This is a genomic window from Collinsella sp. CLA-AP-H1 (assembly GCF_040092945.1).
In the GTDB taxonomy this organism is placed as follows: domain Bacteria; phylum Actinomycetota; class Coriobacteriia; order Coriobacteriales; family Coriobacteriaceae; genus Collinsella.
Genome location: NZ_JBBNKO010000008.1, coordinates 1 through 57,671, shown reverse-complemented (window position 1 = coordinate 57,671; position 57,671 = coordinate 1). Strand labels below are relative to the sequence as shown.

At 61.3% G+C, this 57,671-nt stretch carries 40 protein-coding genes (1 of these 40 running past the window's edge); 28 read left to right on the top strand and 12 right to left on the bottom strand.

The genetic code is table 11. The features are described 5' to 3' along the window. Positions 1–702 carry the 3' portion of a M42 family metallopeptidase gene (locus tag AAAV44_RS06045; protein ID WP_349105999.1) on the top strand. 318 nt of this gene lie to the left of the window's left edge, so 702 of the gene's 1,020 nt are visible here — the last part of the coding sequence; the start codon falls outside the window, past its left edge; the stop codon is at positions 700–702. A 136-nt stretch (positions 703–838) separates the two neighbouring features. Here the strand turns inward: AAAV44_RS06045 and mnmA are convergent, their stop codons facing one another. Both mnmA and cysK read right to left on the bottom strand, forming a co-directional pair. Next, complete coding sequence (gene mnmA, locus AAAV44_RS06040) at positions 839–2,062, bottom strand: tRNA 2-thiouridine(34) synthase MnmA (RefSeq protein ID WP_349115023.1); 1,224 nt, start codon at positions 2,060–2,062, stop codon at positions 839–841. Between the two features lie 57 nt (positions 2,063–2,119). After that, the gene (gene cysK / locus AAAV44_RS06035; protein WP_349115001.1) at positions 2,120–3,058 is read right to left on the bottom strand and encodes a cysteine synthase A; all 939 of its coding nucleotides are present in this window, start codon (positions 3,056–3,058) and stop codon (positions 2,120–2,122) included. 253 nt (positions 3,059–3,311) lie between these two features. Here cysK and AAAV44_RS06030 point away from each other — a divergent pair, with 253 nt between their 5' ends. Then, the gene (locus AAAV44_RS06030; RefSeq protein ID WP_022094857.1) at positions 3,312–3,740 is read left to right on the top strand and encodes an Rrf2 family transcriptional regulator; all 429 of its coding nucleotides are present in this window, start codon (positions 3,312–3,314) and stop codon (positions 3,738–3,740) included. A gap of 141 nt (positions 3,741–3,881) precedes the next feature. On the opposite strand, the gene AAAV44_RS06025 is transcribed toward AAAV44_RS06030, so the two are convergent. Then, positions 3,882–4,247: a phage holin family protein gene (locus AAAV44_RS06025; protein ID WP_035137358.1), complete on the bottom strand. Its 366-nt coding sequence runs from the start codon at positions 4,245–4,247 to the stop codon at positions 3,882–3,884. Positions 4,248–4,571: 324 nt separating this feature from the next. On the opposite strand from AAAV44_RS06025, the gene AAAV44_RS06020 reads away from it, so the two are divergent. The 12 genes from AAAV44_RS06020 to AAAV44_RS05965 all read left to right on the top strand — a co-directional run bounded on the left by AAAV44_RS06020 (position 4,572) and on the right by AAAV44_RS05965 (position 27,229). Then, on the top strand, positions 4,572–4,871 hold the full coding sequence (locus AAAV44_RS06020) for a YerC/YecD family TrpR-related protein (protein ID WP_022094855.1): 300 nt from the start codon (positions 4,572–4,574) through the stop codon (positions 4,869–4,871). A 184-nt stretch (positions 4,872–5,055) separates the two neighbouring features. Beyond that, a complete protein-coding gene (locus tag AAAV44_RS06015) occupies positions 5,056–8,154 on the top strand; it encodes a PD-(D/E)XK nuclease family protein (protein WP_349115000.1) in 3,099 nt (1,032 codons plus the stop codon). Positions 8,155–8,157: 3 nt separating this feature from the next. Further along, positions 8,158–11,790, top strand: a complete 3,633-nt coding sequence (locus AAAV44_RS06010; protein ID WP_349114999.1) for a UvrD-helicase domain-containing protein — start codon at positions 8,158–8,160, stop codon at positions 11,788–11,790. 177 nt (positions 11,791–11,967) lie between these two features. Next, positions 11,968–15,771 (top strand): DNA polymerase III subunit alpha, encoded by a 3,804-nt coding sequence (gene dnaE, locus AAAV44_RS06005; RefSeq protein WP_117716861.1) that lies wholly within the window; start codon positions 11,968–11,970, stop codon positions 15,769–15,771. A 38-nt stretch (positions 15,772–15,809) separates the two neighbouring features. Further along, positions 15,810–19,274, top strand: coding sequence for an SNF2-related protein (locus AAAV44_RS06000; protein WP_349114997.1), 3,465 nt, complete (start codon positions 15,810–15,812; stop codon positions 19,272–19,274). 165 nt (positions 19,275–19,439) lie between these two features. Then, positions 19,440–19,802: a desulfoferrodoxin family protein gene (locus AAAV44_RS05995; RefSeq protein ID WP_055285739.1), complete on the top strand. Its 363-nt coding sequence runs from the start codon at positions 19,440–19,442 to the stop codon at positions 19,800–19,802. Positions 19,803–19,919: 117 nt separating this feature from the next. After that, positions 19,920–21,905 (top strand): hypothetical protein, encoded by a 1,986-nt coding sequence (locus tag AAAV44_RS05990; RefSeq protein WP_349114995.1) that lies wholly within the window; start codon positions 19,920–19,922, stop codon positions 21,903–21,905. 137 nt (positions 21,906–22,042) lie between these two features. Then, a complete protein-coding gene (ruvC, locus tag AAAV44_RS05985) occupies positions 22,043–22,564 on the top strand; it encodes a crossover junction endodeoxyribonuclease RuvC (RefSeq protein ID WP_022095142.1) in 522 nt (173 codons plus the stop codon). After that, positions 22,564–23,184, top strand: a complete 621-nt coding sequence (gene ruvA / locus AAAV44_RS05980) for a Holliday junction branch migration protein RuvA (protein WP_055285743.1) — start codon at positions 22,564–22,566, stop codon at positions 23,182–23,184. The genes ruvC and ruvA overlap by 1 nt, the downstream gene beginning before the upstream one ends. Next, on the top strand, positions 23,184–24,251 hold the full coding sequence (gene ruvB, locus AAAV44_RS05975; RefSeq protein WP_117769533.1) for a Holliday junction branch migration DNA helicase RuvB: 1,068 nt from the start codon (positions 23,184–23,186) through the stop codon (positions 24,249–24,251). The genes ruvA and ruvB overlap by 1 nt, the downstream gene beginning before the upstream one ends. Positions 24,252–24,395: 144 nt before the next feature. Further along, entirely contained in the window at positions 24,396–26,063 is a 1,668-nt protein-coding gene (locus tag AAAV44_RS05970) for a formate--tetrahydrofolate ligase (RefSeq protein ID WP_260699239.1), read from the top strand. A 179-nt stretch (positions 26,064–26,242) separates the two neighbouring features. Next, entirely contained in the window at positions 26,243–27,229 is a 987-nt protein-coding gene (locus AAAV44_RS05965) for a hypothetical protein (RefSeq protein ID WP_260699240.1), read from the top strand. A gap of 12 nt (positions 27,230–27,241) precedes the next feature. On the opposite strand, the gene AAAV44_RS05960 is transcribed toward AAAV44_RS05965, so the two are convergent. Further along, the gene (locus AAAV44_RS05960; protein WP_260699241.1) at positions 27,242–28,423 is read right to left on the bottom strand and encodes a cation diffusion facilitator family transporter; all 1,182 of its coding nucleotides are present in this window, start codon (positions 28,421–28,423) and stop codon (positions 27,242–27,244) included. A gap of 218 nt (positions 28,424–28,641) precedes the next feature. On the opposite strand from AAAV44_RS05960, the gene AAAV44_RS05955 reads away from it, so the two are divergent. After that, the gene (locus tag AAAV44_RS05955; protein WP_349114993.1) at positions 28,642–29,979 is read left to right on the top strand and encodes a hypothetical protein; all 1,338 of its coding nucleotides are present in this window, start codon (positions 28,642–28,644) and stop codon (positions 29,977–29,979) included. 309 nt (positions 29,980–30,288) lie between these two features. Beyond that, positions 30,289–30,477 carry a hypothetical protein gene (locus tag AAAV44_RS05950; RefSeq protein ID WP_156327663.1) on the top strand — a complete coding sequence of 63 codons (189 nt, stop codon included), beginning with the start codon at positions 30,289–30,291 and terminating at the stop codon, positions 30,475–30,477. A 94-nt stretch (positions 30,478–30,571) separates the two neighbouring features. Here AAAV44_RS05950 and AAAV44_RS05945 read toward each other — a convergent pair whose 3' ends face one another. Then, positions 30,572–33,067 carry a phosphatidylinositol-specific phospholipase C gene (locus tag AAAV44_RS05945; protein WP_349114992.1) on the bottom strand — a complete coding sequence of 832 codons (2,496 nt, stop codon included), beginning with the start codon at positions 33,065–33,067 and terminating at the stop codon, positions 30,572–30,574. A 305-nt stretch (positions 33,068–33,372) separates the two neighbouring features. Further along, positions 33,373–33,966, bottom strand: coding sequence for a hypothetical protein (locus AAAV44_RS05940; protein WP_271757373.1), 594 nt, complete (start codon positions 33,964–33,966; stop codon positions 33,373–33,375). 460 nt (positions 33,967–34,426) lie between these two features. Here AAAV44_RS05940 and AAAV44_RS05935 point away from each other — a divergent pair, with 460 nt between their 5' ends. From AAAV44_RS05935 to AAAV44_RS05905, 7 genes are all read left to right on the top strand, one after another. Further along, the gene (locus tag AAAV44_RS05935; RefSeq protein WP_349114990.1) at positions 34,427–35,059 is read left to right on the top strand and encodes a cyclodeaminase/cyclohydrolase family protein; all 633 of its coding nucleotides are present in this window, start codon (positions 34,427–34,429) and stop codon (positions 35,057–35,059) included. A 2-nt stretch (positions 35,060–35,061) separates the two neighbouring features. After that, positions 35,062–35,916: a bifunctional 5,10-methylenetetrahydrofolate dehydrogenase/5,10-methenyltetrahydrofolate cyclohydrolase gene (locus AAAV44_RS05930; RefSeq protein WP_349114988.1), complete on the top strand. Its 855-nt coding sequence runs from the start codon at positions 35,062–35,064 to the stop codon at positions 35,914–35,916. A gap of 355 nt (positions 35,917–36,271) precedes the next feature. Beyond that, the gene (locus AAAV44_RS05925; RefSeq protein WP_349114986.1) at positions 36,272–37,795 is read left to right on the top strand and encodes a C69 family dipeptidase; all 1,524 of its coding nucleotides are present in this window, start codon (positions 36,272–36,274) and stop codon (positions 37,793–37,795) included. 99 nt (positions 37,796–37,894) lie between these two features. Next, entirely contained in the window at positions 37,895–38,311 is a 417-nt protein-coding gene (locus tag AAAV44_RS05920) for a hypothetical protein (protein ID WP_022095127.1), read from the top strand. Between the two features lie 8 nt (positions 38,312–38,319). Next, on the top strand, positions 38,320–40,083 hold the full coding sequence (locus AAAV44_RS05915; RefSeq protein ID WP_349114984.1) for a lipopolysaccharide core heptose(II) kinase RfaY: 1,764 nt from the start codon (positions 38,320–38,322) through the stop codon (positions 40,081–40,083). 431 nt (positions 40,084–40,514) lie between these two features. Beyond that, a complete protein-coding gene (locus AAAV44_RS05910; RefSeq protein WP_349114983.1) occupies positions 40,515–44,309 on the top strand; it encodes a DUF4430 domain-containing protein in 3,795 nt (1,264 codons plus the stop codon). A 9-nt stretch (positions 44,310–44,318) separates the two neighbouring features. Next, the gene (locus AAAV44_RS05905) at positions 44,319–45,227 is read left to right on the top strand and encodes a DUF4430 domain-containing protein (protein ID WP_349114982.1); all 909 of its coding nucleotides are present in this window, start codon (positions 44,319–44,321) and stop codon (positions 45,225–45,227) included. Between the two features lie 161 nt (positions 45,228–45,388). Here AAAV44_RS05905 and AAAV44_RS05900 read toward each other — a convergent pair whose 3' ends face one another. The 3 genes from AAAV44_RS05900 to AAAV44_RS05890 form a co-directional block, all read right to left on the bottom strand. After that, on the bottom strand, positions 45,389–45,796 hold the full coding sequence (locus AAAV44_RS05900; protein ID WP_022095123.1) for a GtrA family protein: 408 nt from the start codon (positions 45,794–45,796) through the stop codon (positions 45,389–45,391). 219 nt (positions 45,797–46,015) lie between these two features. Continuing rightward, complete coding sequence (locus tag AAAV44_RS05895; protein WP_022095122.1) at positions 46,016–46,411, bottom strand: GtrA family protein; 396 nt, start codon at positions 46,409–46,411, stop codon at positions 46,016–46,018. Positions 46,412–46,489: 78 nt separating this feature from the next. Then, positions 46,490–48,406 carry a fructose-1,6-bisphosphatase gene (locus AAAV44_RS05890; RefSeq protein ID WP_349114981.1) on the bottom strand — a complete coding sequence of 639 codons (1,917 nt, stop codon included), beginning with the start codon at positions 48,404–48,406 and terminating at the stop codon, positions 46,490–46,492. Positions 48,407–48,726: 320 nt separating this feature from the next. On the opposite strand from AAAV44_RS05890, the gene AAAV44_RS05885 reads away from it, so the two are divergent. Further along, positions 48,727–49,617, top strand: coding sequence for a DegV family protein (locus tag AAAV44_RS05885; RefSeq protein WP_349114980.1), 891 nt, complete (start codon positions 48,727–48,729; stop codon positions 49,615–49,617). 80 nt (positions 49,618–49,697) lie between these two features. Here the strand turns inward: AAAV44_RS05885 and AAAV44_RS05880 are convergent, their stop codons facing one another. Next, complete coding sequence (locus AAAV44_RS05880; protein WP_349114978.1) at positions 49,698–50,789, bottom strand: hypothetical protein; 1,092 nt, start codon at positions 50,787–50,789, stop codon at positions 49,698–49,700. A 191-nt stretch (positions 50,790–50,980) separates the two neighbouring features. Here AAAV44_RS05880 and AAAV44_RS05875 point away from each other — a divergent pair, with 191 nt between their 5' ends. Beyond that, positions 50,981–51,151 (top strand): hypothetical protein, encoded by a 171-nt coding sequence (locus AAAV44_RS05875; RefSeq protein ID WP_349114977.1) that lies wholly within the window; start codon positions 50,981–50,983, stop codon positions 51,149–51,151. 24 nt (positions 51,152–51,175) lie between these two features. Here AAAV44_RS05875 and AAAV44_RS05870 read toward each other — a convergent pair whose 3' ends face one another. Continuing rightward, positions 51,176–52,279, bottom strand: a complete 1,104-nt coding sequence (locus tag AAAV44_RS05870) for an RsmB/NOP family class I SAM-dependent RNA methyltransferase (protein WP_349114976.1) — start codon at positions 52,277–52,279, stop codon at positions 51,176–51,178. Positions 52,280–52,430: 151 nt separating this feature from the next. Beyond that, positions 52,431–54,581: a class I tRNA ligase family protein gene (locus AAAV44_RS05865; protein ID WP_349114975.1), complete on the bottom strand. Its 2,151-nt coding sequence runs from the start codon at positions 54,579–54,581 to the stop codon at positions 52,431–52,433. A gap of 132 nt (positions 54,582–54,713) precedes the next feature. Here AAAV44_RS05865 and AAAV44_RS05860 point away from each other — a divergent pair, with 132 nt between their 5' ends. The 3 genes from AAAV44_RS05860 (at position 54,714) to queA (ending at position 57,265) form a co-directional block, all read left to right on the top strand. Beyond that, positions 54,714–55,283 (top strand): DUF3267 domain-containing protein, encoded by a 570-nt coding sequence (locus AAAV44_RS05860; protein ID WP_349114974.1) that lies wholly within the window; start codon positions 54,714–54,716, stop codon positions 55,281–55,283. Between the two features lie 124 nt (positions 55,284–55,407). After that, positions 55,408–55,983: an epoxyqueuosine reductase QueH gene (locus AAAV44_RS05855; RefSeq protein WP_349114973.1), complete on the top strand. Its 576-nt coding sequence runs from the start codon at positions 55,408–55,410 to the stop codon at positions 55,981–55,983. 70 nt (positions 55,984–56,053) lie between these two features. Further along, positions 56,054–57,265 (top strand): tRNA preQ1(34) S-adenosylmethionine ribosyltransferase-isomerase QueA, encoded by a 1,212-nt coding sequence (gene queA / locus AAAV44_RS05850; protein ID WP_349115022.1) that lies wholly within the window; start codon positions 56,054–56,056, stop codon positions 57,263–57,265. The last annotated feature ends 406 nt before the right edge of the window (positions 57,266–57,671 follow it).

The window sequence follows — 57,671 nt, the reverse complement described above, 5'->3', positions numbered from 1 at the left end:
CGCGACGGCAATGTCTACACGGGCGTGGTTCTTAACACCGAGCCTTCGGCGCACGTGGCCGACGAGCCGGTCAAGACCATCGAGAAGAACATGGAGATCTTGCTCGACGAGAACGTCGACAGCAAGGACGATGTGCTCGAGCTGGGTATTCAGACCGGCGACATCATCGCTATGGATCCTCGCACGACGGTGACGGAGAGCGGCTACATTAAGAGCCGCTTCCTGGATGACAAGCTATCGGCCGCCATTTTGTTGGGCTTGGCGCGTGCCGTCGCCGCTGGCGAGGTGACGCTTTCGCGTAAGGTTTCGCTGCTCTTTACCGTGTACGAGGAGGTGGGCCACGGCGGCGCCTTCGTGCCGGCCGACACGCGCGAGATGATCAGCGTTGACATGGGCTGCGTGGGCGACGACCTAGGCTGCACCGAGCACATGGTGTCGATCTGCGCCAAGGATTCGGGCGGTCCGTACAACTACGACCTGGTGACGGCGCTGTCCAATATCGCGCGCGAGCTTGAGCTCGATTACGCTATCGACGTGTATCCGCATTACGGTTCGGACGTCGAAGCCACGCTCTCTGCCGGCTACGACATTCGCCATGGTCTGATCGGCCCCGGCGTGTATGCGAGCCACAACTACGAGCGTAGCCACATGGACGGCGTGCGCAACACCTTCGAGCTCGTCCGCGCCTACGTACAGCGCTAGCGATGCAGCGGCCTCGGCTGATACGGCAGTACCGACTGAGGCCGTCCTCTCTAAGTTGCGGTGAAATAGGGACTGTTTGGCGGTTTTAAACGCTTAAACAGTCCCTATTTCACCGCAACTTATGAAGGGGATGGGACTACTTGATAGCTGCCGTAACGGTGCCGCCGCCGAGGACGATGTCGCCGTGGTAGACTACAACGGCCTGGCCGGGGGCGATGGCTCGCTGCGGCTCGTCAAAAGTCAGCAGCATTTGCCCGTCTTCGCCGCGCGTAAGGGTCGCTGCTTGGTCTTTCTGACGGTAACGGTACTTGGCGCCCACGCGAATGCCGCCGGCATCGAGTTCTGCCTCCATGCGGTCGGCAGGGGCGCTCCAGATCCAGTCGTCGGCCGTGAGTGCTGTGGCCGTTAGGTCCTCGGCCTCGCCCAGATGCACGGTGTTGTTGGCGGCATCGACGCCCGTCACATACACGGGATGCGCCATCGCGACGCCCAAGCCCTTGCGCTGGCCGATGGTATAGCGCAACGCGCCGTTATGGCGTCCGACCACGCTGCCGTCGCGCCACACAATGTCGCCCGGTGCAGCGGGATGTCCGCAGCGGCGCTCGATATAGCCCGCGTAGTCACCGTCTGGAATAAAGCAGATATCCTCGCTCTCGGCCTTTTTGGCGTTGGCAAAGCCCTGTTCGGCGGCTATGCGGCGCACGTCGCGCTCTTTGTCTAGGCCTGCCAGCGGAAAGATCGTGTGCGCCAGGCGCTCCTGCGTAAGCGAATATAAAAAGTAGCTCTGGTCCTTTTTGGGATCTTCGCCGCGATGCAGCTGCCAGGTGCCGTCTACTGTCTGGCTTGTTTTGGCGTAATGACCCGTTGCGATGTAGTCGCAGCCCATGTCCAGCGCCGCACCGAGCAACGCGCCAAACTTTATGTGGCGGTTGCAGATGATGCACGGGTTGGGCGTCAGCCCCTCCTGGTAGGCGTTCACAAAGCGCTCGATAACGCTGTGGTCGAAGGTCTGCTGCAAGTCGAGCACATGGTGGGGTATCCCCAGACGCTCGGCGACGGCCTTCGCATCGGCGATGTCGCGGTCGACCTTACTCATGCCCGTGGCGGGATCGGGCGCGGGGCAGGTGAGGCGCATGGTGGCGCCGACGCATTCGTAGCCATGGCTTTTGAGCAGGTACGCGGTCACGCTGGAATCGACGCCGCCGCTCATGGCGACGAGCACGCGCTTGTTGTGCATGGGGAGGTTCTCCTTGGTGGCATGTGGCCAAAAAAGAAAAGCGGCGCGGGAGGCTGGTTCCGCGCCGCAGACATTGTAGCAAGTTCGGGCGTCTCGTGGGACACCCTGATTGGATGGGCTCAGACTGCCGGGAGAGAGGAGACCGGCTCGTCCGTGGGCTCAACCTATGGGCGACAGGCCCTAGTCCTGGAAGAGCGCCGTGGACAGGTAGCGCTCGCCGGTGTCGGCAAGCAGGGCCACGATGGTCTTGCCCTCGTTCTCGGGGCGCTTGGCCAGCTGCAGCGCGGCCCACACGGCGGCGCCGGACGAAATGCCCACGAGCACGCCCTCCTTGTGGCCCACGGCGCGGCCGGTCGCAAAGGCGTCGTCGTTCTCGACGGGGATGATCTCGTCATAGACCTGGGTGTCGAGGACGTCGGGCACAAAGCCGGCACCGATGCCCTGGATCTTGTGCGGACCGGCCTGGCCCTTAGAAAGCACCGGCGAGGTGGCGGGCTCGACGGCGACGACCTTGATTTCGGGGTTCTGCTCCTTAAGGAACTCACCCACGCCGGTCACGGTGCCGCCGGTTCCAACGCCGGCGACGAAGATGTCGACCTCGCCGTCGGTGTCATCCCAGATCTCGGGGCCGGTCGTGGCCTTGTGGATGGCGGGGTTGGCGGGGTTCACAAACTGGCCGGCGATGATGCTGTTTGGCGTCTCCTTCTGCAGTTCCTCGGCCTTGGCGATGGCGCCCTTCATGCCCTTGGAACCGTCGGTGAGCACGAGCTGTGCGCCATATGCCTGCATAAGCTTGCGGCGTTCGACGGACATAGTCTCGGGCATGGTGATGATCACCTTGTAGCCGCGAGCCGCCGCCACCGAGGCGATGCCGACGCCGGTATTGCCGCTCGTGGGCTCGATGATGGTGTAGTCGCCGTCGCGCACGAGCTTGCCGGCCTTCTCGGCCTCGTCGATCATGTTCTTGGCGACGCGGTCTTTGACGGACCCGGCGGGGTTGAAGTATTCCAGCTTGACGAGCACGCGGGCCTTGAGGTCCTCATCGGCCTCAAAGTGAGTGAGCTCCAGAAGCGGGGTGTGGCCGATAAGCTGATCGATGGACGTATAAACATTGCTCATGGTGAACCTCCAAAGTGTTCAAATGACTGGATGCCGTGTGGTTTTACGGTGTGTGTAGCAGCGAAACCAACAAACCTTATAGGTTGTTCGTTTTGCTGTTGGCAAGCATAGTAGACAGTAAAGCCTAGTAACGCAATAGGAAATAGAAGATTATTACGAGTCGATTAACCATCTTGGCCGGAACGGGTATTTTCAAAACCAATATTTCGGCTAGAATTTCTACGGACTAAATGACCGAAAGGCAGCACTATACATGTTGGTTTCTACTAAGGGCAGATATGCCCTGCGCGTTATGGTCGATCTGGCCGAGCACCAGGCAGCCGGTCGCATCCCGCTCAAAGAGATCGCGGCGCGACAGGGGATTTCCGAGAAATATCTCGAGAACATTTTGGCTACGCTCGTGCGCGCCAACATGCTCTCGGGCATGCGCGGCAAGGGCGGCGGCTATGTGCTCACGCGCCCGCCCGAGCAATACACGGTGGGCGAGATCTTGCGCCTGACCGAGGGCAGTCTGGCGCCGGTCGCCTGCCTGGATGGCGACTGCAAGGGCTGCTCGCGATCTGATGAGTGTCCCACGCTCGACGTGTGGAAGAACCTGGACAAGCTCATCAACGACTACCTCGACGGTGTGACGCTCGATCAACTTGTCGCTCCCAACCATGGCTACGACTACGTCATCTAACCCACACCTGCATTTGGGGACGGGGTGGAAATGGTAGATTTTCTCGCCCTTTGAGACTTGGCAAATAAGAAGGCCGCCCATTTTTGCGATGGGCGGCCTTCGTTTTGGGCTGTTGAGACGGACACGGCCGGAATGGCCGTTTTAGTCCTCGGCGATGCTGTCGAGGATGCTGCGCGTGATGGACACCAGGATGCTGCCCATAAAGGCCGATCCAAAGCTGGCGATGGAGATGCCGACGCCCAGCAGGTTGACCGACAGGTAACTCGCGAGCTCAAGCATAAAGCTGTTGACGACAAGCTGGAAAATGCCCAGCGTAATGATCGTGAGCGGCAGCGAGATGACCGTGAGGAACGGTTTGACGAACGAATCGACAATGTTCAGGAACAGTCCCACAAAGGCAAAGCAGACCCAGGTCTCGGCAAAGCCGAAGGGTTGGATACCGGGGACGAGGAACGTGGCGATCGCGATGGCGATCGAGGTGAAGAGCCAGTTAAGCATAAAGCGCATGGCGTGAATCCTTTCTTGCGCCGGGGTTGCTGGCGTCGCGTGAAGCGGCTTGCGGCGGCGACCTGGATGGTTGCGCGGGCGCGCCGCGGTGTTTGGGCGCCCATTGTCTCAAATATTCGTGGAGCTTACGTGCGCATATGGTTTCTAAACGGCGTTCGTCCTGAAAAACGCGCCGCTGGCAGAGAGTCTTGTCGCTTTAGTTTGGTGGTGTGCTACACTGCTACGGGCAAAAGCCACAGGCGTTGCCCTATTGCATGGAACGGGCGAACGATGCCCGATGTCAGTATCAACTTCGATGCCTTTTGGCGGGTTTGGCGGTGATCGATGAATATCGAGAACATGTTTGACAAGCCTGATGTCAAGCAGCTGGTCCACGCATTTAGCCTTTTGGACGACGAGAAGGATATCCAAGCGTTTTTGACCGATATCTGCACGCCGCGCGAGATTTGCGACCTTTCTCAGCGTTTGCAGGTTGCGCGCTATTTGGACGAGGGCGAGCCTTATGTTGAGGTTCAGGCCCGTACCGGCGCTTCGTCCACCACGGTGAGCCGCGTTTCAAAGGCGCTGAACGGCGAGTACGGTGGCTACCGCAAGATCCTCATTAAGTTGGAGGATGGCGAGTAGGCCGGCGACAACATTGAATTACGAAGAACCGTCCCTCCGGGGGCGGTTTTTATATGCCTGCAATCGGCTGGTGCGTTGGGTTCAGGTTGCTTTGTACCAAAAGATGGAACTGCGGTGGCAATGTGTCCGCTTGGGCGGGTAGGATGGATGCATTGATTATTGCGAACGGTTTGAGCGGAGGACCATGCCTGTTCGAATCTATACCACCAATGCCGGCACGGATTTGAGCGATGCCGAGTCGGCGCTGCTTGCCGACCTTATTGCCCGTCACGGGCGTGCCGTGCTGCTGGCGCCAACGTTCGCCGAGCTCGACCTGTGCCGTCATGATGCGGCGGAAGCCGGGGCTTCGCTGGGTATCGACTACAAGACACCTTCGTCATGGCTTCGCTCGCTTTGGGAGCTTTTGGGCGACGGGCGCGATTTCGTCGACAACCTGCAACGCCAGATGCTGTTTTCGGATATGATTGCCCGCCGCGACGATGCCGACCTGCAGCCGCTTTCGCGTAGCCAGGGCACGGTGCGCATGCTCGCGCGCATGGCTCGCGATGTGCTTCCGGGTGTGGCGGGGACAGGTGCCGAGCGTTGCTGCGACAACGTTTGCCGGCCCGATCCCAAGAGCGACGCCGAGGCTCGCGTATTCGAGCTGTTGAGTGCCTATGCGAGCGGCTTGGACCGTCGAGATATGGTCGAGCCCTGCGAGGCAGCTGACATTATGGCCGGCGCTTTGACCGACAGCCTGCCGGCGTACGCCCGCGCCGTTTGCGTGCGCGGCGTCACGTCATTTACGTATAGCCTGCTCGAGCTGCTGTCCGCCGTGGCAAACAACGGGGGAGAGGTTGTCGTGCTGCTCGCCCGCGAGCAAGCGGCGATGCGTGAGGAGCTGGCCACGGCCCTTGATACCCGCGGTGTGCTGTTTGAGGTTGCACCGCTGGACGAGGATGCTGGCGCTCCCGCGACTGCTCCAAAGTCCGTCGCACGTCCTGCCTTTGTGGAAGTCGCCGGCCCCCATGCTCGTGCCCGTGTCTATGCGGACGTCATCGATAAGATGGTGAAAGCGCACAAGGAGTCCAAGGTCAACGATGCCGCCTCCGCGCCCGCCGATCCCGTGCGCGTGATCGTTGTTTCTGCCCGGGCACCCCAGTTGTTCGGTGAGCTCGCCGCTCGTTTGGCGGCGCGCCACGTTGCTGCCGAGACGACCGAGTTCACGGCGTTTTCTCAATCCATTGTGGGCAGGCAGTTCACGGCGCTCGCCAACCTGATCGAGCGTATGAAGGCCGCCGACGAAGGGGCAGCTTCCAAGACTGAGTGGTGGCCCGCTCCGGAGCTTACCGACTGGATTTACAGCCCGCTTTCGGGTACTGACGCCGCGAGCGCCCGCGGCTTCGACAAGAACATGCGCCTGTCGCGCAGCAAGACCACTGCGGGCGTCAAGAGCCTGCTGCAGAGTGTGCAGGGCCAGGTGAGGGGCGCCCGCAAGGCCGCCAACGACGATAACTGGTTTAAGAATGTGCCGTGCGTGGTCTCGGACGTGTTTCAGGCGCTGTGGCGCGACAAACCCGTGACGGCGCTCAAGGCCATGCTCGCCGTTGCAGAGGCGTTGCCCGATCGCTCGCTGGGCAGCTTGGATGGCCAGGCCCGTCGCCAGGCGGAGGTAGCCCTGCTGCGCCACGCCATCGACATCCTTATGAACGATGCTCGCGCGCTCGACGTGTCGCAGGCCGCGACCGTGCCGGTTCTCGACGGCGTTCGAACCAAGGTGGACAAGCGCAGTACCGCCTACGATTACGAGACCTATGAGGTCGATCGCACACCACGAGCACAAGTGCGCTTCGCGTCGCTTGCCGATGCGTCGGTTCTTCGCCCTGGCAGCTACGATGCCGTGCTGTTTGCCGATGTCGACCTGGACAGCTATCCGCTTTCGCACGAAGAGGGCCCGCTTGCCACGTTGACAGCCGAGCTGCGCCGCGACGGCGTGTCTTTGGAGCCCGCTGCCCTGCTGCGCGTGCGCTTTGGCCGTGCGATGCAGGCGGCGAGCGGTCCGGTCGCGCTCGCCCGTGTGACGCACGATCGCCAGGCACGCGAGTGCTACCCGGCAGCCGTATGGACCGAGCTGTGGGCACATGCCGAGGCCGCTGGCGCTGCCAAGCCCATGCGCGTGGGCGAGGGCGATATCATCGCCGACTTCGATCCCGCGGCAGGTGAAGGCCTCAAGCGCGAGCGCGTGACCTGTGAAGCCCCTCAGCATCTGAGTGCCGAGGCCGTGCCGTATTTGGTCCTGCGCCGTCGCGATGGCGAGGGTGAGGACGCGCCGCTCGTGCCGCGTCTGACGTCCGCCTCGCAGATCGAGGCCTATTCGACCTGCCCGCTATGCTGGTTCGTCTCGTACCGCGTGAAGCCCCAGTCGATCGACGCGGGCTTTGGCAACATGGAAAAGGGCAACTTTGTCCACGACGTGCTGGAGCATCTGCATGCCCGTCTGCCCCAAGAGAGCATGGAGCGCGTGACGCCCGAGAATCTGCCGCGCGCACAGGAGCTGCTGCACGAGGTCTTTGACGAGACGTTGGCCGAGCACGCCGGCAAGCGCGGCACGGAGGGCCCGCTGGTGCCGCTCTCTGCGGTGGAGGAACGCCAGGTGGCCGAGATCTTGCCGCAGCTGGAGGGTGTGCTTGCCTACGAGTCCGAGGCACTTGCCCCCTTTGCCCCGCGCTACCTGGAGTTCGCCTTCAACGAGCTCAAGGTCGAGTATGCCGGTTGGCCGCTTGGCGGGCGCATCGACCGCGTGGACGTGGACGCCGAGAATCGTGCCGTGGTGATCGACTACAAGCATCGCACGGGCGTTGAGGAGTTTAAGCTCGCCGACCCCACGGTGCGCGACGAGGAATCGGGCACGGCGCCCATCGACGATCCGCGCTGGTTGCCACCACATACCCAAACGCTCATCTACGCCCAGGCCATGCGCCGGGCGCTGGATTTGGACACCCGCGCGGCGCTCTACTTTTCGACCAAGGGCGGCAAGCCGGCGTTGCGCGGTGCCGCGAGCGCCGAGCTGCTCGAGGAAGAGCGCGGCGACGGTCGCATCCCGGGCCTTAAGAAAGGTTTCCCCGGCGAGGGTGGCAGCATGGACTTCGACGCCCTGCTCGATCGCGTTGAGGCCGGCATCGCCGAGCGCCTGCGCGAGCTCGAGGCAGGCAACGTTGCCGCCGTCGACCCGACGTCGGCTCAGGCCGCGCATGCGCGCTGCTCGTATAACCACGAAGGAACGTTTGTAAGGAGGGACGTGTAGACCATGGATCTTTCGACTTTGATGCCGCAACAGCTGCAGATTGTCAAAACGCTCGACCGTCCGCTGTTTGTCTCGGCGGGCGCCGGTTCGGGCAAGACCTTTACCCTCACGCGTCGCATCGTCTACGCGCTCTCGCCTGAATCCGGTCCGTTCGTTGAACATCTTGACCAGGTGCTCGCCATTACCTTTACCAAAGATGCCGCGGCCGAGATCCGTGACCGCGTGCGCCGTGCGCTTATCGACGAGGGCATGGACGAGGAAGCACTGACCGTCGACGACGCGTGGATCTCGACCATTCACGGCATGTGCTCGCGTATCCTGCGCGCGCATGCGCTGGAGCTGGGCATCGACCCCGAGTTCACGGTGCTCACCGATACCGACGAGCTTATGGACCAGGCTGTTGAGCATGTGTTGGCCCGCGCGACGGCGCCCGATGCCGCCCCCGAGCTCGCGGCATCGCTCAAGGCCCTCTATGCCTGGTATCCCATGGCGGGCGAGGGCGGTTCCTTTGGCGCTGGCGCGACCATCAAGGGCCTGGTGCGCGACCTGCTGGAGCTGTCGAGCCAGTTGCCGGGCGGTATGGACGACGTGTGCGTGGCGCGCGGGCAGGCCGATACCTCGGCACTCGCCGATGCCTATCGCGCGGCGCTGGGCGCAAGCAAGGCCGCGACCGAGAAGGCGCAGATGGCACTCGACGCCATTGACGCGTTCGAGGCGAGCGGCAAGACCATGGCCGATGCAGCGCGACTCATGATGTCGTGCACCATGCCGCGCGCGAGCAAGGCATTCCCTAAGGAGCAGGTCGAGCTGCTCAAGGCCGAGGCCGCCGATGCGTTTATCAATATCGTGCTTGCCTGCGGTGGCCCGGCGCTCGATGCGCTGGTGGGCCTGGCCCGTTCCGTGGAGGCTGAGTATCGCGCGCTGAAGGCTGCCCAGTCCGCCCTCGATAATAACGACCTGCTGCGTATGGCCTACGAGGCCCTGCGCGATTACCCTGCCATCCGTGCTGCGTACGAGGGCCGCTTTAAGATGGTCATGATCGATGAGTTTCAGGATACCGACCAGATGCAGGTCGATCTGATACGCTACCTGACGGGTGCGGGGGAGCGCGCGCTGTGCACCGTGGGCGATGCGCAGCAGTCCATCTATCGCTTCCGTGGCGCCGAGGTCGAGGTGTTCCGTCGTCAGGAGCGCAAGGTGGGCTCGTCTGCCGCGCCCGAGGCGACTGCCGTGGCCGATGCCCCTGCCGGCGAACTCGTCAAACTCGTGCGCAACTTCCGCAGCCATGACGAGGTGCTGCGTTACGTGGCACGCGTCTTCGACGGCGATGACGGCGGCCTGATGCAGGGCTTTTTGGATCTTGAGGCGAGCGATGGCCGCAAGGACACGCTGGTGGCGGACGCCTCGCGCCGCCAGGCCCTCTTTGTTGCCGGCGGCAGTATGCAGGAGCGCACACAGGCCAAGGCCCGCGCGATCGCCGAGCGCTTCCGCGCGCTTGCCGATGCCGGCCAGCCCCAGGGCGGCATGGTACTGCTGCTGGGCCGCATGACCAACGCCGATGTCTACGCCCAGGCCTTCCGCGATCAGGGGCTCGACTGCGTCATCGCAGGCGGCTCGGTCTTTGCCCAGGCAGCCGAGGTGCAGACGGTGCGTGCCCTGGTCTGCGCGCTCGCCAATCCGGCCGATACGGCGCAGGGCCTTATGCCGCTGCTCGCCTCGCCGATGTTTGCGCTCGGCGCCCAGGAGTTCCTGGCGCTGGCGACCAAGCTCGATGGCGAGACGGGGGAGACCTCGCGCCGGAATATCGACATGGGCATCATGAGCGATTCCGATGTGCCGGGCTTGCAGGGCTTGCCGCTTGTGACGCGTGCCCGCGAGGTGCTGCGCTACGCACTGCGTCGCGTGGGGCGTGATTCGTTCGCCGCCATCGCGCGCGACGCGGTCAATGCCTCCGGCTGGTTCGTGCGCCTGGCGCAGCGCGGCCCCGAGGGCAAGGCCATCGCCGCCAACGTGCTCAAGGCGCTCGACGCCGTGGCCGAGGAGGAGGTCGAGTTCGGCAACTCGCCGCGTTCCATCGCGCTGGCCTTCGACCGCTTCTTGGCGGGCAAGGAGGCCCCGGGTGCCCTCAACGAGGAGGGCGACGGCGCGGTGCGCATCATGACCGTGCATGCGTCCAAGGGTCTGGAGTATCCGGTCGTAGCGGTTGCCGAGTGTTTTGGCGTGCGCAAGCCGTCCGGTGCGGCTCAGATGGGGCGTGTCGAGGGCGGAGCGCAGGTCGTGGCACTGCCAGCTCGTTTTGATGGCGTTAAGCTTGCCGATGGGACCTTTGTGAAGGGCGATGACGTAAAAAAGCAGTTTGAGCATGCGTTTAAGGGCAAGGGCACGTCGCTGTGGCTGCCGCCGGAGCTCATGGAGGACGTCTGTGCGACGGGTTCTCCCGCCGAGGCATTTGCTCGCCTGCGCAACGACGACCTGCAGCTTTCGCTCGAGGAGCGGGCTCGTCTGCTCTATGTCGCCATGACGCGAGCGCGTGAGCTGGTCATTCTGGCGATGGATGCCGGCGTGAGCCGCGGCAAGGTGACGGCGCCGACCTTTGATGTCGAGACCGATCTGACCTACGATGTGCTGCGCCGTATTTTGCCGACCGATGCTCTGGATATGCCGCAGCTCGATGCCGACCGCTTGGTGTTCGACAACTCCCAGCTGGGCGACTACGAGCTCATTTCGCTCGCGGGCTTTACCTTTGGCGAGCAGACGTTTGAGGCCAACGCTTCGCTGGATGCCGAGGGCAGGCTTGTTCGTGGCGATGCCGATACGGATGCTGCCGACGATTCGGCCAGTACAATCGTCCCCGGTCCTGTCGACCCCAAGCCCGATTCGTTCGAGCTTGTGTATCCCCAGGCAGTGGGCGTGCGCATGGGCATCTGTCCGTATCCGATGCGTGACTCGTATAGCTACTCGTCAATCGCCGCGGCACTCCATGCCGAGACGGAAGACCGTGCCGCCGAGGCTCGTGTTCCCATGGACGAGACCGGCGATGATGCGGAGTCGGATGGTTCCGAGATGACGGACGCAGACGTGGCCGCTGTCGAGCCCGCCGGCAATCCCATGGCGCTGGGCTCGGCCTTCCACGCCGCCTGCCAGTGGCTCATCGAGATGGGTGCCGATGCGCTGCCCGCTGAGCGTGCCGACGCCCTGGCTCGCCTGTGGCACCTGACGCCAGAACAGCGCGAGCGCTTCGATGTCGCTCTGGAGCGCTGGCTCAAGTCGTCGGTTCGTGCCGAGCTGTTCGCGTGGCCGTGCGTTCGCGCCGAGGTGCCGTTCTTCTCGCTGGGCTGCGAGGACGAGGACATCGCCCGCTACGGTGCATATGCCGAAGGCGCCATCGACGCTTTGGCGACCGACCCGGCCGATCCGTCACGCGCACTGGTCATCGATTACAAGACGGGTGGCACGCCGGATGAGACGCCGGACCAGCTGCTCGAGAAGCACGCCCTGCAGGCGCGCGTCTACGCCGACGTGTTGCACAAGGCGGGCTTTGAGACGGTGACGGTCAAGTTCGTTCGCGTGGAGCAGGCGAATCCAGCCATCTTCGTCGAACCCGCCGAGCCTCAGGTGGTCACCTACAACCTCTAGTCCTCAGATAACTTGCGGTGGAATAGTTCCTGTATTGCGGCCCAGGTGGCCCAAGCGGGAACTATTTCACCGCAACTGCAAGAGGAGCCGTGTGGGTTTGGCTAGGTTCGGGTGCCGTCCGTGCCGTGCGGTAGAATCGTAACCCTAAGATCACGAACCCGCATCGGAGCTCATTACATGGCATTCGTCCATCTGCACAATCACACTGTTTTCTCCATGCTCGACGGCGCAACCCGTATCCAGGATATGGTCAATCGTGCCGTAGAGCTGGGCATGCCCGCCGTCGCCATTACCGACCACGGCTACATGTATGGCGTGCCCGACCTGGCGCTGGCCTGCGACGCCGTCAACCACAACACGCCCGAGTACAAAACCTGGAGCCACGACAAGGCCTTCCTGGAAAAGGACCGCCGCGACGAGCTGGTGGAGCCCGATCCCGAGGAAAACCCGCGCGAGCATGCCCAGTATGTGAAGGACATGGCCATGTGGGACGAGAAGGGCAACATCGACGAGCTCAAGCCGCCCCTGGTCATCAAGCCCATCTTTGGCTGCGAGGTCTACTTTACGCCGGACGAGACCCTTGCTCGCGACCACAAGCCCGAGCTCTACCACATGATCCTTCTGGCCAAGGACCAGGAGGGCTACGTCAACCTGATGCAGACGGTTTCCGAGGCCGCCGTGCAGGGCTTTTACTACAAGCCGCGCGTGACGCTCGACAACCTGCGCCGCCACGCCAAGGGCATGATCTGCACGAGCGCCTGCATCGCGGGCATCATCCCCAAGTACATCGACCGCGGTGACATGGAGGGCGCCATCAAGTGGGCCGAGACCTTCCGTGACACCTTCGAGCCCGGCGACTTCTACATCGAGATCCAGGAACACGGCATCACCACCGACAACGGCCTGACCGACGAGCAGATGGACCGCACGCTCATCGACATCGCCAAGCAGGTGGGCGTCAAGGTCATCGCCACCAACGACTTCCACTACCTGCGTCGCGAGGACGCGCCCGTGCAGGACGTCATCATGTGCATTGGCATGAACGCCAAGGTCGACGACCCCAACCGCATGCGCATGACCGGCTCGGAGTTTTACATGAAGACCGAGGAGGAGATGCGGGCGATGTTCCCGTATTGCCCCGAGGCCTGCGACAACACGCTCGAGATCGCCGACAAGTGCTACGTTGAGCTGGACTGGGACTCCATCATCCTGCCGCGCTTCCCGTTGCTCGATCCCGGCGAGACGCACGAGAGCCAGTTCCGCCGCGAGTGCGAGAAGGGCCTGCGCCAGCACTATGGTGACGACTGGGCCACGCGCGAGATCGGCGGCGTCAACATCAAAGAGCGCTTTGAGTACGAATACAAAGTCATCTGCGACAAGGGATTTGCCGCCTACTTCTTGATCGTTGCCGAGTACGTGCAATGGGCCAAGGACAACGGCATCGGCGTCGGCCCCGGCCGTGGCTCGGCCGCCGGTGCTATCGTCGCCTACGCCATGAACATCACCGCGTTCGACCCGCTCGAGAACGGCCTGATGTTCGAGAGGTTCCTGTCCCCGCAGCGTACCGAGATGCCCGATATCGATATGGACTTCGACGATGAGCGGCGCCTCGAGGTCGTGGAGCACGTTCGCCAGCTCTATGGCCCCGAGAAGGTCACCCACGTCATTACCTACTCGACCATTAAGGCCAAGCAGGCCATCAACGACGCCGCGCGCGTCCTGGACTACCCGGTCTACATGGGCCAGCGCCTGTCCAAGATGGTCTCGAGCGACCCCAAGGTCAAGCTCAAGCAAGTGCTCGAAAAGCAACCCGGCAAAGAGGATCTGTTTAACCCCGACTTTGCCGAGGCCTATAAAAAGGATGACGACGCCCGCCGCATCATCGACACGGCGCTCTCGATCGAGGGCCTCACCCGTGGCGAGGGTGTGCACGCGTGCGCCGTTCTGATCTGCCGCGATCCCGTCAACGAGCATGTGCCCACCAAGCTCGATACCAAGGGCGGCGTCGAGATTACCCAGTACGAGGGCCATACCGTTGCCGACATGGGCCTGCTCAAGATGGACTTCCTGGGCCTGCGCACGCTGACGGTTATCTCTAAGGCCAAGGCCAACATCAAAAAGAACTTCGGCATCGACATCAAAGAGGAAGAGATTCCCTTTGACGACCCCGAGATCTTTAAGCTCATGGGCTCCGGTCACACCGCCGGCGTCTTCCAGGTCGAGTCCGCCGGCATGACGGCCACGATCAAGAACATGAAGCCCACCGAGTACAAGCATGTCGTGGCATTGATCGCCCTGTACCGCCCGGGCCCGCTGGGCGCCGGCATGGTCTCGTCCTACATCAACCGCATGAACGGCAAGGAACCGGCCGTCTCCTACGACGACCGTCTGGACGACATCCTGGGCGAAACCTACGGCACCATGGTCTACCAGGAGCAGGTTATGCTCATCTCCGTCGAGATGTGCGGCTTCTCCAAGGGCGAATCGGACTCGCGTATCCGTAAGCCCGTGGCTAAGAAAAAGATCAAGCTGCTCACGTCGACGGTGCTCCACTGGGAGGATGGCTCGGACGAGACCACCTACGACCACTGGATGAACGGCGCCATCAAGAACAACTACACGCGCGAGGTCGCCCAGAAGATTTGGGACGATGTTCTTGAGTTCGCGTCCTACGCCTTTAACAAGTCGCACTCCGCCGGCTACGCCATCCTGGTTATGCAGACGGCGTGGCTCAAGGCGCACTATCCGCACGAGTACATGGCGGCCGTTCTGACGTCCTATACGGGCAAGACCGACAAGATCGTTCACTACGTCTCGGCGTGCCGCCACGACGGCATCCCCGTGCTGTCGCCAGATGTCAACGAGTCCGGTACCGAGTTCACGGCTACCAAGGAGGGCGTGCGCTTTGGTCTGGCCGGCATCCGCGGCGTGGGCACCGGCGTGGCGCAGGCGATTATCGCCGAGCGCGAGGCGGGCGGTCCGTTTAAGACGCTGCACGACTTTGTCGAGCGCGTGGACTCGAGCCAGGCCAACCGCCGTGTGATCGAATCGCTGATCAAGGCAGGCGCCTTCGACTCCACGGGGTATCCGCGTCGCCAGATGATGCACTTTGTGGATAAGAACAACCCTGAGAACATCATCGATGCCGCGGTAAAGCGCCAGAAGGATCGTGCGAGCGGCCAGACGTCGTTCTTCGACATGTTTGGCGACGTTGAGGGCTCGGGCTTTGAGGTGAGCGTGCCCGATCCGGACGGCCAGGAGTGGGACCGCCACCTTAAGCTGAGCCAGGAGAAGGAGGTTCTGGGCATCTATGTCTCGGACCACCCGCTGCGCCCGTTTGAGTATGCGCTAGCCAAGGCGCGCGACTTCTCGTTCTCGCAGATCGATACCGGCTACGAGGTGCAAAACCCCACGGGCGGTACCATCAACCAGGAGATTCCCGAGGGCAAGGCGCTGTGGTGGGCCGGTATGGTCTCGAGCGTGTCCAAGCGCGTAACCAAAAACGGCGACCCCATGGGTATTGTGCAGCTCGAGGACATGGAAGGCGAGGCCACGGTCGTGGTGTTCCCCAAGACCTACAAGGAGGCCGAGGGGTACCTGTACGGCGAGGTCGATCCCGAGACCGGCGCGCAGCTGTCCGATGCGTTTGTGCGCATTAAGGGCAAGCTCGAGCGCTCGGACCGCGGCGACCAGATCATCGCGCAGGAGATCGTGCCGCTGGAGCTCAACGAGGAGAACAACAAGCCCAAGGTGTTTGAGGTCATGGTGCCCAACAGCCGCTTTAGCCAGGGCAATATGGCGCGTCTTGCCACGGTGCTTACCGCCAACCCGGGCGGCGACCGCGTGGAGATCTTTATCGAGCAGGTGGACGGGCGTGTGCTGCGTGCCGAGGTGCCGGCCAAGGTCAACGCACGCTCGATTCCGCTGTTGGCAGAGGCAAAGGCCATCGTCGGCAACCAAGGCCGCGTGACGGTGATCTAGGGACGGCGTTGCTGGTCCGCGCGAGATTGGAGGAAGTGATGGCGCAGGGGACGTTTGTGCAGGCGCTTCGCAAAGAGGCGGCGCTGAGCGGCACCTTTATGAAGGGGCGTTCGCTCATGCTCAACGGCGCCGTGCTGTCGATCGAGGACAGCGGCTCGCGCTTCTCCAAAAACGTGACGGTTGAGGGCTCGGTGCGCGGTTCGCGCGGCGACCTGTACAAGACGCACGTGGCGCTCGACATGGACGAGCACGAGGTGATCGACTACGACTGCGATTGCCCCGCCGCCTATCGTTACCCCGGTATGTGCAAGCACGCTATTGCCACGGCTCTGGCGTATTTGGATGCCAGCGGCGCCGAGCCCGTCGAAGGTTTGCGCACGCCGGTCCGCACGTTTACGGCGCAGCCGAAACAGCCTGCGCGCACCGCGCTCAAAGCGCCGGCCGTCAATCCCAACTTTCCCTTTCCGGCGCCCGTCCCCACGAGTCCCAGCCTCATGGCGGCGCTCTCCGATCTTTCGGACGCACGCATGGATGAGCTGGCGAGCATGCGCCGCAAGCTCGCTGGCAGTGTGGATCCCGATGCCCCCAAGGCGGTGTTGGAGCCCTCGTTGGTGCCGTACTACAATCCACTGTTTGCCGACCGCTTTAGCTGGGCGCTCGAGCTTCGCATTCGTTGTGGATCGGTCTCCTACGTGGTCAAGGATATCGACGGCATGGCCGACGCCTATGTCCGAGGCGGCACCTTCTCGTACGGCAAGAAGCTCACGTTTGTCCATACGCCCGAAGCCTTCGAGGACGTGTCGACAAAGCTGCTCAACCTTGTCGTGACGACAGTTGCCTATCTCGATGACATCACAAGCTCGCGTTCGGCGTCGTACGACTTTGCCCGCAGCGGTTTTGTCGCCGAGCGTCAGTTGCCGCTGTCCGAGCATAGCATCGTATATGTGCTGGACCTGTTGCGCGGTCAGACCATCTCTTTTGAGCCCGCCTGGTCGCGGGGGACGACGACGCATCGCACCTATGACGTGGCGGTTGAGATGCCTCCGGAAGGGGAGGACGAGGCTCTGTCTAAGCGCCCACCGCTCCTTGCCGCCAAAATCGCGCCGGCGGCTGGCGGCAGCTACGATCTACGCCTGCCGGCCGATGCATACTGCTTTGCTTCGGGCGACGTTGCCTATCTGGTCGACACCCGCCGTGCGCGCCGCGCCGATGTAGCGTTTGCCCAGCATGCGGCGCCGTTCCTATCGCGCTTACTGCCCTGTCGCACGCCGATCCATATCGCTGTCGACCAGGTGGGGGAGTTCTGTCGTATGGCGCTGCCCATTTTGCGCGACTACACCGACCTTACCGCGCCCGCCGTGCTCGACACCGTGGCGCCCGAGCCGAGCTTTGCCATGGCAATCGGTGTCGACGACGGGCTCGTGACCTGCAAGATTACGGTTTCCTACGGCGACTGGTCGGCAGATCTCTTTAGCCTGGGTGCTCCGGGAAGCCCCTTCGAAGAACAGCGCCCGGGCGTGCCCCCTCGCGACGAGGTGGCGGAGTTTCGCGTTATGGACACGGCGGCCCTGTATTTCGACTTTTACGAGGGCGGCCTGGCGTTTGAGGAGCGCGACGACGAGAGCCTGTTCTGCTTGCTGACCGAGGGCCTGTCTGCCCTGTCTGAGCTGGGCGAGGTCATGCTCAGCGACCGTCTACGCCAGATCTCGGTGCGCCCTGCGCCCAAGCTTTCGGTGCGTGCCACCGTCAAGAGCAACCTGCTCGATGTTGAACTGGGCGCGAGCGGTCTTTCGGCGGCAGATCTTGCCATCTACCTCGACTCCTACAAGCGCCATCAAACGTTTGCGCGCCTTACGTCCGGCGACATCATTCGCCTGGACGAGGGCGCTCGAGCCGCGTTTGGCCTCGCCGAGGACCTGGGCGTCGATGCCGTCGACCTGCTCGACGGCGTGTCGCTTTCCGCATCGAGCACCCTGTTCGTCGATAGCATGCTCGCGCGCACGCCCGCGCTCGAGGCCGATCGCGACGCTGCGTTCCGCCGTACCGTCGAGCGTCTGGACACGCTCGGCAAGATGGACTTTACGGTGCCGGTCTCGCTCAAGGCAACGATGCGCGGCTACCAGGTCGACGGCTACCAGTGGCTTGGCTCGCTCGAACACCTGGGCCTTGGCGGCATCTTGGCCGACGATATGGGCCTGGGCAAAACGCTCCAGATGATCGCGCATATCCTGGCGCGCGTGGAGGCGGGGGACACTAAACCCACGCTTGTGGTGTGTCCCGCGTCGCTTGTGTACAACTGGACCGCCGAGCTGGAGCGCTTCGCCCCGTCGCTCGATGTGTGCGCCATTGTGGGCGCCAAGGCGCAGCGCCGCGTGCAGATCGCCGGCGTGGCCGAGCATAACGTGGTCGTGACGTCGTATGACCTTATGCGGCGCGATATCGACGAGTACGTCGAGCAGGACTTTGCCCGCGTGGTGCTCGATGAGGCCCAGTACATTAAAAACCCGCTCACCCAGGTGGCGCGCGCCGCAAAGCGCCTGCCTGCCGGCGTGCGCTTTGCCCTGACGGGCACGCCCATCGAAAACCGCCTATCCGAGCTCTGGAGCATCTTCGACTTTTTGATGCCGGGCTTACTTGGCACGCGCGAGTCGTTTGCCAAGCGCTTCGAAAGCCCAGTCGAGCACGCCGAGGGCGACAGCGCCGCCCGCCTGCAGGCACTCGTGTCGCCGTTTGTGCTGCGCCGCGTCAAGGAAGACGTGGTGGCAGACCTGCCCGAGAAGATCGAGGACACTGTCATGGCGCAGCTTGCCGGCGAGCAGCGCAAGCTTTACCTGGCAAACCAGGACCGCATCGCCCAGCAGGTGCAGCACCGCGAGGCATCCGAGTTTAAGAAAGACAAGCTCAAGGTGCTTGCCGAGCTCACCAAGTTGCGCCAGATCTGCTGCGACCCGCGTCTGCACTACGAGGATTACAAGGCGGGGAGCGCCAAACTCGATACGTGCATGGAGCTCGTGCACGGCGCACTCGACGGCGGACATCGCATCCTGTTGTTCAGCCAGTTTACGGGTATGCTCGATATTATCGGTAAGCGCCTGGCCAAGGAGGACATCGCCTTCCTTAAGCTCACGGGCGCTTCGTCTAAAGAGAGCCGCGCCAAGATGGTCGCGCAGTTCCAAGCGGGCGAGGTTCCGGTCTTTTTGATTTCGCTCAAGGCGGGCGGCGTGGGCCTTAACCTGACGGCTGCCGACGTGGTCATCCACTACGACCCGTGGTGGAACGTGGCGGCGCAGGACCAAGCGACCGACCGTGCACACCGTATTGGTCAGCAACATACCGTGACCGTGTACAAGCTCATCGCCAAGGACACGATCGAGGAACGCATTATGCAGATGCAGGAGTCCAAACGCGACCTGGTCAACAGCGTGCTCGGCGGCGACGGCATCTCGTCGGCGCTGTTTACCCGCGAAGATGTTCTGGCGCTGCTGGGCGGCGACGGTCGCTAGCCGCGCGCGGGGTGGGACTGCTGGAGTGGGCAGGACGGTCGACGCATTTTGGCCCGACCGCTTGCCTGGTCCGTTATGTGTTCATTTGCAATGCCGTGGATGGTTTGTCTGCCTTTGGGCATAAGAACCATCAAGAACATTGGCACATCAGCAAAGGAGAACATCATGGCGAAATTCTTTAAGGACCCCGACGGCAAGCTCATCGCTGCCCTTGGCGACGACGTTGCGACCCCTGCCGGTTGCACGGAACTGACTGCAAACACTGAGGACGCGGCGCACGAGAAGCACGTGCCTGTTGTCGAGACCGAGCGTGACGGTCACGTGATTCGCGCACGCGTTGGCTCGGTCGAGCACCCCAGCCTGCCCGAGCACTACATTGAGTGGATCGCCCTTGAGGCCGAGGGCCGCTTAGAGGTTCATTACCTTGAACCCGGCATGAAACCCGCGACGTTTTTCGCGGGCGGCTCCAAGACCGGTACCGTCTATGCCTACTGCAACCTGCACGGGCTGTGGTCCGCGACATTCTAGGAGCGCGCCCCCGCTCGGGGTATCATAGCTAGCATATGCACATGCAAGCGCCGACTGCATTATGCGGCCGGCGCTTTTACTACGATTTCGATGGTTTACGACGGAAAGGGCTGGGCCATGAAGCTCGCGCTTGCACAGATCGATATGCGCCTGGGTGATATTGAGGGCATTTGCGGCCGCATCGAGGACCAGGCTCGTCTGGCCCACGAGCGCGGGGCGCGCGTGCTGTGCGTTCCGGCTCCGCTCTTTATGGGCGCCATGCCCGGTGGCCTGGTGGGCGCTGCCGACTTTGAGCACGACGTGCTTGCCGGTTTGACTGGTGTCGCCGAGCGTATCCAGGAGCTTGACATGATCTGCATCGTGCCCGCGGCGGTTTCGTTTGAGGGCCAGCCGCTGCTCGACTACATGATGCTCAAGGACGGTCATGTGGTGCCGGCGCGTTCGAGCATTGCCCTGCAGCGTGGCGAGAACAACGACACACGTTGGGCGCCGCCGGTGTTCGACGTGGACGGCGTGCGCATCGCCGTGATTTTTGACTTGGACCGCGAACTCGAGATGCTGCCGACCGGTGTTGACCTCATTGCGTATTTCCAATTCAACGCGTTTGACATGACCGACCGCGAGACTGCCGCCATTGCTGCCGTTCGCAGCGGCGCCTACCGCAAGATCGCATCCAAGCGCAGCGTGTGGTTTGCCTGCATGGCGCCGGTCGGTGCCTATGACGAGTCGGTGTATACTGGCGGTTCGTTTGTGCTCGACGACTGCGGTCGCGTGGTGGCCCAGGCGCCGTGCTTTGAGGAGAGCCTGCTGGTTCAGGAGATTCAGCGCGGCGTGATGCTCGATGCCCTGGAGGATCACGAACTGCCCGAGTTCCGTTCCGAGGAGTGGCTGTGGCAGGCGCTGGTGCTCGCCGTGCGCGACAACGCCCGAGCCCACGGTGCGTCGCGTGCTGTGGTGGCACTCGAGGGTGACTTGCCGTCGTCCCTGCTGGCGGCGCTGGCCGTCGACGCTCTGGGCCCGCGCAATGTGATTGGCCTGGTGCTGGGGCGCAACCGTATCTTTACGCCGGCGCAGGAAGAAGCCGAGGCTGCCCGCTGTGCCGCCGTCCGCGCCATCGCCGAGCGTCTGCACATTCGCACCGTCGAGCGCGATGCACCGGATGCGGCGCGCGTGCTCGATCGCGACGTGTCGGCGGGCGATGCCGAGCGCCTGCGCTCGCGCACGCTGGGCCTCATGCTGGAGGATACGGCGCTCGAGCTGGGTGCGATGGCGCTGAGCCCGCTGTCCAAAACCGAGTACGCGCTGGCGGCGCCGGCGCTTTGCGGCGGCTACCAGGGCGACTTTGCGCCCTTTGGCGATGTGTACCTGTCGACGCTTGAGTTTGTGGCGCGTGTGCGCAACCGCACGTCTGCCGTGGTGCCCCAAGAGCTCGTGACGCTCAACGCAGTGGAAGATTGTATGGAGCGCGTGCTGGCGCAGGCGCTCTCGACGCTCGACGGCCCGGTTGATATGCTCGACCGCGCGGCACAGCTGCTCGGCGGGCTTGAGCCGGGTGAGGTCGATGGCGCGCTCGAGGCGCACGTGGACCGCAATCGATCTTTCGACGACATCCCAATGGCCGCCGGCGAGCCCGAGGCTTGCTCGCTGCTGCTGATGCTCGTTCGACAGGGTGAGGCTTCCCGTCGCATGCTGCCGACGACGCCGATCGTCTCGGCCCGTTCGTTTGCCGAGCGTGCCTGGCCGTATATGCTCGCGTGGTCCGACCTGGGGCTTAACGGCAAGGAGCGTATGACGGTCGATTCGCTGGCGCGCGCCGAGGTGCGCCGCTTTGCCGACGAGGATACGAGCGAGCGCGTGCGAAACGAGATGATGGGCGTGCTGGGCGAGCTACTGGGTATTTCGCCCGAGCAAATGGAGGAGCTGCGCTCTGAGGACGGTCAGCGTCGTTTGCACGAGGGAATGAAAAAGTTCGAGGGCGAAGTTCAGGACGCCATCGATAGGATGATGGGCGGTCAGGGCGGCTCGCAGGGTGGGCCCCAGAGCGGACCGATGTCGCACCCGCCAGTGGATCCGAGGCAGTTCCCCTTTTTCTCGCAGAACTAATTATGGGATAGGATTCGCTCTCAACCCCGATACTTCAACTAAGCATCTTGGCCCCATTGTGTTATTCTAGAACAGACGTTCGTGAATGATGCGCGGGGCCTTGTCTTGCGCTGTGCTTGTGGCGAGGGGAGGTTGGCTTGGTTATCTTGGGCATTGACCCCGGTTTGGCTCATACGGGTTGGGGGATTATCGAGGAGCGGCGTGGCGAGGTTCGCTGCCGTGCCTATGGCTGCATCGAGACCAGTGCCGGAAGTCCGCTCGCGGTGCGCCTGTCGCATATCGCCCATGACCTTAAGGATGTCGTCGAGCGTTATCGACCCGACACGGCTGCTGTAGAGAGCATCTACTTTGGCGCCAACGTTCGCTCGGCCATCCCCACGGCGCATGCCCGCGGTGCTGCACTCGTCGCGCTTTCGGAATGCGCGCTCGAGATTGGCGAGTACACGCCCATGCAGATCAAACAGGCTGTGGTGGGCACCGGCGCCGCGGACAAGCGGCAGGTCGCCTACATGGTACGCACGCTCACACAGCTCGACCACGACCCGCATCCCGACCATGCCGCCGATGCCCTGGCCTGCGCCATCTGCCACGTAAACCTCAGCCGCACCCGCGCCCTCACCGGTGGCGAGTTCTATCAACAGAGAGGAACCGGATACTGATGATTTCCCAGCTCCACGGAACGCTTGTCGAGGCCACGATGAGCTCTGCTGTCGTCGATGTGTCGGGCGTTGGCTTTGAGCTCGGCATTTCGGGCAGCACTGCGGCCACGTTGCCGACGCCCGGTGGCGAGGTCTGCCTCTACACGCGTATGCAGGTGCGCGAGGACGCCATGACACTTTTCGGTTTTTCCTCAAAGGATGAGCGCATGATGTTCGACCGGCTCGTGTCCGTTTCGGGCGTTGGCCCGCGCCTGGCGCTTGCCGTGCTTTCCACCTATACCGTGGGGCAGCTGTATTCGCTGGTGATGGCCGAGGACGACAAGGGCATGGCCAAGGTACCCGGTGTGGGCAAAAAGACAGCTCAGCGCCTGATCCTGGAACTCAAGAGCACCTTTGCCAAGGATAAGGGCTTTGTGCCGGTCGACGTGATTCCCGGCCAGGTTGCGATGCCGGTTCCCGCCGCCGCTCCTTCGGCGATCGATGATGCCCGTGCGGCGCTCCTTTCCATGGGCTTTAGCCCGCAGGAGACCGATGTTGCCCTGAGCGGGTATGATGGGCAGAATATGCGTGTCGAGGATCTGCTCGGCGCGGCGCTTAAGCGACTCGGAATGGATGCGTGATGTGGGAAGCCGATGACTCTCAGGACCTGTGGGCGACGCCCGGCAACTCGCCGGCGGCATCCATGGCGCACGGCGAGCGCATGGTGGGCTCGGAGCTGACGGCCGAGGACCTCGATGTCGACCGCACTTTGCGCCCCCAGCGCCTGGACGATTACTGTGGTCAGGAGCACATCAAGCAGAGCCTGCGCGTGTTGATCGAAGCGGCGCAGAGCCGTGGCGAGACGCTCGACCACGTGATCTTCTCGGGTCCTCCGGGCCTGGGCAAGACCACGCTGGCCACCGTTATCGCCAACGAGCTGGGCGCTCAGATCAAGACCACGAGTGGCCCTGCCATCGCGCGCACGGGCGACCTGGCGGCCATCCTTACTAACTTGCAGCCGGGTGATGTGCTGTTTATCGACGAGATCCACCGCCTCAACCGTTCGGTCGAGGAGGTCCTGTACCCCGCGATGGAGGACTTTGCCCTCGATATCGTGATTGGCAAGGGTCCGGCGGCGCGCTCGATTCGCCTGGATATTCCCAAGTTTACGCTGGTAGCGGCAACGACCCGCTCAGGCATGTTGACCGGCCCGTTGCGCGACCGCTTTGGCATTTCGTATCGCCTGGATTACTACACGGTCGAGGAGCTCGCGCAGATTGTGACGCGCTCGGCGACTATCCTGGGCGTGACGATCGACCATCCCAGTGCACTCGAGATCGGCTCGCGTTCGCGCGGCACGCCACGTCTTGCCAATCGCCTTCTCAAGCGCGTGCGCGATTACGCACAGGTGCGTGGCAGCGGCCCTATCGAGCTCGATATCTGCCGCCAGGCGCTCGAGTTTTTCGAGATCGACGAGCTCGGTCTGGACTGGATGGATATTCGTATCTTGGAGACGCTTGCCAAGACGTTCTCCGGCCGTGCTGTAGGCCTGACGACCCTTGCCAGTGCGGTGGGCGAGGACCCGGGCACGCTCGAGGATGTCTATGAGCCCTATTTGCTGCAGTGCGGGTTGATGATTCGTACGCCGCAGGGCCGTCAGGCAACCCTTCGCACCTTTGAGCACCTGGGGATTGAACCTACCGTTTAGGGCGCTTTGTTTTGGCGGGCTGTTGGACTATCGCTGGGCATCGGGTAAACATATCGCCGTTCATCGGTTATGGGCGTTTTACTATTGCGCGCCCGTGCTATGCTGAATTGGTCTTTTTCTCATTCGGTAACGAAAGGACCGCCCATGCCTACTGACATCGAAATCGCACGTTCTGTCACGCCACTGCCTATTACCGAGGTGGCCAAGAACGCCGGCGTCGACGTTAAGCACCTTATTCCGTACGGCTTCGACAAGGCTAAGGTCGACTATTCACTGCTCAACGAGCCGACTGATCACCAGGCCAAGCTCGTCCTCGTGACCGCTATCAACCCAACGCCTGCGGGCGAGGGCAAGACCACCACGACCATCGGTCTGGCCGACGGCCTGCGTCGTCGCGGCGTCAAGAGTGCCGTGGCCCTGCGCGAACCTTCGCTCGGCCCCGTCTTTGGCGTGAAGGGCGGTGCTGCCGGCGGCGGTTGGGCTCAGGTCATCCCCATGGAGGATATCAACCTGCACTTTACCGGCGACTTCCACGCTATCGGTGCTGCCAACAACCTGCTGGCCGCCATGCTTGATAACCACATCCAGCAGGGCAATCAGCTCAGTATTGACGTTAAGCGCATCACTTGGAAGCGCGTTGTCGATATGAACGACCGTCAGCTGCGCCACGTTATCGACGGCATTGGCGGCAAGGCCCAGGGCGTGCCGCGCGAGGACGGCTTCGATATCACCGTCGCCTCCGAGGTCATGGCAATCCTGTGCCTGTCTACGAGCATCAGCGACCTCAAGGAACGCTTGGGTGAGATCGTCGTCGGCTACAGCTTTGCCGGCGAGCCCGTCCGTGCCCGAGACCTTAAGGCCCAGGGTGCCATGGCCGCGTTGCTTAAGGACGCGCTCAAGCCCAACCTGGTGCAAACGCTCGAGGGCACGCCCGCGTTTGTCCACGGCGGTCCCTTCGCCAACATTGCCCACGGCTGCAACTCTATCATGGCCACGCGTATGGCGATGCGCTTTGGCGATGTTGCCATTACCGAGGCCGGCTTCGGTGCCGATCTGGGTGCCGAGAAGTTCCTCGACATCAAGTGCCGCATGACGGGCGTTCGTCCCAGCGCCGTCGTGATCGTCGCGACCGCTCGTGCGTTGAAGTACAACGGTGGCGTCGCCAAGGCCGATCTCAACGAGGAGAACCTCGAGGCACTCAAGGCTGGCATGCCCAACCTGCTGCGTCACGTCGACAACATCCAGAACGTATATGGTCTGCCCTGCGTGGTCGCCATCAACCGCTTCCCGACGGACACCGAGGCCGAGCTTGCGCTCATCGAGTCCGAGTGCCAGAAGCTCGGCGTCAACGTTAAGCTGTCCGAGGTCTGGGCCAAGGGCGGCGAGGGCGCGCTCGAGCTTGCCGATGAGGTCATGCGTCTGATTGAGCAGCCGAGCGAGCTCAAGTTTGCCTATGAGGACGGCGCTGATGTCGCTGATGCCCTCGAGGCCGTTGCCACCAAGGTCTACCGCGCCGACGGCGTTGACTTTACGCCGGCCGCCAAGCGCCAGCTCGCCGAGCTGCGCGAGAATGGTTTTGGCAACCTGCCGGTTTGCGTCGCTAAGACGCAGTACAGCTTTAGCGACAACGCCAAGGCCCTGGGCGCTCCCGAGAACTTCCGCATCACCGTGCGTGAGCTCAAGGTTTCTGCCGGCGCCCACTTTGTGGTCGCGCTGACCGGCAGTGTTCTGACCATGCCGGGTCTGCCCAAGGTGCCCGCGGCCGAAAACATCGACGTCGACAACGACGGCAACATCACCGGCCTGTTCTAAGTCTGCTGTCCATAGCTGCTTGTCCGCCCCGCCGTGCCCACAAGGCCCGGCGGGGCTTTTTGATCCTTAGACCCGCGCATGTCTTGTAGATACCGACGGACTCTGCCCATCATAGGCTTTTGCGCGGGTAGAATGCATGGATAACTTGAGGCTCACGCGCGACGGAAAGGAATCGTTGCATGGATCAGGACAAGACAACCGTGATGGGCGGCTACGGTTCCGCGCAGGCTGGCGATAGCGTCGATGCGACCCGCGTTGTTCCCAACCCCGGTTATACCGACCCCGCCGCGACGCAGCCTTCTGCCGAGCCCACCCGGGTTATGGGCTATGGCGACACGGCGCAGGATTCTTACGCTGCATCTTCGCAAGGCCCCTATGGCAACGCAGCTCCGGATCCGTTTGATTACGCGCCGCAGGATTCTTATGCTGCCTCGACGCCGAATTCCTATGACAACCTGCCGCAGAATCCCATTCCGCAGCCTCAGCAGACGACGTATTTGCCTCGCACGGCGCAGCCTCGCTACGAGTCGCGCCAGCCGTATCGCGAGTATCCCAAATCGATTCCGCAGTATGGTGAGGACGAGGAGAAGGCACCGTCGCGTCCGTCGAGCGTGATCAAGAAAATCCTGATTGTGCTGGCGATCTTCTTTGCCTTGTCGGTCGTGTTCGCCATCGTGTCGGGCATGCTCAACAAGCGGGGCGCCACGACCGATGCCACGACCGAGCAGGCCGAGACCACCCAGTCTGCTGCCGTCGACCTGAGCGATATCCCGGGACAGTACTGGTCCAACGCCAAGAAGCTCCTCAAGTCACGCGGAGCCGACCTTTCGAACGCCGTGATCCTGACCGACGATGGCTCAACGCCCGTCATCGATTCCAACTGGGTTGTTACGAATGCCTACTATAACGACAACGGCAACCTGGAGATTCAGCTCACGCACAAGAACAGCTATGGCAACTCGTCCGGCGGCCAAAGCGGTACCGACAGCTCGAGCTCCAATACGCTGGAGGATTTGAGCAACAAGGCACAGGAGTTGGGAGACAAGGCACAAGAGCTGGGCGATACAGCCCAAAACCTCGGCGATACTGCTCAGAATCTGGGCGATATGGCTACCAATGCCTGGGACGCGCTGCAAAACGGCATCTCGGGCGCGCAGGGAAACTAGCTGTTAAGCAGGCTACAGTTGCTCGGCCGGACGGTCGGGCGAGCTAAAGCCCGAATCAAACGTGACGACGCATGAGGCATCGGGTCGGCGCTCGTGCACGATGCGCGTGACGAGCCCCAGCAGCTCCTCGTCGGATATGTCAAAGCCGTCGGGACGCACCAGGTCAAACGAAACGAACCCGTCGTGCTCGTGCAGGTCGTGGATGGAGAGCGCGGGATCGATCTGCATGACGCCGCGCTTGACCCAGCCGCGCAAGTCATCGCCGGTTGTCGCGATGGGGTCGCAGTGCAGCGTGATACCAATGCCCATCTGGCGCTTGATGTCGTGCTCGATGGTGTCCAGAATCTCGTGGTGCTCAAACGCGTCGCCCTCGCCGGGCATCTCCACGTGGGCGCTGGCAAACTGACGACCGGGGCCGTAGTCGTGCACCATGAGGTCGTGTGTGCCCAAGACCTGCGGATAGGACATGATCTTGTCGCGGATTGCCTGGACGAGCTTGGGGTCGGGCGCTTGCCCCAGCAACGGGCTGATGGCGTCGCGCACCAGGCCCAGGCCGCTGATGCAGATGAAGATGCCCACACCCAGGCCTGCCCAGCCATCGAGATCAAAGCCGGTCGTCTGCGAAATAAGCGCCGCCACCAAGACCGAGCCCGAGGTGATGACGTCGTTTTTGGAGTCCTGCGCCGTGGCGATGAGCGTTTCGGAGTCGATGCGATCGCCCAGCGTGCGGTTGAACGCTGCCATCCAGAATTTGACGAGCATGGACAGAACAAGGGCAGCCATGGAGAGCGCCGAATACACGGTGGGCGAGGGCTTGATGATCTTGGTGACCGACTCGAGGATTAGGTTGATGCCGACGGCACAAACCAGGACGGCGACAAACAGACCAGCCAGGTACTCGTAGCGGCCGTGGCCGTAAGGGTGGCCCTCGTCTGCCGGGCGGCTGGCAAGGCGGAACCCGAGCAGGCTCACGATGTTGCTCGAGGCATCGGAGAGGTTGTTGAAAGCGTCGGCGATGAGGGAGACGGAACCGGCGAGCAGGCCCGCGATGCCCTTGGCCAGGCACAGGGTGATGTTGAGGCCAATGCAGATGAGGCTTGCGGCAAAACCCGCGTTGGTGCGGCAAGATGCATCGACCGGCTCGTCCTCGCCGCCGGGAACAAGCGTATGTACCAGCCGATTTACAAATAGCATAGCGGTCGTCCTCACAATCATGTTTAAGGGGATAGTGTAGCTCGCGCGGGGGCGCCGTGCACCGATGCTCAGAAAATGCAGCAATAGTCTGCCGGTGCTAACGAGCGAGCCTTCTCGTCTGCCTGGGTGGTCCATTTTGGGCCACATGGGTATGGGCATGTGCCTGTTTGCTCGACATACTTAATGCCGACAGCCCCTGTGCAAAGGAGGACGTTTCCATGGACGAGATGTTTGCCATTAAATGTCAAAACTGCGGCGGCCCTATGTACACACACCAAGCTAAGCGCAGCTTTGAGTGCGCTTATTGCGGTGCGGTCATTCCGTGGCAGGCGGACGCCGGAGAGCCCAAGAGCGCTTTGGGCATTCGCCATACGCCGTTGACGGTGGTGGATGGACTGCTCAAACTCACGCATGTGTCGCAACTCGAGCGCCCGGAGGACCCGGACTGGTATTTCTTCAACGCGCACTGGCGCAATCAGTCGGTCCTGGAACATCTGCTGTGGGAGGATCGCGGCACGGCGCAAGAGTTCCAAGAGGTCACGCATGTGAGCATTCCTTGCCCCTTCTGCGGAGCGTCCTTTGAGGGCGAGTCAACGCAGCGCGTGTTTGAGTGCCCGTCCTGCGGCAACAAGATCGGCATTGCCGACCTGCTCAAGCCCGGTACCTTCAGCAAGCGTCTGACCATGGGCGTAGGTGCGGAGTATGTGCCGGAGCAGGGCATTCCCTGCGAAATCTCGCCGCAGCAGGCACGTGCCAACGCACTGCAGCTGGTGCGCCAGCATGCGGAAGCCTTTGCCGGGCACGACGTGGAAGATGCGATCCAAAACGACATGATGCTCTTCTATTTCCCCATGGCGCTGGCGGACCTGCGCATGATGGCGAGCTTCCCGGGCAAGGGCCTGAGCAAGGAAACCCTGGTGTACTACGAGGTGCTCGACTGGGCGTATCCGAGGGCAAACTATCTGGATGTTCGACTTATGGGCATTTTGGAGCCGTGGGACTATGCCAAGGTTGGGCCGTTTGACCCTGCCATGCAGGAAGGCGACTTCCGCGTCGTCTCCGTCGATGCGTCTACCAAGGACCAGGTGGTCATTGATAAGTTGGCGCTCGACATTGCGGGCAACGACGCCGAGGCTGTACTGGGGCTCAATAAAAAGAGCATCCGCACCTGGGCGCGCAAGGCTCGCAAACACAAGGACGGTTTGGTGATGGTGCCGGTGTACTTTGTCGACCGTCCGGCGACGGATGGCCGCGATGGCGAGCAGGTGCGCATCGCCGTGAACGGCCAGACGGGTCGTGCGGCAGCGGTAGTGTTTAGCGACAAGCGCGAGACGCATATCGTGGCGCCGCTCAACCCGAGCCTGCATCTGTCCGGCGAGAGCACCGTGCACGCCACGCCCGTCGAGGTCAAATACGTTAAATCGCCGTTCCTGTACCAGATCGTGCGCCGTGGAGGCGGCGAGCAACCGCGCCAGGTTGCAGCCGCCGTCGAGGGTTCCTACCGAGAGGAGAAGCCCAAACGTCGCGGCCTGCTGGGTGCGCTATTTGGGAAGTAGGGGAGCGGTGCCGGTTGGCGCTGCGATGCGATAGTTAGAGGAACGGGGCAGTCCGCAGAAGTGCGGACTGCCCCGTTTTTGTGTTGCGGGGAAGTACTGGGCACTTCATTAAAGGTCTTCGCACGGACTCGAATTTCAATGTCGCCTAGCGCCTTCGTGCAGGATTCCCGAAGTGACCAAAATGTGGCCATAGAGGCAGTTTTAGCGAACCCCGCGGGAGTGACACGCATGGATAACAACACTTTGCTGTTCTAGGACAAAGGTTCGGGTAGGTTTAAAGACGTTAAGATCTACCCCAATCGTATCGAGGTGCTCAAGAAGGGCACTTTTGGTGGCAAGCACACCGAGATTGTCTATCTTAAGGACATCACGGGGGTCAACAGGATCAAGGGCCGCGACGTTTTTCTGCGCAATCGACTGTTGACCGCTTGCGTCTTTAGCCTGAGTAGCCGTGCGAAGGCCCAGGAATTTGTGAACGCGCTGAACATGGTGATGTAGCCGATAGCGGCGTTCGGGCCAAGGTAAAAATCGGGGGCACAGAACGGTGTTCTGCGCCCCCGATTGAGTCGATGTGTCTAAAAGGCCGGCTTGCCTATTCGCTAGCGCCTTCGCTGTCTTCGCGGTCACTGGCAAGCATTGTTGCACCTGCGACCGTTGTCGCCATGGCGGCAGCGGCGAGCCCGGCGGCAATGCCGGAGCCGTCGCCCGTGTCGGCGAGTTTTCCGCCCGAGCCCTTGCCCTTGTTGCCCTTACCATTCTTATCAGCGCTGCCTGCGCTGGAACCCGTGCCGCTGCCGGTGCCGCCTGCACTGTCCGAGGCCGCTACGGTAAAGTTTGCGGCTCCGTCGCTGGCGAGCGTGTAGTTCTGCGCCGCGTCGCCCAAGAGACCGTTCACGCGCACCCAGTACGTTCCTGCGGCAAATGTTTCGCCCTCGGCCATTGCTGTGCCCGGAGCGCCGTTCGCGTCGTGCACAAACTCGAGCTGGGCCGTGCAGGCATCGGTTTCGAGCTTGCCCTCGAGTGATGCCGCAATCTTGGCGCGCACGTCTTCGCCGGCCTTAAGGCCTTCGAGTCCCTCAAAATGGGGCGTCAGCGCGAGCGGATCGATATCGATGGGCACGAAGCCCTGCAGTCCTGTAGCGGTCTCGTTGCCCAGGGCGTCGACATCCACGTATTCGATGGCAAACGCGCTGCCAGAAGCGGCCACGTTGAGTGCGTTGCTGCTGTTAACGAGGCGGAAACGGCCCTCGCCAACGGTCTTGCCATCCTGGAATGAGGCATCGCTCAGCGAGTCGCCGTACGTCATGCGCATGCGGGTCGGGAGATAGTACGGGAGATAGTACGAAGCCGTCTGCTTGTGCTCCGTATCGTAATTGCGCTGATAGATGCTCCGGGCCAGCGCCGCATCAACAAAGTCGGATGCGATGATGCCAATGTGCTTGAGGTAATCTGACTTTGTATCCTCAATGCCGCTGGGATTGATGTACGGGCTCTTATACAGATGCTCGTTGACTACTCGTGCCGAGGTAAAAGGATTGCCTCCGTGCGACAAGCCCGTGCAGCTGGTGTAGTTGATAGACCAGCAACGCTCCAGGACTTTCTCCTTGGCCCCGTTATCGTCCTCGACATCTACCTCGTTGCGCGTGCGCCCGGACGTTTCCTTCAGCGCATTATCGACCCAGCTGAGCTTGTCGGTTCCCGTGAGTTTGTACTTGTCCTGGGCGTATACCTTGGTGCAATAGGGCTCTTTGTCGCCTGTTTCCCTCGCGGCTTCAAAGCCCCGCGCGTCTTGGACGAGACACATAGTGGCGCTGTCGGAGTGAGCCTTGATCTTGTCATCCCATTCGGTGAGGTCGAGTCCCCACGTGTGGCCGCTTACGCTGTCGCCGTCGAGTCCAAATCGACGTAGCAGGACGATCTTTCCGCGCACCTCGCCCAGTGTGGGAACGCGGCTCGACGTATAGAACAGTTTGGGGTTGTCGTCCAAAACCTTGGCGAAAGCCGTCGTAACACTGTCATCGGTAGCCTCGTCGTTGCCGCGCGATGCGAGCATGATAAGCGCTTCTCTCGGGTTTTCGCTCAAAAACGTTTTAAAGTACCCGATGACATCGGAGAGATGCAGATAGTCCCCGTCTTTTTTGAATAGGTAGAAATCCCCGTGGCAGATGCCAGGGTTGTCGCCCTTTCCGAGCCGGATATCAAAATAGCGAATGCCTTCGAGCAACTGCGTGGGAATGTAATCCTGCTGGCATTTTACTTGCGAGGATTGGGGCTCAGTGTCGTTGTCCACGCTGCAGGTGCCCGAATCGTGCGTGCCCGGGATGCTCAGCTCGTCGAGGAACTTGTTGTCCTCGACGTATTTCATCCAACATGGTCCGTCGACGTAGCTGCTGTACGTAATCCAGTCGAGGCTGCTAACCGTGGCATCGTTCTTTTTCATGTCGTAACCGATAAGTTCGAGCTCCCACGGAATGCTCTTACTCTTACTCTTATGACAGATCTTATTGTTGTCCTGGTCTTCGCCGTTCGATTCTATTGCCAGGTACTTAATGTCTTTTTTCTCGGTTTCTTTCTCGACCGTGCGGTCTCGGATGATATAGGTTCCGTTTGATTGACGCTCGAACGCAAAAGAGCGGCTGGGCTTGCCGTCATGCTCGCCACTCCATACGTGGATGACCTTTCCGTCTTTGTCCGAGTCGCCATCGACCGACCAAATGCTGTAGCCCGTCTTTTTATGCTCTTCGAAATTGAGCAAGGTGCGGATAGCATACCAGTTTGTATCGTCATTCTTGGTCGTTACGTTCTCAAGGATGAGCTTGCTGGATGTGCCGTCATTAAACAGATGGCAGACGTTGCCGATGACGTTGCCGTCTTCGTTAACGCTTGCGGTACGAAAATAGCCCGCGGGGCGAAGGCGAATGACGAAATTGTTGAGGCTGACCGACGCTGTGGCAGCGTCGTCTGCAAATGCCGCTCGTGGGCCAATGCCCAATGCCGCGGTTTCGGGCAGGCTTGCAAGTGGCGACAACGCCGCGAGTCCAAGGCCCAACGTAAATGCTCGGCGGCTGATGGCGTGGTGTTCGGTCATAACTTCTCCATTCGTAGAGTGCGGTTATGCGATAGTTTTGGTCACTATACTGCTCAGATGTTTAAAGATGCTGGTTTAATTGTCTGCGCGGCGCAATAAATCGGCGGGCGGACGTGTTGGGGTGCTTGTCGTTTTCGTACTGTTGCTACATTTGGAGCGGTTCCGGCGTCCGGCATCCTCGCGTTCGTTGGCTACCGGCATAAGAAAGGGAGGGTCGGTTTACCGGCCCTCCCTGGGTACGAAGCGCTGGGGTACCGCCGCTTGTTAGCACTGCGCCCGTGTTTCCCGCTGCGCTCGCCAGTCGTTTAGCGCTTGATCTCGATATCCTCGAGCTTGACGTCCATGGCCTCGGTCTTTGCCTTGGCGATGTCGTCGGCAAACTCCAGTGACTTCATCATGGTCTCGACGGCGTCCTTGTGCTCCTCGACGTTGTCGATGCGCACATACACGCTGCCACCGTCAACGTCGGTGAAGTACTCGGTCGTCACGCCGCCCGAGTGCGTAAAGTAGGCGTTGCGCCAGGTCTTGCCGTTGTACTTAACGGGATCGCTCTCGGTCCATCCGGAGTTGGCCTTCCACTTTGCCTCGTAGTCGAACAGTTCATCGGCGTTCTTGTCAGAGTCGAAGACGGGGATGAAGCGATCGCTGGCGTGCTCGCTCTCGGTGAACTTAAACTGGGCCCTGTCGGCGGTGTCGCCTGCGACGTCGGTGATCTCGACGCCCTCGGGGACCTCGACCTTAAACCAAATGAAGTCGGTCCTCATATCCACGGCTGGCTTTTCTGCTCCACCGCCACCGCCACTTCCGGTAGCGCCGCCGCTGCCACCGCAGCCCACCAGGGCAACTGCGGCAAAGAGGCTTATGCAGAGGGTGAGAATCGCAAAGGCCTTCTTTTTCATGGTCGTGTCCTCCTCGATCTGTAATCGTCCATGGATTACCTGCCTTTACTGTACGCGTGGACGGCTCGCTAGGGTGGGCCATGTGTCCCATTCTGGGGGCTGGAATTGCGCCGACAAGTGGCAATATGTGCGGTCGCAAAAGAGGGGAGGGCCGATGCTGTCGGCCCTCCCCGGGGTGAGGTGCCCGTTGATTTAATGGGGCGCGCGTGCGTGGGCGTTGCCCCAACAGGTTCCTTGTTTATAGATATGCCTCAGTTTTTGACGTCCGGAAGTCTCGAAAGGTGGGCCATGTGTCCCATGTTTGCGGTGCCGACGCCTATCGTTCGTCATAGAAATCCGCGATGGCCAGGTGCGCTGACGCTCATGTACTTATGGGCTAGACTTAGCACCATTATGTGATTGATGCGGTCGGTCGGCGGTTGCCACCCGACCGATGTGTATGACTTGAAGGTGCGTGCGTATGAGCCAAGAGATGATGGATAAAACATGTCGAGAGTTTGCCGAGGCGCTTGCCGCACGCGAGCCGGTTCCCGGCGGCGGTAGCGCGAGCGCCTTTGTAGGTGCACTGGGCGCCTCGCTTTGCGGGATGGTTGCTCGCTATGGGGCGACAAACCCTGCGCTTGCCGATCGCGCAGACGATCTGACGCGCGCGTTTGCCCAGGCGGATGAGTTGGCGCAGGAACTTGTGGGTCTGGTCGCCGAGGACGTTCGTGCCTACGGGCAGGTGTCCACGGCGTACGGTATTCCGCGTGACGATCCGGCTCGAGCGACCGCGATTCAGGATGCGCTGCATGTGGCCGCTATGCCGCCGTATCGCATTATGGATGCCTGCGGGCGTGCGCTGGCGCTGCTCGAGGACATGGCCGACAAGGGTTCGCGTCAGCTGCTGTCCGATGTGGCGTGCGGCGCCGTGTTCTGCCGTGCCGCTATGCAGGGCGCGAGCTTGACGCTCTTTGCGAACACCACGTCTATGAAAGATCGCGTTCGTGCTGAGGAGCTTGAGGCGGCGTGCGATGAGCTGCTGGATACGTGGCTGCCGCGCGCCGATGCGCTGGCGCGCCGTGCCGCCGATGCCGCCAGGAAGAGGGGATAGCCATGGCAGAGCTGCTGAAGGGTGCTCCCGTTGCCCGTGCTTTGACCGAGGAGCTCGCTGCTCGCTGCGCCGCACTGCGCGAACAGGGCATCGTCCCGACGCTGGCCATTGTCCGTGTAGGCGAGCGCGAGGACGACCTGTCCTACGAGCGCGGTGCCCTCAAGCGCTGCGAGAAGGTCGGCATCGAGGTTCGCCGCGTCTTGCTTCCTGCCGATGTTTCGCAGGACGAGCTGTTGGCGGCCATCGAGGACATCAATGCCGACCCCGCTGTTCATGGCTGCCTGATGTTTCGTCCGTTGCCCGTTGGGCTTGACGAGAACGCCGTCGCCGCAGCGCTCGATCCTGCCAAGGATGTTGACTCCATGACGCCGGCCTCGCTGCTTACCACGCTTTCGGGGCGTGGCGAGGGCTTTGCCCCCTGCACAGCGGAGGCTGTGCTGGCGTTGCTGGACCATTACGGCGTTGAGCCGGATGGGGCCAAGGTCGCGGTCGTTGGTCGGTCGCTGGTGATTGGCCGTCCCGTTGCCGCCATGCTTACGGCTCGCAATGCCACAGTGACGACGTGCCATACGCATACACGCGATCTTGCTGCCGAGTGCCGTTCTGCCGATATCGTTGTTGCGGCCGTTGGACGCGCGAGCACGATTGGCGCGGATGCCGTTCGCGAGGGCCAGACGATCATTGATGTTGGCATTAACTGGGACGAGGCCGCTGGCAAGCTGGTCGGGGACATCAATTTTGATGCTGCGGAGCCGGTCGTTAACGCCATCACGCCCGTGCCGGGCGGCGTGGGGGCTGTGACCACCGCGATTCTCGCCAAACACGTGATTGAGGCGGCGGAGCGCGCATCGAAATAGGCGTTTTGGGCTGTTTGAGGGGGTTAGCTATATACCACGTGGTCAAACAATGCCAAATATGAGTACTGTTGCCAAGATAGTCACATATGTCTTACGTCTTTTTGGCTTCCTAACGGTATCCATTATCGTTAGGAAGCCTATTTTATTGAACTTATGGGGAATAACGTTGTCTTGCTTTTGGGCAAATGGGGATTTTCGGCACTCGTTACAGGGAAATTTGCTGCCACTAAATTGGTGACAGTACTCATATTTGGCATTTTTTGACCACGGGGGCTGCCGAGGCCGTGGTTTCGCCCTTTCTGCGCCGAAGCGATACACTGTTGCCGTTTGATTTCTTCGCTCAAGGAGGATGCGCATGCCGTGCACAACGATTTTGGTTGGTAAGAACGCGAGCTACGACGGGTCGACGCTGGTCGCCCGCAACGAGGACTCGTCCAACGGGGCGTTTGAGCCCAAACGTATGCGCGTTGTGCATCCCGACGATCAGCCGCGCGTCTACACGAGCGTCCTGAGCCACCTGACCATTGAGCTGCCCGACAACCCCATGCGCTACACGAGCGTTCCCGACGTCATTCCCGGCCACGGCATCTGGGCCGAGGCCGGTTTCAACGAGCTCAACGTTGGTATGTCCGCAACCGAGACGCTCACCACCAACGAGCGCGTTCGCGGCGCCGATCCGCTTGTGGACTACGTGCCCGCCAAGGGCAACGAGGGTGAGGACGGCTATGTGCCGGCGCAGCCCGGTGGCTTGGGCGAGGAGGACATGGTGACCCTGGTGCTGCCGTATGCCAAGTCCGCCCGCGACGGCGTGCGTATTCTGGGCGAGCTGCTCGAGCGCTACGGCACCTACGAGAACAACGGCATCGCCTTTAGCGACGTGGACGAGATCTGGTGGCTCGAGACCATCGGCGGTCACCACTGGATCGCCAGGCGCGTGCCTGACGACGCCTATGTGACCATGCCCAACCAGCTGGGCATCGACAGCTTTGACCTGGACGACGCCGAGGGCGACCAGGCCGACCACATGTGCTCCGCCGACCTGCGCGCCTGGATGGCCGAGTGGCATCTGGACCTGACGCTGGGCGTCGAGGGCGACGGCCCGGCGACGGTCTTTAACCCGCGCGAGGCCTTTGGCTCGCACAGCGACAGCGACCACGTCTACAACACGCCGCGCGCCTGGTACATGCAGCGCTGCCTCAACCCCAGCGATGTGTGGGACGGCCCCGACGCCGACTACACGCCCGAGAGCGACGATATCCCCTGGAGCCGCGTGCCCGAGCGCAAGGTGACCATCGAGGACATCAAGTACGTGCTTTCGAGCCACTACCAGGGCACGGAGTACGACTGTTACGGCAGCAAGGGTACACCCGCCACACGCGGCGCCTATCGTCCTATCGGCATCAATCGCAACAGTCAGCTCGCCGTGCTGCAGCTGCGCCCCTATGCGCAGCCGGCGTATCGCGCCGTGCAGTGGATGGCGTTTGGCTCCAACTCGTTTAACGCGCTCGTCCCGCTGTATGCCAACGTCGAGACCATGCCCGAGTACTATGCCGACACCCAGGCGCGCGTGACGTCCGAGAATTTCTATTGGGCAAATCGCCTGATCGGTGCCTTGGCCGATGTTCGCTTCCATGAGTGCGGTCGCGCCGTCGAGGATTATCAGGAGAAGGTCGGTGGCATGGGCCACAAGCAGATCCATGACGTCGACGCTGCCGTAGCCGCTCTGCCCGAGGTCGAGGTGCCTGCCGAGCTTGCACGCGCCAACGAGGCCTTTACCGAGCGTGTTCGCGTGGAGACCGATGCCCTGCTGGGCAAGGTGCTCTACACCACGAGCTGCGCCATGAAGAACTCTTTCGCGATGAACGACAACGTGAGGTAGGGATTTCCCGTCGATCGAATAGCGCTAAAACGCTTTGTCGCTTTCGCTCAATCTTGGGTACAAGAACGCCAATGCAGTTGTTTGTGATTGGAGACAACCATGGTTATGAAACTCGATCAGCTTGTTAACGGCGCCATTAACGTGGGCTTTGGCGCTGCCGCCGTTGCTGTCGAAGGCGGCAAGAAGGTCCTCGACGACCTTAACACCAAAGGCGAGCAGGTCCGCAAGGACACCGCCACCCCCGATATCGCCCGCAGCGTGTCCGACATGTTCGAGCAGGCCGGTGGCACCATCTCCGATCTGACCGAGCGCTTGGGCATACAGGGCGAGACTGCGGCCCAGCGCGTGCTCGACGAGCTCATCCTTGCCCGCGTCCGCGTTATGACCGCCCCTGAGCGCACGGCCTTCCTAGCCCATGTGCGCGACATCGTCGATTCGGTCGAGGACAACGTGACCTCGGTGCCCGTCGAGTCCGTTGAGCCCGACGATGCGAAGGATACCGAAGAGGCCGAGTAGCAGCGCAGATGGCAGATTCCACCACCGATTACAACAATCTAGATCCCTTGGGTGACGAGGCGGCGGTTGTCGATGAGGTCGATGCCGCCGTCTCGGGCGCTCGCAAGAAGCCGCGCGCTGTCGATATGGTGCCCGAGGAGCCCGACGCGATGGCGCCGGACGAGGAATACCAGCTCACGCCGGCGGGTCGTCGCGAACGCATTGGGCAGATCGTTCGCCTGGTCAAAAACTACCGCGTGTGGGATAACCTCACGCCGGTTCGTTTGCGCCGCCTGCTCGAGGAACTCGGCCCCATGTTCGTCAAGATGGGACAGATTCTGGCCAACCGGTCCGAGATTCTGCCGCAACGCTTTTGCGACGAGCTGCGTCGTCTGCGCTCCGACGTGGAGCCGGTGCCGTACGAGGTCGTACTCAGTTGTCTGGAAGAAGAATACGGCCTGCGCCTGGGGGAGATGTTCGATGCGATCGACCCCAACCCGCTCGGTAGCGCATCGCTCGCGCAGGTGCACCGCGCCCGCCTGGTGACCGGCGAGGACGTGGCCGTCAAGGTGCAGCGCCCCGGTGCGCAGCAGGTTATGGCACAGGACATCGATATCATCCGCTCGGTGGTGCGTATCGTTTCCAAGTTCGTCAACACCGATCAATTCGTTGACCTGCACGGCGTAGTCGAGGAGTTGTGGACCTCGTTTCGCGAGGAGACCAACTTCTTGGCCGAGGCAAAAAACCTCAACGACTTCTACGAGTTCCATAAGAGCGTTCATGGCGTGACGTGCCCTAAATCCTATCTGGACCTGTGCACCGAGCACGTGGTGGTTATGGACTACGTCGACGGCATTTCGATCGCCGATCCTGAACGCTTGGTGGCCGAGGGCTATGACTTGGAAAAGATCGGTGCCGCAATCGTCGAGGACTACTCGACGCAGGTGCTCGATGACGGCTTTTTCCATGCCGACCCGCATGCGGGAAACATCATTCTCAAGGACGGCATCGTTTACTTTATCGACTTGGGCATGGTCGGACGCATGTCGAGCCACGACCGCGGTATCGTCAAGGATATGATTTTTGCCGTGGCCGAGGGCGACGTGCCAAAGCTCAAGGATTCGCTCATGCGCTTCGCCGTGACGCGTGGCGACTCGGCTGAGCTCGATCATTCGGCCTTTTTGTCCGATTTGGACTTTATCGTGGCTGACTTTGCGGGCCTTGACCTTAAGGACTTGGATATCGGCGAGTTTTTGACCTCGCTGTTAAACCTCGCACGTAAGAATGACGTTGAGTTGCCGAGCGTGGTGACGATGTTCGCCCGCGGCATGGTGACGCTCGAGGGCCTGCTGACCGAGTACATGCCCAACGTCAACATGATCCAGATCATTCAGGCTCATATCAAAAACGAGAAGAGCACCTATGCCCGCATGCGCGAGATGAGCCGCGACTTTGCCGCGAGCAGTTATCGCGCGGCGAAGGGCTCACTCGAGGCGGCTGAGTATCTGGGCCTGGCTTCGCGTATGCTCACACGCGGCCAGCTTAAGGTGAACACGCAGATTATGAGCAGCGATAAGGCGCTGCGACAGCTGGGTGGGATTATCGACCGCATGTCGATGGCTATCGTTATCGCCGGTCTGTTTATCGGTTCGTCGGTGGTGTACTACGCGCGCATCGAGCCGGTTGTGTTTGGTATCCCGGTCATTGGCTTTATGGGCTACGTGAGCGCGCTGGTGCTGGCACTTATGCTGGGCCGCAATATCTGGCTCAACAGCCACGGCGGCAAGCACTAGAGGCTGCGACCGTCACCGCATTTTCCTTTCGCAAACAATAGCTTTTACCTTGGGCTTCGCCTGCGTGCGAGGCCCTTTTGCGTGATAGCATATTGACGGTTTTAATCGATGGCCTAGATGGTGGTGCGGAGACGCACGAATGCGCGGTTTTCCTGCGCGTTTGGGAGAATCGGGGTGCAAGTCCCCGGCTGTACCAGTAACCGTAATTCCTCTTGGCTCGGGATGTTCGCGTCGCAGATCGGACGGCGCGCCTGAGCCGTTAAGGTTAAGTCGGATCGCCTCCCATCTTGCATGCGGCTGCGGCGTATGCCGCCGGTGTGCATAGGGCTCTGGAGGGAAGGGGGACCCCGATGGGGGAACTCGAGCGCAACATGCGCGATGACGTGGGGCAGCCTCAAGGCAACGCTCCAAGTACAGACAATGGGGGGCAAATGGATATGTTTGAGGACAAGCGTGAGCGCGCCTCGTTGCATCGCCGTGGCGCGATTGCACGCGGTGTAGCCAAGCGCGGCCTGGTGGCATTCCTGGCCTTCGCGATGGCCTTTGGCACCACGCCGGCTCAGCTGTGGGCCGAGGGCGCCGAGGGCATTACCGACGCTGTGGCTCAGGCTACGACGCCAGGCGAGGACGCAGCGCTTGCGGGCGGTACCGCTGAGCAGAGCGGCGCCGAGGTTTCGGATTCCGGGAGCGCGCCTGCAGCTAGTGCCGCCACTACAGAGGCAGCAACTGGCGACGAAGGCTCGGCGACGGGGGAGAGCCCTGCCACGAGCGAGCGGTCTTCGACGGCATCCGCTGACCAAGCAGGATCTGCCGCCGCGGCTGCCGTCCAGACAGAGAACCCGACAGAAACTGGCGATGTCGTCAAGAAGCAAATCGAGGTCTCGTTCTCGATTATCGGCACCGATGCCGACGGCAAGGCTCAGACCTGGGTGGCACCTACGCAGCTCAAGCTCGACGAGGGCGCGACGGCTGCGGATGCCTTCATTAAGCTGCAGCAGAAGACGGGCTTCAAGGCGGATTACGATCCGAACACGGCATACGGTTTCTACCTCAAAAGCATCACATCCCCGAGCGATGGCCGCACGCTTGCCTACGATCCGACGACTTATGCCTTCTGGCAGCTGTTCGTCGACGGCGCGTCTTCCTCGGTTGGCGCGAGCAGCGTTAAGCTCACCCAGGGGCAGAAGATTGAGTTTGCCTATACGGCTGGTAGCGCGTCCCCTGTCGTTAAGGACCAGGTTGCCGCAAATGTGACCGTCATTGGTCGCGATGCCCAGGGCAAGACTCAGACTTGGGTCGATAACGCACAGTATGTGGTGACGTCCGGCTCGAGCGCGCTTGACCTTACGAAGGTCGCGCTCGAGGCGAATGACATTGACGCCGTTGCTGCGGGCTCCTTCATTCTGAGCCTTAAGTACAACGGCGTTGAGCTGGGTACGCCGCTCGATTATTCGACCTATTGGCAGCTGTTTATCAACGGCAAGTCGAGTGACTATACGGCGGACAATGTCACCATCCATGCTGGCGATACCGTCACGTGGTTCTACGGTGGCTGGGGAGACCAGTTGCCGTCCGATTCTGTCCATGCTTCCGTTCAGGTGCTTGGCAAGGACAAGGACGGCAAGCAGCAGGTTTGGGCTTCGACGGGCCAGACGAGTCTCAAGGCGGGCTCTACTGCTAAGGACCTGTTGGAGCAGACTGGTCTTAAACTCAAAGCTACAGAAGAGTCTTGGGGTTGGTACCTTAGGGGCATTACCTCGCCGCTTGACGGTAAGACCTATTGTGGCTCTGATGCTGCGACCAATAGCTATTGGCGCTTCTACGTAAAGGGCAAGTCCGACGCAAAGTACAAGTTCGCCGACGTTGGCGCTGGTGCCTACGAGCTCCATGAGGGTGACGCCGTCACCTTTATGTATGCTGGCGACAGCGATGCCCTCCCTGGTCAGGTGCTTGGATCCGCCGATATCATCGGCCCCGATGTCAACGGCAACAATACTCGCTGGGGCTCGGCAAGCAATGTTTCCCTGCCCGAAGGCTCCACGGCCCAGAACCTTATTGAGGCAGTTCTGAAGGCCAAGGGCGTTGCGTACAACGGCTCCCAGAGTGGTGAGTACTGGTTCCTGAATTCCATTACTTCGCCGTTCGATCACAAGCCGTATTGTTGGGATGCTGCGACCAATAAATATTGGCATCTGTATATCAACGGAGAGCCCTCCTTACTCTGCGCCAATCAGATTACGCTCAAGAGCGGCGACAAGGTTACATTTGCCTACACCACCGAAAAATCGCCCATGCCCGATCCCGACAAGATTGTCGTGGATCCGAGTGCGACGACTCCTGATTGGGATGCCGAGTGGGCCGGCTACGGCAACAGTGGCAACGGTTCGACCGTAACGGATGCCAAGACGCCTGCGCAGGCCGCCGGTCTTAAGTGGGCCTTCGATTGGAAGGCCGAGTCTGGTCAGCAGTATGCCAACTGCAGCGAGCCTGTCATTGCTAACGGCTTTGTGTACATCGCGACCGAGAACGAGCTCATTAAGATCGATTCGTCCACGGGCAAAAAGGTTGCCTCTGCGCCGCTTGCCTCCAAGGTGAGCTATACCTCTCGTCCGATCTATACCAATGGCCTTATCATCGTTCCGCTCAACGGCGGTGCGGTCCAGGCGATTACTGCAGACAAGCTGATCTGCAAGTGGCTGACGCCTGGTTTGACGGACTTGACGCAGAGCTCCTGCACCGTCGTTTCGGACGGCGAGTACGTCTATGTAGGCTCGGTCGATATTTCGTATGACGAGAATTACAACGCGACTTACGGCAACGGCTCCTTTGCGCGCATTAAGATTGCCACGGGCGAAGTTTCTTGGCAGAACATCGACCCTGCCGAGGGCTATTACTGGACTGGTGCGGCTTTGACGGATAAGTATGCCATCGTTCCTTCGAGCGCGGGTACGCTTAAGTGCATTGATAAGACGACGGGCGATGTCGTTTCGACCATGAAGCTCGGCGCTGTCGCAAATGCCGATTGCATTGCCGATTCGTCCAATGGTTCGACCTTCTATCAGATGACGCACGACGGAAAGCTCCATGTGATTTCGCTTTCGGCGAAGGGCGTGCTGAGTGAACAGAAGACGGTCGATCTGGGTCTTACTAATAACATGAGCGCACCGGCGGTGGCTGGCGAAAACTTGATTGTCGGCGGACAGACGGCTACGGGCTCTGCTCTGGTTCTCTATAACCTGAAGACGGGTAAGACCACGATGGTCGCTGCTGCCGACGGCAAGGCGCTGCCGGCTGGCCTCAACGGTATTGCTGCTACTCCGCTGGTGAGTGTTCAGGGCGGCAAGACCTATGTGTACTTCACCGTTAACAGCGCGGATAGCAAGGATTACGTCAACTACTCTGCTGGTGGTGGCGTGTATCGCTATACGCTCGGCGATGCAGAGGCGACGCAGATTTATGATGCGGCTGGCCATTACCAGTACTGTGACTCTCCGGTCATTGCCGATGCTTCTGGCAATCTCTACTACATTAATGATTCGGGCACGCTGTTTAAACTTGGAGCTGTCGAGTCTTGGACGGTTGCCTTTAACTCCAACGGCGGGTCTGCTTGCGACACTAAGTTTGTTGCTACGGCCGATGGCAAGCTGGTCAAGCCGGCCGATCCGACGCGCGATGGCTACGCTTTCGGCGGTTGGTATACCGATGAGGCTTGCACGCAGGCATATGACTTTAGCACGCCGGTGACGGCCGATCTGACGCTGTATGCCAAGTGGACCAAGAATGCCGTTAACCCTGGCGGTAATGGCGGCGCTGGTTCGAATGGCGGCGGCGGTTCTGGTACCGGTACTGGTTCCGGCACTGGCGCTGGCACTGGCACGGGTTCCGGCTCCGGCTCGAAGGGCGGCGCTGTCGCCCCGGGTCATAAGCCGACGACCAAGACGACGGTGTCGACCAAGACCGAGACCAAGGACAACAAGTCCAATAAGAAGGACTCCGATAAGTCCGATAAGAAGGACGAGAAGAAGTCTGACAAGAAGGACAGCAAGTCCGACAAGAAGTCCGATTCCAAGTCCGATACGGGTGCTGTTGCCGCGACTACCGCTAAGAAGTCCGCTGAGGCTCCTGTGCAGCAGTCTGGCTTCAATCCGCTTGCCATCGTTGGTGTTGCGGCCGGCGTGATCGGGCTTGCTGTCATCGGCGTGTTCGTGTTTACCAAGCGTCGGTAGGTGGGGGCCGTGTCCAATAAGCCTCAGGACGCCGACTCCAAGCAACCCGACTCGTCGTTCATTCAGCTCGACGATGCAAAGCAAAAGGGCTCCGCTTCGGCGGCGTCCGCCCCTCGGCGCAAGGCGCTTGTTGGTGCCCTGACGACCGTCTGTATCGCACTCATCATCGTCTCGTTAGGTTTTGTCCATCCCTCTACCAGCGGTGCATGGTCCATCGATTGGATTGCGCGGGCTGTGACAGGGGAGAGCGTCGTTGCCAAGGATGCGTCGGTTTCCGGCTCGACTACCGCTTCGGGCAAGGCTGCGCCCAAGGACTCCAAATCTTCGGACAATGCGAAGGACGGGTCGAAGGACTCGGATGAATCTGATTCCAAGGACAAGTCTGAATCTTCGGACAAGAAGTCTGACAAGGACTCGAAGGAGAAGAAGTCCGAAGGCAAGGGCGGCAAGAAGTCCAACAACGCGTCTGCCGGACAGGGCTCCGGATCCGCTGGCGGATCGAACGCTTCTAACGGCTCGTCTTCGGGCGGCGGCTCGGCGTCCGGCGGTGAGTCTGCATCCAACAGTGGCAGCGCCTCTGCTGGCAATCAGAGCGGCTCGCAGCAGCCTGGCTACGTAACGGTGACGGTTTCGGTCACATCGAGTGCTGTGGGCAATCCTGTGTCCTCTGGTGGCACCTTTACCTTTAACGAAGGCGCTACCGTTTACGATGCCCTGTGCGCGCTGGGCCTTTCTGTCAACGCACACGGCTCGTCGTACGGTACGTATGTTTCCGCGATTGGTGGTTTGGCCGAGAAACAGTACGGCGGCACGAGCGGGTGGATGTACTCCGTCAACGGCACAACGCCCATGACGGCCTGTAGTAACTACGTTCTCTCAAACGGCGACAACGTAGTCTGGTATTACGTTACAGGCTAGAGGCCTCGACATAGCGCGCCAGACGGGCGGTTCGGACCAACATCCGGGCCGCCCGTTTTTCGTGCGAATGGGACTGGGCCACCGGGTCTCTCGGTAAACAAAAAAAACCGGTTGGAACGGGAATTCCAACCGGTTATACATTCAAGCAAATAGTGAATCGACTACGACCGTGCGCCCTCGAGGAAGAAGCGGCGGCTGAAGTAGTTGTACCAGGTGACGAGGAACGTGGCGATGGCCTTCATGGCCTGGTAGCCGATGCTCAAAAACGTGACGCCCACAAACATGTACAGGTCGTTGAGGCCCAGGCCGATCACCGACAGGATGGTGAAGATCGTGAACTCGCGCTTGCGGCTCATGCCTTCGCGGTGGTCGAACACGTACTTCATGCTGAGCCAGTAGTTGACCACGACGGACGTGATAAACGAAACCGTGGTGCTCATCAAAAAGTCAAGGTGGAACAGCTCGACGAGCGCAATGAGCATGCCCCAGTCGATGCCAAAGGAGATAAGACCCACGACAGCAAACTTGAGGAACTGCTTGGTATGAGGTTGTGCCAGCGCCTTGCGCACGTAATCACATCCAATGCGTTGATGAATCGAGCAGAGGATACTTTAGAGCTTTTACAAGGGAAACGTAAGGTCTTTGCCAAGAACTATATGAACTCGCCAAATTTTCAAGAGCTAATCCGCAAACGTTGAAAATTTGCCCGTAAACGAGCGACACCCACGGACGATACTGCGCTGAGTGCGCGTCGTCCGTGGGTGTCGTAATGCTGCAGGGGTTTCGAGCTATTTTGTCTCGTCGCCCTCCAGGAAGATTTTTCGGGTCACAAAGTTGTAGACCATGACAAGCGCGGTGGCACAGATCTTGGCGATATTGGCCTCGAGTCCCAGGCCGGCGTTGAGCGCCAGCACGATGCCATCGTTGAGCACCAAACCGATCACGGACAGCACGACAAAGATGATGAACTCGCGGCGGCGGCTCATGCCTTCCTTGTGCGCAAACACGTATTTCATGCTTGCGAGGTAGTTAAAGATGAGTGAGATGATAAAGCCGCTGGTGTTGGCGATTAGGATGTTGAGACCCAGACCGTAGTGGAGCAGATTCATAATGCCAAAGTCGATAACCGTGGCAATGACACCGACGACGCCAAATTTCATAATCTGCGCAAGGAGCTTTTGCATGGTACCTGCCTTAAGCTGGCGCCGAAGCGCCGCGGGGATGACAAACTTAGCAAGTTTAGCCAATCCCCGCGGGTGGTGCTAGGCGCGCTCCTCGATAACACCGTTTCTATATGCATCGAGCAGCTGGCGCAGGTCCTGGATCTGGCTGCGAATCTTGGCGCCAGTATCGGTGTCGCTCACCATGCGGCGACGGTCTGCTTGGTCAAAACGGTTGGTCTCGCTCTCGATGTCCACGTTGCGCGTGAGTGCCTCGGCAACCGTCGTAAAGGCCCGGTGCGACTTGAGGCGGCAGCCGCGCGAGCTCGAGATGAGCGTATAGCCGGCGATGCCCGTCTTGGGATGGTAAGCGCGGCAGAAGCCGCCATCGATGACCAGTAGCTTGCCCTCGGCGCGGATGGGCTGCTCACCCTTGGTGGTTTTAACGGGCGTGTGGCCGTTGATGATGTGGCCGGTCGGCGAACATGCCATGGGCGCGACGCCAAACTCGCGCATGATGTCGTCGCAGACCGAGGGCGACTTGGTAAGCGTAAAGTATGGGTCCATCGGCTCGACCCAGGTGCTCTTATCGGCGATATAGGCGCGCTCAAAGGTACGCACCACGCGTCCGCTGGCGGGTGAGTTAAAGCCGATCCACAGGTACCACATCCAGTCGAGGGCGTCGCGGTCGCCCACGCGCCAGGCGCGGCGGGCGATACGGTCGCAAAAATCGAGATAATCGCGGCCGGCGTGCCAGGTGCCCAGGCAGTTCATGCTGCTAAAGGTACCATCCTCGTTGAGCGGCACGCAGCCATGGAACAGTAGGTTGCCGTTGGTGACCTTGTACATCGAGCCATGGGTGTAGAGGAAATCGATATGGCGATGCAGGTGATCGGCGGTGACAAACTCGGACACGAGCTTGTCGATGATATGTTGCTCCTGGGGCGTGAGCGTGTAGGGGTCCGTCGGGTCGACGGTGGGGAAGTCGTTGGTCGTGAGCGGCCACACGCTGCCGTCGGCGAGCGTGACCGTGCCGGTGTCGTGGTCGATCTTGTCGAGCAGCAGGCGGTCGGTCATGTCGAACTCGGGGTGACGCTGGATAATCTGGCCCTCGAGTTTAAAGAGCAGCACGTTGATGGCTTTGATCAGCGGGGTGATGGACTCACCGGCGGTGTAGGTGGCATCGGCAAAGGCGACGAGCTCGCGCAGCGAGATGCCGTAGTCGTTCTCGAGGATCTCGTAATTGTCGTAGCGCAGGTTGTTGCGCAGCACCGTGGCGATGCAGGCGGGCTCGCCGGCAGCGGCGCCCATCCACAGCAGGTCGTGGTTGCCCCACTGGATGTCGAGCGAATGGTAGGTGAGCAGGCGGTCCATAATCTTGGCAGCGCCGCCGCCACGGTCGAAGATATCGCCCACCAGGTGCAGGTGGTCGACGGCCAGCCGCTTGATGAGCGAGGCGAGCGACTCGATAAAGTCGTCGGCGCTGGCGGTCTCCAGGATGGATTCCACGATGCGCTCGTGATAGCGCACGCGATAGTTGTTCTCGTCCGGGTGCGTGTGCAACAACTCGTCGATGATGTAGGCGTAGTCGCGCGGGATGGCCTTACGCACCTTGGAGCGCGTGTAGCGGCTCGAAAGCGAGCGAGCGACCATGATGAGCTGGTCAAGCATCGTCTTGTACCAGGTTGGCGAGTCCTCGCGCCGGCTGCGGACCAGGTCGATCTTCTCGCGCGGGTAGTAGATGAGCGTACACAGCTCGCCCTTTTCGTCAAAGGAGAGCGTGTCGCCAAAGATCTCGTCGACATGCTCGCGCACGACGCCCGAGCAGTTGTTGAGGATGTGCATAAAGGCTTCGTACTCACCATGCACGTCGCTCATAAAATGCTCGGTGCCTTTGGGCAGGTTGAGAATGGCCGAGAGATTGATAATCTCGGTAAACGCGGATTGCTCGGTAGGAAATTGTCTCGACAGCAGACGCAGATACTTAAAGTCTTGCGGGTTGCGATCGAATGCGACCATGAAACACCTTCCGATATGGTTGGTAAAACTGATAAACAGCGTCAAACGTTTATCAGTATGCGCCGGCTTTGTTTCGATTTTGCGCCGGCGGCTGAATTGTCGGCTGAACGGTTTGGTAAATCGATTTAGTTGAGGTTGATGTGTCGGTTTGGTGGAGACGACAGAGGGTGTTTTCTCAGATATTTTTGCGTGGGGTCGGTGGAGACGATGGTGGTAAAGATGTTCGCTAATTTCGGTTCGAATTGGTAAATAGTGGACGTTTGTATCGTATTTAGGCTTGCTGTGCGATAATTTGCGCAGCAATACTTAAGGAGCCTCATATGAGTGATTTTGTCCTGACCTGTGAATCCGCCGCCGACCGAACCCGTGAGTTCTTTGCGTCGCGCAATATCCCTGTCGTGTGTTTTCATTACGAGATCGACGATGTTGTCTATACGGACGATCTGTATCAGTCGATTACGCCGGACGAGTTTTTTGTCCAGATTGCCGCGGGCGCTATGCCCAAGACGTCTCAGGTGAGCGTGGGCGAGTACGAGGAGTTTTGGGAGCCGTTTGTTGCCGAGGGTAAAGACGTGCTGCACCTGGCGTTGTCGTCGGGTATTTCGGGCACGTATGGATCGGCCTGCGTTGCGGCGCAGATGCTCGCGGATCGCTATCCTCAGGGCGGCAAGGTGCGCGTCATCGATTCGCTGGCGGCGTCTTCGGGCTTTGGCCTATTGCTGGAATATGCCGCCGACGTGCGCGATAGCGGGGCTTCGCTCGACGAGACGGCCGCTTGGATTGAGGAGCATAAACTCAACCTTCACCACTGGTTCTTCTCGACCGATCTGTCGAGCTACCTGCGCGGCGGTCGCATTTCGGCCGCGAGCGCGATTATCGGCACGGCGCTTAAGATTTGCCCGCTTATGACGGTCGATTGCGAAGGCAAGCTGTCGCCACGTGAGAAGATTCGCACCAAGAAGCGCGCGATTTCCGAGATGGCTAAGACCATGATGAAACACGTGCAGGACGGTGCGGATTATTCGGGCAAGTGCATCATGTCGCACTCGGCGTGCCGCGGGGATGCCGAGGCCGTTGCGGCGCTGATTGAGGAACAAGTTCCGCAGCTCAAAGGCAAGATTGAGATCAACAATATCGGTGCTCTGATCGGTTCGCACACCGGACCTGGTACGGTGGCGCTCTTCTTTATGGGCGACAAGCGCGTGAGTTAATTCGCCCCATCACGTCGCGCACGATTGCTCAAACGAAAACGGCCCGCCTCACGTTTGTGAGGCGGGCCTTGCTGTTTGGGTTAGCGTTTCTTGCCGCGGAAGAAGAAGCCGTGGAGCGATGGCTTGAGGCCGCGGTTGGCGCGGCGCTCCTCGATATGATCGTGGATCGAAGCGACGCGCTCGATAACCTCGTCGGGAATCGGCACGTCGGGATTCATGTTCTCGACCTGACTGACCTCGGCGGCGGCAACCTGGTCGATAATGGGCACATCGTCGCGCGAGATGACGGGCGTGGCGTCTTCTTTCATCTTGCGGTAGCGCTGCATCATGTCGGTCTGCAGCTGCTGGGCCGAAGGTGGTGTCCAGATGATGGCGTTGGCGCCGGCGGCGATGGTTTCACGGATGCTCTCGGGCGTCTTGCCGCCCGGCGCGATGAGCGGCAGGTTGGGATAGTGCTCGCGCAGTTCACGTAGGACCTGGGGCGTGTTTTTGCCGGCGGCGATGTTGAGAATCTTGGCTCCGGCGCGCACTTTGGCATGCGCATCATCGTCGCAACGTACGACTGTGGCGATGACGGGGATGTCGGCGATGTTGGTGATGTGCTCGACCATCTCGGCAGTGGCGGGGGAGTTGACCACACAGCCCGCCGCGCCCTGCATCTCGGAGACGGCTGCCATCTGTACGGAGCGCTTACCGGTCGTAGTTCCGCCGCCCACGCCCACAAAGACCGGGCACTCGGCGACAGTCAACAGCGCCTGCGTAATGGCAGGCTGTGGCGTGAAGGGGTAAACGGCAAAGACGGCATCGGCGTTGGAGTTGCGGATGACCGCGACGTCGGTGGTGTAGATAAGCGACTTGATGCGACGACCGAAGAGCGTAAAGCCGCTGGCCTCCTCGATCTCGTCGGGCATGCGGAGGGCCGCCTTGCGCAGACGCCCGTCGATGGGCAGCGGCTCCATGGGGAGCAGTCCGTTGGGGGTCACGGCTACCTGGGGCTCGGTGAACTCGTCTGCGAGCTCGACCTCGGAAAAATCGACCGAGGCGACGATGTCCTCGTGAACCTCGGCGGGTACATCGATGGGAGCTTGGTCGTTTGTCGCGGCAGGCGTGTCAAAGGAGCTGGTGCCGACAAAGGCGTCGACGCGCTCGTTTAGGTCGTTGAGGGTATCCATGGATCCTCGATTCTATGCGATGGTGGTCGGCAGGGTGCCGGCAGCGTTGTGCTTGCCAAATCGTTTGACGAGTTGATTTTTCCCCGCCGCGCCATCCGTTAGACCGAAGGGCCGGCGAACGTGAAGGAGCTGTGGTGGCGGGTATTGAGGTGCTATCTTGAATGTCCCGTTTAAAAGAGAGGTGACGCGGAATGGAATTTACAGCAATGTTGGGCTCGATTGGCCTGTGTGTGGGCGCAATCGTAGCCGCCGCGGTCATCTACTTGGTGGTCACGGCCATTAAGGGCAAAAGGGCCGAACGCAAGGAGCGCGAGGCACTTAAGCAGCACCGTGACCAGCAGGACAAGTGCGCACGGAGATAGTTTGTTGAGGTTTGAATCCGTGCGCTAGCTGCGTTTTCGGATCAGGGCGATGTAGAAGCCCTCAAAGTCGCGGCTGGGCGGAATGGTCAGCGTGCCGGGCATACCGTTGGCAACGGACGAGACGTGGCCGGCGGCGATGGCCTCGGTGAGGGCGTTGCACTCGATATGCGGCTCCTCGCCGGCATCCTGAGCGCGACGCGTTTCATTTTCGCTCGGCGTGCCGTCGAGGGGGATGAGCTCGCAGTCCATGTGCTTGTCGAGGGCCTCTTGCAGAGCGTCCTCGTTTTCCTGCGGCAAGATCGAACAAGTCGAATAGACGAGCGTGCCGCCCGGTTTGAGGGCTCCCATGGCGCGGTCCAGAAGTGCTCGCTGCGAGCGGGCGCACTTGCCGAGCAACTGCTCGGTGAGGCCGCGCAGACTCTTCTCGTTGCCGCTGATGACGGTGCCCGTGCCGGTGCAGGGAGCGTCGAGCAGGATGCGGTCAAAGCGGAAGAACTCATCGAGCTCGCGTGCGTCGATGCGCATGACGGGCACGTTTTTGGCGCCTTGGCGGTGGAGGTTGGCTTCGAGCTTCTCGGCGCGGGGAATGCTCATCTCGCAGGCCGTGAGGTGTGCCTGGCCCTGGGTGAGGGCGGCGATCTGCGTCGTCTTGCCACCGGGGGCTGCACACATGTCCAGGATGTCCTCGCCTGTCTGGGCGCCCAGGACCAACGGCGGCATCATGGATGACAGGCTCTGCAGATAGATTTTGCCGTCGCGGTAGATGTCGAGATCCCACAGGTCGGAAACCTGGGCTTCGGGCAGGATGAAGGCGTCCGGATACCAGGTAACGGTTTGGTGCGCGATGCCGGCTTCGTCGAGTGCGGCGGCGATGTCCTCGGCGGTCGTCTTGAGCGTGTTGGCGCGCAGCGTGACTGGGCGTGTAGCCGCGGCACCAAAGCCTTCGATCATGAGCTCGGCATCGGCGGGTGCATAGGCGCCGGCGACCGTGTCGACCATAAAGCGCGGCAGGTCGGCGGCGGAGTGTTGGGCGGCAAGCTGGTCGGAAAGCTCGGTAGCAGCAAACTGCCTGAGCTTGAGCTCGGCCTTGACCTGCTTTTTCTGCTTACGACGACGCGGCTTGGACATCCGTCTTTCCTTCCCATTCCATTAAAAGTAGTCAATTTGGGACGGGGCTATTTTAGCTACCCGTCCGTTTCGGCAGGCGTTGCAGTTAAATTTGGGACGGGGTAGCTAAAATAGCCCCGTCCCAAATTGACTACTCTGCCTTGGCGTTGGCCTAGTACTGGCTCTCGTGCTTGCTGAAGAAGTCGAAGCGCGGGGGCAGCGGCTTCACACGGTGCTCGCCGGGCTTCTCGCCCAGGCTCTCCATAAATTCGTCCGTGGAGGCAAAGATGTTATCCCAGCTAAAGAAGGCGACCGGATCGACATCGAAGTACTCGCAGATGAGCTCGCAGCCGGCCGGGACGATGCCGTGCATCAGGACGGTCGCCACGCGCAGTTCGGTAAAGGCGTCGACGAGGGCTTGCGTCATGGCGGCGTTTGCCGCCTCGCCCTCGAGCTTATTGGCGGCCTTGGAGGCGTCGCTCCAGCGCTTGTTGGCGGCGCGCAGGTAGTCGTCGCACACGGCGAGCGCGCGGTGCGTCTCGAACTTGTACATGGCCTGCTCAAAGGCAAGGGCGGCCTGCTCGGCGGCTTCGACCACGGCAGCAGAGGCTGCACCGGCGGGGATGCAACCGTTGCGATAGGGGCTCTCGTCGCCCTCCTTGATGGCGACGCCGTAGAAGCAGCTGCGGGCCAGGCGGTTGAAGACGCCGGTCAAAAGGGCGCTCTCCTTAAGGGCCGGGTCGATAACGCGCTTGTCGTCGCAGGCACGCACCTCGTTGCCGTCCTTGTCCTTGCCGGTCACGCGCGTGTCGTATGCCTTGGGGCTAAAGCTTACCGGCTTCTCGGATAGGCCGAGCGACAGCCAATGTGCACGCATCTGCTCGCAGGTGTAGTGGTTGAGCAGGTCGTCTGCCGGCGGGGGAGGCGTCTGCGAGGACGAGCTGGCCTTTTTGCCCATGTAGAGCAGGTGGTAGCAGGCGCTGACGGTGCTCTGAGTAAGGTCCCAGCCCAGGGCCTCCCACATGGCGGTCTGCGCGATGCAGTAGAAGTAGATGTTGTCCTGACCGATAAACTGGTAGATCTGAGCGTCGTCAGAGCACCACCAGTCGCGCCAGTCGAGCGAGCTGTGCTGGTAGGTGGGCGCGGGGACCTGCGTGGAATCGGCGGCGGGCTCGCCCATGAGGGCGGCGTCCTGGGCGGCGACACCCTCGGTCACGCCGGCGGCCTTGGCATCGCGTGCGAGCACGGTGCGGGTGTAGCTGATGGGCGCCCACAGGCTCTCGGGCCAGCACCAGCAGGTGACGTCGGTCACGCCGTCGACCTCGGGCACCGGAACGCCCCAGTCGATGTTGCCGGTGATGCGGAAGGGCACGAGCGCCTTGCCGCTGCGGAAGCGCACGCCGCCGTTGGCGAGCACCGCGTGGGCGTCGTCGCGCTCCTTCCAGCTGGGGAAGGTGACAGTAAAGCTGCTCTTGTTGCCCTCAGGCTCCAGCACGGTGTGCTCGGGGAGCTGGTCCTCGACGGCGTCGAAGGCCTCGCGGAACTTGTTCTGAATATAGAGCTGTGCCGGCAGCAGCCACTCCTCCATGGTCTTGGAGACCACGGAGCGAACCTGCGGGTTCTGGGCGAGCTTGGCGGTGTAGGTCTTCATAAAGTCGAGGTAGGCGGGCAGGTCGAAGTAGAGGTTGTCGACCGGGCGCAGCTCGGGCACTTCGCCGGTGAGCTGGCTCTTGGGTGCGATGAGTTCCTCGGGCTCAAACTGGTGACCCAGGTCGCACTCGTCGGCATAAGCCTTTTCGGACTTGCAGCCCTGGATGGGGCAGCGGCCGATCACCTGGCGGCCGTTGAGGAACGTGCCGGCCTTGGCGTCGTAGAACTGCAGCGTGGAGCGTTTGGAGATGGTGCCCTGCTCGTGCAGGCGCTCGATAATCTCGGCGGTAACCTCGTTGTGAATCTGGGCCGCCGGCTCAAGGCCCGAGCCGCCGTAGATGTCGCAGCTGATGTTGTAGTTGTTGAGGGTCGCGGCCTGGCGGGAGTGGTTGGACTCGACGTACTCGCTAATGGACTTGTCGTAGCCCTCGTTCTCCTTGAGCTTGCGGTAGCTCTCCATGATGGGCGATCCGTAGCAGTCGGTTCCCGAGGTGAAGATGACATTCTCGCGGCCCAGGCGGTCGCGCAGGAAGCGGGCGAAGAAGTCGGCCGGGACAAAGACGCCGCCGACGTGGCCAAAGTGAAGGCCCTTGTTGCCGTAGGGCTCGCCGGCGGTAACGATGGCGCGGCGAGGCCAGCTGGGACGGTCGTTCATGGAGTATTTGGATGCCATGGGACTCCTTCGCATATGGTAAGAGCGCGGCCGGGCGCGGGGCTCGGCGACGCAGTGGTCAATTCGTGCATATCGTTCGACATTATCGCACATGCGGACGGGTACGTGGCAGGGGCGCTATCCTAAGATGCTATGAATGAGATTTCCAACATACATGCGTTTGAGGACGAGGATTTTCTGCACGCCTGCTTTGCGTGGGGGATGGCAGTGCTCGGTGCATTTGCCGTGTGCCTGGTGCCGGTTTTTATGCTGCTGGGCGGACCTGCGGATCTGGACGCGGCTGACGCGGGTGGCTGGACGGCTGTCTTGGGCTGGATAGTCGGCTTGGCTGCGGTTTCGGCGGCGTCATTTGCCGTGCACGAGCTGGTGCACGGCGTGTTCTTTAAGCTGTTTGCACCTGTCGGTGCTCGGGTGACCTTTGGGGCAAATCTCGAAACCTGCATGATTTACGCCTGCGCCGAGGGCGTGGTGTATTCGCGCCGGCGGTACGTGGCGGTTTGCCTGGCGCCGACGGTTGTTGTGACGGCGGCGTTTGCCCTAGGGTTTGCGCTCTCGGGCTATCCGCTGCTGTGCTACCTGGCGGCTGGTCTGCACTTGTCGGGCTGTGTGGGCGACTGGTATTACGTGCGGACCATTCTGCGCGACCGTCGCATTGTCGCCTGCGAGGACACATCCTTTGGCGTGCGCTTTTTTGGTCAGTAGTCTTTTTGGGACGGGGCTATTTTGACTACTTTTTGGAGATGGGTATTTTTGACTGCTTTACGTCAAAAGTAGTCAAAATAGCCCCGTCCCAAAAAGACTACTTATTGTGGGGGAGGAGATGTCCATGAAGCCGTTGCTGTTGCACGCCTGCTGTGCGCCGTGCTCGCTGGAGCCGGTCCGCCTGCTGCGCGAGGAGGGGTTTGAGCCCACGATTTGCTGGACCAACCCCAATATTCAGCCGCGCGATGAATGGCAGCGCCGCTTGGACGAGCTGCGCCGGTGGTGTGCTGATGGCGACATCGAGCTCATTGAAGCAGGCGAGGACCGCGAGCGCTGGGAGGCCGGTGTGGCCCCGTTGGGCGCCGATCGACCCCGCCGCTGTCGTGTGTGCTATGCCTTGCGCTTGGCCGAGGCATGCCGTGTGGCCCAGGAGCGCGGGTTTGAATGTGTGGGCACGACGCTCGCCGTCTCGCCGTATCAGCTGTTCGACACCTGCAATGATGTGTTGGAGCGTTTGGCCGCCGCCCGCGGTCTCACTCCGGTGATTCGCGATTTTCGCCCGTATTATCCCGAGGCCACGCGTCGTTCGCGCGAGCTTGGCATGTATCGGCAGAACTACTGTGGTTGCCGATTCTCGGCCGTCGAAGCGGCCATGGACCGTGCCCGCATTCGCGACGAGCGCAAGGCTGCCAAAAAGTAGTTCATTTGGGACGTCAGCCTGCTAGGATGTAGAGCGGACTTTAGCTATATAAGGAGTATCTGACGTGTCTATGCGTACCGATGATTTTGACTACAACCTTCCCGAGGAACTGATTGCCCAGGCTCCTGCCGAGCCGCGCGACTCCTGCCGCCTGCTGGTGGTGGATCGCAAGGGCTCCCAGGCGGGAACGCCGCTGGAGCACGGCGGCACCGTTGAGCACCGCATCTTCCGCGACATCATCGACTATATCGAGCCGGGCGATGTGCTCGTCATCAACAAGACGCGCGTGATGCCGGCCCGCCTGATTGGTCGCAAAGCCGGCTCGGGTGGTGTGGTCGAGACGCTGCTGCTCAAGCGCCGCGAGGATGTTGACCCGCTGGGCCATGTTTGGGAGTGCCTGGTCAAGCCGGGCAAGCGTCTGAAGCCCGGTGCTCAGATTGAGTATCGCGCCGGTGGCGCCCATGCGCCCGAGGGCGCGCCCGTGGTGCTGGCGGCCGAGGTCATCGACTTTGTCACCGATAGCCGTGGCGGCCGTCTGGTGCGCTTTGAGCCGGCCGGTTGCAATGCTGCCGGCGAGCCGCGCACGCTCGACGAGGCCATCCACGCCGCCGGTCACGTGCCGCTGCCGCCCTACATTACCGATTACGAAGGCGATCCCGAGAAGTATCAGACCGTCTACGCCATGAAGGAGGAGCACTCGGCTGCCGCTCCTACGGCGGGTCTGCACTTCACGCCCGAGCTCATGGCCGCTATCGAGGCCAAGGGTGCGAAGTTTGCTGCCGTCGAGCTCGAAGTGGGCATCGATACTTTCCGTCTGGTGGAGGAGGACGATCCCACGCAGCATGTGATGCACACCGAGCGCTACCACGTGTCGCAGGAAGTTGTCGACGCCGTGCATAAGGCGAAGGCCGAGGGCCATCGTGTGATCGCTGTCGGTACCACGGCGGTGCGCTCGCTCGAGAGCGCGTTTGACGCCGATGCGCCGGTGTCCGATCCGGCTGTGACGGCGCGCTATTTTGAGGGTCGTGAGGACGGCGCCGACACGCTCGGCCGCGGTGACATCGTGGTGCGCGAGAACGCTACGACGCAGCTCTACCTCATGCCCGGCTCGACCTATCACGTGGTCGACGCACTGATCACAAACTTCCATGTGCCGCGTTCCACGCTCATGATGCTCGTGAGCGCACTTGCCACCCGCGACCAGATCATGGATGCCTACGCCGCCGCCATTGAGGAGCGCTACCGCTTCTTCAGCTTTGGAGACGCAATGCTCATTTGTTAGTTACGCGGTTCTACGAACCGCGTAACGGCTCGACGCTGCAAACGCCCCTAAGCGGCAATCTGACGTTCAATCGTCGGGCATGACCAGAAGGTCAATGCCCTCCTCTTTCACGTCACCTTGCTCGCTTAGGGGCGTTTTCGCTGACTTCGCCAAAACATTGGCGTTGCCTTTGTTGTCGGGTAGTCGTTGGGGACGTTCTTAAACGACTAGTCAAAGGGGACACTCTTGCGGTGCTTGGCACTTGGGTAGTCGTTGGGGACGTTCTTGAATGACTAGTCGTTTAAGAACGTCCATTACAGTCGAAATTGTCAGCCCGGGACCGTCTCGGGCTACGATTGAGGCGCGCCCAGAACGGGCCGCCGACCGGGCGCCCGCGCACGGCCGAACGTCCCTGCCCCCGAGAGGG

Coding starts and splice junctions, on each gene's coding strand:
- AAAV44_RS05885 (WP_349114980.1), top strand. CDS start 48,727: ATGAGTGATTTTGTCCTGACCTGTGAATCCGCCGCCGACCGAACCCGT.
- AAAV44_RS05955 (WP_349114993.1), top strand. CDS start 28,642: ATGGACGAGATGTTTGCCATTAAATGTCAAAACTGCGGCGGCCCTATG.
- cysK (WP_349115001.1), bottom strand. CDS start 3,058: ATGAGCAATGTTTATACGTCCATCGATCAGCTTATCGGCCACACCCCG.
- AAAV44_RS05870 (WP_349114976.1), bottom strand. CDS start 52,279: ATGTCCAAGCCGCGTCGTCGTAAGCAGAAAAAGCAGGTCAAGGCCGAG.
- AAAV44_RS05910 (WP_349114983.1), top strand. CDS start 40,515: ATGGATATGTTTGAGGACAAGCGTGAGCGCGCCTCGTTGCATCGCCGT.
- AAAV44_RS05935 (WP_349114990.1), top strand. CDS start 34,427: ATGAGCCAAGAGATGATGGATAAAACATGTCGAGAGTTTGCCGAGGCG.
- AAAV44_RS05945 (WP_349114992.1), bottom strand. CDS start 33,067: ATGACCGAACACCACGCCATCAGCCGCCGAGCATTTACGTTGGGCCTT.
- dnaE (WP_117716861.1), top strand. CDS start 11,968: ATGGCATTCGTCCATCTGCACAATCACACTGTTTTCTCCATGCTCGAC.
- AAAV44_RS06015 (WP_349115000.1), top strand. CDS start 5,056: ATGCCTGTTCGAATCTATACCACCAATGCCGGCACGGATTTGAGCGAT.
- AAAV44_RS05940 (WP_271757373.1), bottom strand. CDS start 33,966: ATGAAAAAGAAGGCCTTTGCGATTCTCACCCTCTGCATAAGCCTCTTT.
- AAAV44_RS06030 (WP_022094857.1), top strand. CDS start 3,312: ATGTTGGTTTCTACTAAGGGCAGATATGCCCTGCGCGTTATGGTCGAT.
- ruvA (WP_055285743.1), top strand. CDS start 22,564: ATGATTTCCCAGCTCCACGGAACGCTTGTCGAGGCCACGATGAGCTCT.
- AAAV44_RS05970 (WP_260699239.1), top strand. CDS start 24,396: ATGCCTACTGACATCGAAATCGCACGTTCTGTCACGCCACTGCCTATT.
- AAAV44_RS05890 (WP_349114981.1), bottom strand. CDS start 48,406: ATGGTCGCATTCGATCGCAACCCGCAAGACTTTAAGTATCTGCGTCTG.
- AAAV44_RS05855 (WP_349114973.1), top strand. CDS start 55,408: ATGAAGCCGTTGCTGTTGCACGCCTGCTGTGCGCCGTGCTCGCTGGAG.
- AAAV44_RS05865 (WP_349114975.1), bottom strand. CDS start 54,581: ATGGCATCCAAATACTCCATGAACGACCGTCCCAGCTGGCCTCGCCGC.
- AAAV44_RS05860 (WP_349114974.1), top strand. CDS start 54,714: ATGAATGAGATTTCCAACATACATGCGTTTGAGGACGAGGATTTTCTG.
- AAAV44_RS05930 (WP_349114988.1), top strand. CDS start 35,062: ATGGCAGAGCTGCTGAAGGGTGCTCCCGTTGCCCGTGCTTTGACCGAG.
- AAAV44_RS06020 (WP_022094855.1), top strand. CDS start 4,572: ATGAATATCGAGAACATGTTTGACAAGCCTGATGTCAAGCAGCTGGTC.
- AAAV44_RS05965 (WP_260699240.1), top strand. CDS start 26,243: ATGGATCAGGACAAGACAACCGTGATGGGCGGCTACGGTTCCGCGCAG.
- AAAV44_RS06000 (WP_349114997.1), top strand. CDS start 15,810: ATGGCGCAGGGGACGTTTGTGCAGGCGCTTCGCAAAGAGGCGGCGCTG.
- AAAV44_RS05895 (WP_022095122.1), bottom strand. CDS start 46,411: ATGCAAAAGCTCCTTGCGCAGATTATGAAATTTGGCGTCGTCGGTGTC.
- AAAV44_RS06010 (WP_349114999.1), top strand. CDS start 8,158: ATGGATCTTTCGACTTTGATGCCGCAACAGCTGCAGATTGTCAAAACG.
- ruvB (WP_117769533.1), top strand. CDS start 23,184: ATGTGGGAAGCCGATGACTCTCAGGACCTGTGGGCGACGCCCGGCAAC.
- AAAV44_RS05925 (WP_349114986.1), top strand. CDS start 36,272: ATGCCGTGCACAACGATTTTGGTTGGTAAGAACGCGAGCTACGACGGG.
- AAAV44_RS05990 (WP_349114995.1), top strand. CDS start 19,920: ATGAAGCTCGCGCTTGCACAGATCGATATGCGCCTGGGTGATATTGAG.
- AAAV44_RS06025 (WP_035137358.1), bottom strand. CDS start 4,247: ATGCGCTTTATGCTTAACTGGCTCTTCACCTCGATCGCCATCGCGATC.
- AAAV44_RS05880 (WP_349114978.1), bottom strand. CDS start 50,789: ATGGATACCCTCAACGACCTAAACGAGCGCGTCGACGCCTTTGTCGGC.
- queA (WP_349115022.1), top strand. CDS start 56,054: ATGCGTACCGATGATTTTGACTACAACCTTCCCGAGGAACTGATTGCC.
- AAAV44_RS05915 (WP_349114984.1), top strand. CDS start 38,320: ATGGCAGATTCCACCACCGATTACAACAATCTAGATCCCTTGGGTGAC.
- AAAV44_RS05995 (WP_055285739.1), top strand. CDS start 19,440: ATGGCGAAATTCTTTAAGGACCCCGACGGCAAGCTCATCGCTGCCCTT.
- AAAV44_RS05960 (WP_260699241.1), bottom strand. CDS start 28,423: ATGCTATTTGTAAATCGGCTGGTACATACGCTTGTTCCCGGCGGCGAG.
- AAAV44_RS05875 (WP_349114977.1), top strand. CDS start 50,981: ATGGAATTTACAGCAATGTTGGGCTCGATTGGCCTGTGTGTGGGCGCA.
- AAAV44_RS05920 (WP_022095127.1), top strand. CDS start 37,895: ATGGTTATGAAACTCGATCAGCTTGTTAACGGCGCCATTAACGTGGGC.